Genomic DNA, 57,671 nt, shown 5'->3' with positions numbered 1-57,671 from the left:
GTTTTATAAAAGATATGGATGGTGATGGCAAGAAGGATATAGTAGCCATGTTTTCGCAGGGTGATGAAAGTGTTTATATTTTTTATCAAAAGGATAACCTTAAATTCAAGGCTAAACGCGTATTGCGATTCCCACCAGATTATGGTACTACCGATATGCTTTTGATTGACTATAATGACGACGGCCTTACCGACATCGTAACGGTACATGGTGACAATGCAGACTATTCCAATATCCTGAAAGCATACCATGGCATCAGGCTGCATATCAACCAGGGGGCCGATGTTTTTAAGGAGAAATTCTTTTATCCTATATACGGCGTAACCCGCGTTTTAGCTGAGGATTTTGACAAGGACGGCGATATCGATTTTGTCGCTACAGCCTTTTTTCCCGAGTTTGGCAAGCTGGTGGATGAATCATTCGTTTACCTTGAAAACACAAACAAAGATCAGTTTACATTCAAATCATACATTCAAAAAAGCGACGTCCCTATCAAAACCTTAACCCTTGAAAAAGCCGACGTTGACGGCGATGGAGATATGGATATCATTACCGGTAACTTTGCCCAAAGCCCCGGCCCCGCCCCGGCTGCGCTTGATGATAAATGGAAATCGGCAAAGTATGGATTGAGTATATTCTATAATCAATTATACCAGCCAAAGAAGTAATAAATGATATTACCAAAGGCTATTTAAAATGATGGATATCGTTTACAGGTAGATAACATTTAATTGCCGTTGGTTTTAACCAACGGAATAATCGGTATCGATACGAAGGCTTCAGCCCAAATCCGCTTGCATAATTGGGCTAAAGCCAAGACATTTCAGCCTTTTCCACCGTTGGTTAAAACCAACGGCAATGAACATTTTGCATTTTTAAACAGCTTCCTAAAACATTTCAAAATTAATTATAAAGCGGTGTACCATTAAGCTCAATACAATAATCGGTAATCCAGGTGCCAGCCACATCAACATATAATATATTGGGTTTATTATTTTTATTGATGATACCACTTGTTACCCATGAGTTAATTTTAGATGGCAGGTATTTGTTACCGAATTGAGCAAGGTCAATTATACTTTGATTCTTTTTTACAACGTTAGTCAACAGCATTATACCGTTCACAACAGGGCTTACTTTTTCATCCTCAAAATCGTTGCAGATCAAAGCTGCTTCATCACTGCTTTGGGTTAACTGCCAGTCAAGCCGTACCAGGTCATTTTTGTTAGTTCCGTCTTTCATCGATGTAAAAAACAATTCTTCCGTTGCCAGCAGTTTATTTATTTGATTGGTAGCCGCATAAGCACGGCGAAAATTCAGAAAAGTTTTGGCCTTATCGGCCATTGAATTGGAGTCTATCAACTTTTCGCGGTTGGCATATTGTTCAAAAGAGATGATCACCTTGCCGGCCAGATCATTCAGTTTGATATCGCCTATATTTCTTGATTGGTTGTTATAGATCATGTCTTTTCCAAGCACGCTGAAAATGGTATCTGCCAGATGATCTGCAGGAGCTTCCTGCGGGCAGAAATGGCTCAATGTTATTATTATAAACTCCTTTTTATGGCGGTTCAGGAACGTTTTAACTGAGTCGAGAATATCCTTAAACTGTTCGCCATATCCCCCGCCCATGGCATCGGCCATGCAATCGGACGAGCTATGCTTAGTGTAAATAGCATTTTTAAATGCGCCTACCCGCAAATCAAACATCCTGATCCCTGCATTTAGCTGCTTCCCGATATTTAATTTCTGCGTAAGCGTATTGCAAGGGTTGATGGAGCTGCCATGAATACCACCTGTACCATTCAAGGCCGACATGCCGGCATCGTGAGCGCCCGGAATCACAATATCTTTTAATGTAAGATTACCCTTTTCCGGAAACAAAGTATCCTCCATCCAGCTTGCCGGATTGTAATTGGTAAAATAGCTGAGATATAACTTTTGATCCTCACCTACAAATGCCATGATAAACTTTTTAGCATCAACATTACATATCGATACCGGATACGGCGTCTTAAAATAATCGGGCAGCTTGTAGCCATTTACCGGCTGGTTCTGCTCGTGTTCTGAAGCATAATAAATAAAATTATCTTTTTTATACCCTTTCCACATGTAAAACAATCGGGTAGTATTAAAGGCATGGTAAACGGCCGGGGCTACCTTTGTTTTTGATTTTTCTACGGCGACCCTTTTAGTCCAGGTTTTATCTCCGGGATTATAGTCGGCATAAAACATACCATCATCATTGGTGTAACAGATCCGGGCGCGATTATCTGATAAGGTCACTATAAAAGGATAGTCGGAACTTCGTTTATCTGCCACAGTTTCCAAAACAGCAGGTTTAAATACTCCGTTCTCATCTTCATCAAGCAAGGCAAAAACCATATCATTTTTATTATCGGCATGCGATGCGATCATCACCTTGCCGCCGATAGTGGTAGCCGTAACCCCCAGCTTCAATTTCGGCATACCGGCGAAAGTTACAGTATTCACAGTGCTGGTGTTAAAAGTGGTGTCGCTGTTATTGATAATGTATTTCAAAAAGCCGTCAACACCTATCCAAAAGGTGTAAATATGCTTGTCGGTTACCCTGAGCACCGGAGCCGAGGCACTCATTTCTGTAGCAACTGTAGCATCATGCTGCGAAAACTGAGTGTCATATCGTTTGCCCAGGTAGCATACATGAATAAGACCGGTAGCTCCGGTTTCTTTCCAGGTTACAAAATATCGCCCTTTAAAATTGGTAATATCAATGGCCTTATCTGTACTGGCTGAAGGGAGAAAGTTTAGGGGTGCACTAAGGCTTAAATTCTGAGCACTAACCGAACCTAAACTCACAAGGATCAGCATAAAGGCACATAAAAAAGTATTCAGGAAAAGTTTCATAAAGCATAGGTTTAAGTTAACTCCGACAGAATTTTCACTTAAAATGAAAATTTCTATACTGGCTATTAACCATTTAAGTGAATTTATGATATTTTTATATAAAAACGAACCTATGACAAAATTCCTTACCACTTTTCTGTGCGTTTTCCTGTTTATTGACGGCGTTAAGGCCCAGGATGCTAACTATTGGTCGTCAAGTTATAACCCGGGTGGGTTTTTAACTCCCGGAGCTGTTATAGCTTTTAACCGCGATAGCGGGGTGATGTTCCTGAACCCGGCGCTACTTGCCCACAGCACAAAAAATACAGCCTCCATCAACGCATCGGTTTACCAATACGGACGTATTAATATCAAAAACGGTGCAGGCACCGGGCTCGATCTTAAATCAACATCTACCAACATCATCCCGCAAATGATATCGGCAACCATATCCTTAAAAGGTAGCCATCCTTTTACTATCGGGTATGCATTAACCCACAACCCGGTAATGACGTACAGGGTTAATCAACAGCGCGATGCTACTTTAAACGTCCTTGATGACTCTTATAGTCCCGGCAACGAGTATTTTTTGGGACAATACAAAAACGTAAATACTATTAATGAAACAGCAGGAATTATAAGCGGTGGCTTTAAAGCATCTGACAATTTTGCCATTGGTGTCAGTGCCGAAGGACAGATCCGGAAGCAGGATTATGATTACGATGTAAGTTCAAGGGCATTGTATAATACCAGTGGTTTTGAACTTCCGCCATTTTCAAATGTGCAGGAATCTTATACTGCAGGTTACTACAATGTAGGGATCAGATTTAAAGGTGGATTTGCCTATGATAACGAAAGGCATCATTTGGGTTTAACCTTATCATCGCCCCTGCTGCACGTGGCGGGCAGCGGGAACATATTAAGCGACAGCCAGACCAGTGATTTAATAATGCCCCAGGAAAAAGACACGGTAAACTTACTGGCTAATTCGAGACAGCGCAGCCTCAAAGTTAATTACAAAATGCCCTTTAGTGTTGCATTTGGCTATGCCTGTGACTACAAAGGTGGCCAGTTTTACATTGCGGCAGAATATTTTGCCAGCGTTGGCGAATACAACATCATAACGCCTAAAAATCAAAATTTTATAAAAGGAGTAGATAGCGGTGCCGACCTCCTGACACCTGAGTTTTTAAAATTTAAAGATGCCCGTAAATCGGTAACTAACTTTGGCATAGGTGTGAGTTATTTACTAAAGCCCGATTTGATGGGATACCTATCGTTCCACACTGATTTTAACAACATAAGCAAAGCCCTGTATAGTATAGATGATTCGGGCTACAGATCAAATACCGGCAATTATAATCTTTATCATTGCCAGGTGGGCACAAATGTTAAAAAGCGCAAGTTTAACCTGCGCACCGGTCTCCTGTTCTCTTATGGTACTACCAGCAAATATTTGCAGGATGTAAATTTCGATAACCCTAATGAGGCCAATTACTTAGGTGGCAATACCGGTTATACCAAAGCATCGCAATTTTCGGTGGGATTGATGCTATCATACATTCATAACCTGTAATTAACTATTCCGATTCGAGAAGGCGCTCAAAACGTTTATCGGGTATAAACCAGCTACCGGCTACTACAACATAAATTATAACACTGATAGTAGGGTTTAGCCAGGTACATATAATAGCGACTGCGTATAGCGCCACAGAAATTTTCCCCTTAAAATCGTTACCGAAGGCTTGCGCTATCAGCGAGTTTTCGCCATGATGCTTGATAAGGCTAAGCGCCAAAATACGGTAGGCTATCCCGTTCATGATTAAAACTATACCATAAAAAAATACCGGCCATTGGGTTAGGTGATTTTCCCCCATCCAGGCGGTTACAAACGGAATTAATGACAGCCAAAACAGCAAATGCAAATTGGCCCACAATATTTTACCATTTATCGAGCGTACGGCCTGCATTGTGTGATGGTGATTGTTCCAATAAATACCCACGTATACAAAGCTGAGCAGGTAGCTTAAAAAAACGGGAATCAATGGTTTTAAAGCCTCTAAGCTTTCCTCGTGCGGAACTTTCAGCTCCAAAACCATGATAGTAATAATGATAGCTATTACGCCATCACTAAATGCTTCCAGTCTGCCTTTGCCTAATGCCATGGGCTAAATATAGCATTATTTGGCAAAAGCCTTATAACGCTGCATAGCTTCAACAAAGTAATAATCAGCATAAGTTAAAGGCACATCAACTTCGGTACCTGCCGGGAAATGGCCTACGCTGTGTTTTAGTATAAATCCGCCATTGGTATTTAAATCAGCTTTATATGCTGGGGCCGATAAGTTTTTGATAATGGTTTGAGCAGTGTTAAAATACTCCTGGCCATCCTTTTTATCAACGTAACGGCAAAGCTCAAGCAAAGCCGACGCCATAACCGAAGCAGCAGAAGCATCGCGCAGTGCATTAGGAATGTTTGGCGCATTAAAATCCCAGTAAGGTATTTTATCGGCAGGCAGGTTTGGGTTAGTCAATATAAAATGAGCTATATTTTTTGCCTGCTCAAGATATTTTTTGTCCTTGGTTTCGCGGTACATCACTGTGTAGCCGTATAGCCCCCACGATTGCCCCCTTGCCCATGCCGACTCATTAGCGAAGCCCTGTGCGGTTTTCTTTTCTTTTACCGCCCCTGTTTGTTCATCGTAATTAATTACGTGGTACGAGCTAAAATCAGGGCGAAAGTGGTTTTTCATAGTGGTATTGGCGTGGGTAACCGCTATTTTATAAAAGCTCGAGTCGCCGGTTGCTTTGGTAGCATAAAACAGCAGTTCCAGGTTCATCATATTATCAATGATCACCAGAAAATCATTGGCTTTTGAATTCCATGAGCGGATACAACCAACAGTTGGGTTAAACCTGGTTGATAGTGATTTAGCACTATTAACTAAAATTTCTTTGTACTCAGGTTTCGGCTCAAGATGGTTTGCCGTGCCGAAGCTGCAATACATCATAAAACCAAGGTCATGTGTCCCTTTGTTATATTGTTCTTTTTCGAGGTCTTTTAAATTGTTATTAGCCTGTTTAAGCAGTTCAGCATCTTTAGTTTGCTGATAGATCTTCAACAATGTGCCCGAATAAAAGCCACTGCACCACCAGCTGCTGTTACTTGTTTCAAACTTATCTGTAGTTGGGTGATAGGTTTTCGGAAACTCATCGGCGCCAAATTGTTTGGCCATGTACTTATATTGAACATCAGCATCTGCAAAGTTTTTTTTGATGGTTGCCAATACATCCTTTTGTGGTTTAAAGTTGTTTTGCGAAAAGGAATTAAGGCTTAGCGCTAACAAACATGCAGTAATGGTCGATTTGTACAAATGTTTAAATTTCATAGACTATATAACTGGTTAAAGTGCTTATGCAGGGCACGTTTCAAGTTATAAAAGTGCAGATTTTAAACTCAAAAAAACAAGCAACAGCCGGGTAATTGGCAGATTTTTCTACTACATCGATGTAGTGAGGGCAGTTTTTCGGCTGTTAATGGCGAAGATAAGACTTACGAAGTTTTGGAAACTTCGTAAGTCGGGAAGTAATTTCATGAAAAACGTCTTTTCATCGTATCGTTTATTTGCTGTAATGAAAAATCTCCGGCCGGGCTTGGGGCAGAATGTAATTGTACATGTGGCCAGTCTTTAAAAGACTTCCATAGTCCTCCGGCAGTTAAACCTAACTTTTGGGCTTCATCGGCATATACATGGTAGCCGTTTTTTCCTTGCACAAGCTTATTAATGCTCCATTCCTCTTTGCCATCTACTATCCAAACACAATCCACAGCTTCATTCCACTGGTGCCAGGATAAACCGGGAATTGAATTGGTAACATGATCGCCATTATGCGGGCCTGCTTTAATAATACAATCAGCAAGAAAAGCGGCTCCATGTGCCTGCAGGTCTGCTATTTTTGCATCAACTTCGGCTTTGGTCCGGGATTGACGCCATAGTTTGCCTTGTTCAACCGGGCCCCTTAAACCTTCTGTTGGCTGCATTTCATATCCTGCTGCTTTGCAGTTGGCTAATAACTGAACTACTTTGTCCCTAAAAGCGGGTACTAACGAATCTAATACTGACATGGTAATAGGTTTAAAGAGTGAAATATTAATATAAATCTACAACCCTGATGTTTAAGAATCAATCCGTGAAAACACTGTATTTAATTGATTATTAACAGCCATATCAATAATATCTATCCCTCTATTTTAGCACAAAGCCCATCACTATGGTTTCCATCAAAGCCGGTTGCCGGTAAAAGATGATATGATCAGAGTTTGGAATGATAGCCAGCTGAGCCGACGGCAACAGTTTGTAAATACTCACAAAACTTTCGATAGGATTGTATCTGTCACGGTCGCCTGCGGCAACCAGTACAGGGCATTTGATATGCTTTATCTGTTCGGGCATTACGGTAGTTTGATTGATCCAGGCATGTTTGAGCAATTGTACAAATTCGCCCCAACGCTCCGGTTCGGGCATAAGCTTTTTCCGCTCACGTACAAAATCCGGCATATCGCGTTCAAGTGATGCACCAGACAGGCGTTTCAACTCGTCCATCTCCCCGGGGCGATAGCTTGCCGCAGAAACATTACCACCAGCAAACACCAGTTTCTTCACCAAATCGGGATGCCTCATGGTGAGGTCAAGTGCTATCACTGCCCCATCACTGAAACCTATTAATGTAATACTGTCTTTAGTAACCTGCCTGATCACCGTATAAGCATCGTCCGACATCAGTTCATAGGTATAAGGCTGATGACCTATCTCCGATTTCGTGTGCCCGCGTGTAGCGATAGCGATTACCATAAAGTTTTTACTCAATACCGGGATGAGGTTTTCATATTCCGAAATTTCACCATACAACCCTCCGTGCAGCAGTACCAGGGGTTTTCCTGTTCCGTAGGTTTCATAATAAATCCTGGTACCATCCTTAGCTTTCGCATAATTACCTGCTGTCGGATTATTACCGTAAGGGATATTTTGCGCTTTAACAATTATGGGGATAAAAAACAGCAGCAGCAATAAAACCTTTTTCATAACAGCATTAATTAAAAGCCTTTACAACAAGATTTTTATAAGCCCCCTGCGGGCAGTTGCCATGCCAGTAACCTACAGCGCCGCTTTTTAATGATGGGTCAAGCGCTGTATATATCATAGCTGGCTTTGCAGCATTATCCACATAAACCTCCATTTTGCTTCCCTGGACCACCACTTTTACATGGAACCATTTATTTTGCGGAATTACAGCTTTGGCCTGGTATTTTGTAGCCTCATAATCCCACCAGTTAAACTCAGTCTTTTTTTCGGGCATATATTGTATGGCATTGATTGTACCTGATGATCCGGGCCTGAAATAAACTGTTTCATAATGATGTGCGTCCTTGATATGAAAAGCGAGCCCCACAAAACCACCTTTAGGTATAGTGCAGGCTACATCCATTTCAATAATGCCGTCTTTAAAATTTAAACCCGGCTTGTAAGCCAAACTGGCCGATTTGTAATTTTGAATTTTTCGTTTGATAAGCAAAGCGTTTTTTCCGTCGAAACTCCCCAACTCATAGTCGAGCGTATCGTTTTTGGGGATGATCCATTGTTTAGGGTTTATAACCGAAAGGTCATACAGCTGATACTTTTGCTGAGCCTGTATTTTTACAGCAGCAAACAAGGCGAACAGTAAGGTTAGTTTTTTCATGATGATTGATTTATGACTATTGAGTGATGGCAAGATTGGCAAAATCGCCCGGCAACCCGGATGACCAGAGACCGATGAGCCCGTTCTGTCGATTATTGAGCTTCTTTACCGTAAGCGAGGGTTTATCCGAATGATCTACATAAACAACTATATCATCGGCATTTACAACGATACGCGCATGGAACCAGGCGGTAGCTTCCGGAAATGGGTTTACCGCATTTTCATAAACCAAAGGATGCTCTTTACGGAGTTTGTCCCAGGGGAAATCGGGTTCGCTGATGTATTGCACCGTATGCATCCGGCGAAGCGTATCCGTGGTTTGAAAATTAAAAGGGCGGAAATAAATAACATCATTGGTTGTAGTATCTACTCCATGAAAGGCTATTCCTAAAAAGCTTTGCTGAAACACATCCCTCCCACGCAGGTCTACATCTATAGTACCGGTTTTAAAGTTTACATTCTTGAGCCATAATATACCATCTGAGGTAAGGCCCTTTTTACTGCCGTCGGTAACTTCAGCAACAGTTTGGCGGGGATACGCTTTAGTCAGTTTATTTTCGTTAAGGAGCCGGTTAATATCATATGTAACTTTTTTCTGCTGGCTGTAACAAAAACTGCTGCCAAGCGTCATGCTTAGTATGGCAATGAATAAAATCTTGTTGTTCATGGGTTTTGATTTAACTTTAGTCAAAACTTGCAAATTGCCTTTACAATCAGGCGCGGGCGGCGTTTCAAGTTAAGTTCAAGTTTGTTCAAAGCGTTTTAAACCACATTATTACCTGTAGATCAATGGAAAAAGAAAAACAATTGCTTCTGCTATGCCGGCAGCTTATTGAGCAAGTGTTAAACTGGGGCGATAGCAGCATTTGGGGCAATGATGACTTTGAGCAGCTAAGTCAGCAGATTTTTGATAAAACCAGGGTGCAGCTCAGCGTATCAACCCTAAAACGGATTTGGGGTAAAGTACGCTACGAAAGCTTCCCCAATGCAGCCACGCTGAACGCACTTGCCTGCTTCCTTGATTACACCAGCTGGCGCGATTTCAGGCAGCACCACCAGGTTAACGGCATAATTGAACAACCTGCTGAAGTCAACGAGATAAAGAAACTCCCTGTTGCCACTCGTTCCAAGCCTCGTTTACGTTATATATGGGCTGGCAGTACCGTATTGCTTCTTCTTGGTGCTTTATTTTTCATGAGCAGCAAGCGTAACAAGCCTGTTGATCCGGCTTCAATAAAATTCAGCAGTAAAAAGGTTTCTGACGATTTACCAAATTCGGTTGTATTTAATTACGATGCTTCGGCATTTCACTCCGACAGCGTTTTTATCCAGCAGTCATGGGATCCCAACCGCCGCGAGCAGGTTCCGGGGGATGGCAAACAATTCACCTCAATTTACTATAATCCAGGTTATTTCATTGCTAAGCTTATTGTTGATAGATATGTAAAAAAAGAAACGTCGGTGTTTATTAAAACCAAAGGCTGGAAGGGTATTCTCGACCATCAGCCTATACCCGTTTACCTTTCGCCCGAAGAAATTAAGGGGCAGGGATATATGGGGATTGATGCCAAACTGATACAGCAAAAATTGGGCACGCCTGTTTTTAATAATACATGGGTAAAGTTTGCCAACATCCGAGAGTTCCCGGGTATCAATGCTGATAACTTTGTGATGGATTGTACCCTGCGCAATACCTCAACACCCGGCCAGTCGGCCTGTGCGAAGGCCGACCTTACTATTTTAGGTAATGGTACTGCTATTGTTATCCCGATAGTAAACAAAGGCTGCATATCCGATATGGGTATTTTAACCGGCACAGCCTGGGTTAGCGGCAAAGATCACGACCTGAGTGCTTTTGGTACAGATATGTCGCAGTTTCAGAACCTGAGGTGCAGCGTGAAAGATCGCTATCTGAGGATCTACCTCAACAACAAGCAGATCTTTGAATTTAAGCAAGCCGGCACTATGGGCCGCATTGTAGGTATCCGGTTTGAATTTGAAGGGCCCGGGGAGGTTAAGCAATATAAGCTGGAAACACCGGGAGGAGCGGTTTATGAGGAGAAGTTTTAGGAGGCAGGCAATTTGAGCATCTTGCCCTGATATCATGTAATAGGCTTAAAAGGCTAAAAAATCGTCATTACGAGTAAAAATGGTGCGCGGGGCTGCGTTAGTGATAGTAGCGGATACCGGCCTTGTGGCTAATGCCTTGTGCAGTATGAGCGGATAGCACGGGCCGCAGGCAACGCCCATATTTGCAATACCGCCCAAAAAAATATTTAATAATTAACTTTAAACTATGTCATTATAAAAAACGAAGACAACCGACCTAAGAGAGCTCATTAATACCTATAAAAAACAAATTATAAATATTAATAATCCCCGATTAGCAAATTCGCCCTATATAATTGGAGATTGCATTGTACCTTATAATGACGTGATTGTAAGCTACTGATTATTAGGTGTATTTTTCTGATCGATTTTATAACATGGGCGTTGCCTGCGGCCCGGGCTTTCCGTTACAAGTCCTCGCCTTTCCTACCCATAACCCCTACACACGCTGTGGGCTTTTCACTGCAATCCCTAACGCGCCCCCCGCACAACATCCCTAAAATATATTTTTTCTACGCCATTACGGTTTTTTCCAGGGTTCCCCGGTGGATACTCGCAATGACGCCTTTTATAACATCACCTTAATTTACCGAATTATCTTCTACTTTAATATCATATCCCTGTACCAGCAAATTGCTCACACTTGTAGTAAATGGTTTAATAAAATGCTCAATTTTTGCATATGCCGCTCTTACTTCAGCATCATTTTGCGGATCAAAAACAAGCTCATCCAAACCGCTGATCACTTTATTATCACCATGATGTACATCGGCAATTAAAAAGATGCCTTTAGTATCGCTTTTATGATCGGCGTGGTTTGGTTCTGTTTGGGCATTGATGGAAAATACCAGTCCGTAATCGTCATCAGAGATATTTTTCAAAACAGTAATTTCCAATACAAGGCAAAAGGCGCCATTATCGCTGTAACATTGCTGCGTGTACTGGCATTTGATCAGGTCCTGAAAATCATTTTCGGCCTTTAACCTTATTTGCTCGTATAATTCAAAAACTGCTTCAAATAAATCCATATTGAGGTATTAGTGGGGTAATCCAAAACAAACATAACTATCTCCCGACTTACTTCCAATTTTTCCGCCTCCGCAGGCTATAACTACGTATTGTTTACCATCAATTGAATAAGTTGCCGGGGTAGCGTAGCCAGCCGCGGGTAGCTGAGCTTCCCAAACTACTTTTCCGGTACGTTTATCAAACGCGCGGATCTTTTCGTCTTTAGTCGCTGCAATAAAAATCAGGCCCCCTTTAGTAACCACCGGACCACCGTAATTTTGAGTACCGGTTACCGGGATACCTTTTTTGCTTAGCTCGGCAAATTCGCCCAAAGGTACTTTCCAAAGCAGTTTACCCGATGTAAGGTCGACAGCATTGAGCGTGCCCCAGGGTGGTTTTATGCCGGGATAACCGTCTTTATCCAGAAAACGGTTATAACCGTTCATGGTATAAGGTATTTCATCAACCATTTTCTTCTCCGTTGCCGAACTTGCCGTACGATCACTGGTTGGTTCTTTGGCTACTTCTTTTGCCTCCTTTGTTTCAGGAATTTTAAGCAGGAACGCAAGAAGATTTTTCTTATCCTGGGGCGAAATTTGTTTAAACGATGGCATCATGTTACGGCCACTTGCAATAATTCCGCTTACCTGGTCGGCTGTGTATTTTTTGCTGATGTTCACTAACGAGGGATATGATGTTCCATTCCCCTTCAGTTCTGCGCCATGGCAGCCAATACAATTGGTGTTATATACCACGTGTCCCAGTGCCTGTGGCGAGTGGTCGTCAGTATTGGTTTTAGGCACATCTATCATTACCTGGGCCCAGGGCAATTCCGAACAATTAACGTACAGGATCTTGGTTTCGGGATCAACTGCCGCTCCACCCCACTCGCCCCCGCCATCAAATCCCGGGAAAATCCAGCCGCCTTCTTTACTTGGCGGTGTAAACATAATTCGGTTTTTAACCTGGTTATATTTAGCCAGCATTTCCTGGTGCACCTCGGGAGTACGGTCTGTAACATCTTCGGGATTAAACGTTTGCCGTGCAAAAGGCTGTGGCAATGTTGGGATAGGCTGCGTTGGCCATGGAGCTTCACCGGGAAGGCCTTTTGTTGGCACGGGCGTTTCCACTATCGGGAATATGGGCTTACCCGTAACCCTATCGAACATAAACACATAGCCATGTTTGGTGATCTGCGTTACAGCATCTATCGTTTTACCATCTTTAACAATAGTTACCAGGTTGGGATTAGCCGGCAAATCGCGGTCCCACAAGTCGTGATGCACAAACTGATAATACCATTTCAACTTGCCTGTGGCAGCGTCAAGCGCCAGCAGCGAGTTGGCAAACAGGTTTTGCCCTTTCCGGAAACCACCATAAAAATCGCCGCCTACCGAACCGGTCGGGATATAAACAGTCCCCCGCTTCTCATCCAGTGCCATGCCCGACCAGTTATTGGCCCCGCCAAACTTCTTATAAGCCGCAGTATCCGCCCAGGTATTATATCCCATTTCGCCGGGATGCGGTATGGTATGGAAAATCCATTTCAATTTGCCTGTACGCGTATCATAAGCACGCACATGCCCCGGAGCAGCATCAACCGATTCTGATACACGATCGCCTACAATCAAAACGTCTTTATACACCACGCCCGGCGTAGTGCCTGCCACAAACGATTTGGTATCCCTGTCCAGGTTTTTAGTAAGGTCAAGATATCCATCGTTCCCAAATGAACGTATGGGTGCACCTGTTTCCGCATCAATGGCCCAGGTTTTAGCCCCAACGCTGTAGAAAATCCTCTTTTCACCGCCATCATCATTTTGCCAGTAAATTACGCCCCGGCTCACTTTATAATAGGCCATCGGGTCGCCGTTATTGGTTGTATCATCCTTTGCAGGATCAAACAGCCATTTTTGTTGACCAGTAGCGGCGTTTACGGCGAACAGTTTTAATTTAGGACTGGTGCCATACAAAATGCCATCCACCATAATTGGGTTGCACTGATTTTGACTCAGGTTAGCAGTGTCTCTGTCGCCCGTGCTAAAAGTCCACATCACTTTCAGCTTATTTACATTATTTAAATTGATTTCTTCGTTTGATGAATATCGCAGCCCCTCCTTTGAACCTGCATAGGCCGGCCAGCTGTTATAATTGTTATGTTGATTTTTACATGACGCATAAATACCTGCCATAAAACACATGGCTATAAAGTACCGTGGTTTAATCATTTATAAGGTAATATTTGGTGTTAAATTGGTTATCTATAAGGAAACGATGCCCTCTAATGTATGAATAAAAAATATCTTATAAACACAAAGAGGCGATATAATCGCCTCTTTGTGTTTAGCCCCCCGTTGTAAACGAATGCCATATTATCCAAACAGAAAAACAACGCCTACTTTTTCACCAAACTAACCGGTTCAACTTCCTGGCTCAACAATTTACCAAACAATTCCCAGCGTTTGGCAGGTGCTTTGGCTGTGCCCCCGTTTGATTCAATATAGTTTTTCACCAAATCCTGACCGTAATTGTAATTGATAACGTAACTGCGATATTTTTTGATAAAGCTGATTGATTTTTGCGCAGTTTCATCATTCATCAAGCAATATTTTTTAAGATATGATAAAGCCTTATCCTGGCTCATGGTGTTATTGATCAATCCGCGTGCTGCTTCGTTACGGGCATAATTCAAAGTCCCTTTTATAGCAAGAGCCTTGAAATAAAGATTGATACCGGCGGTATCCAATCCGGCCAGCGGCAACAGTACATTTTTAGCAAATTTAATTTTATCATCACCAGGGAAGGCGACCTCGATACCATAGTTGGCGCTGCCTTCGGCTATCAGCGATTGCGGGCTAAATAACGGGTACAACGAGATCTCCACCCAACCTTTATCATGGTACAGGTTTTTCTCCAGCAACATATTGTACACATGATGCCCCGGATAGCTTTCATGACTACCAACATCAATGGCGCGGTCAATAAAAACCTTCAGATCTGTATTGATCTGTACAGTGCTCTTATAACCGCCCTTATACCAGTTATAACCCGACCATGGCTTATTGGTCACATATTCAAGCGTAAATGTTTCACCGGCGGGTAGCTGATAGTGGGCAAGTGTACGCTTACGGGCTTCGGCTATGGCCGCTTTTATAACCGGATCAAGTTTATCTTTCGGGATAATAAATTTATTGGCCAGTTTTTGAAACCTGTCGTTCACGTTGCCTTTACCCGGCAAAATACTATCCAGCAAGGCTACCTGTCCCTTAAAAAAATCGTCGGTATAAACCGGGGCGGCTACACCAAATAACTCACGTGATTCTTCATCAAAAGGCCTCTCTTCGCCCGAAAAAATACGGATACGGCGACTAAAGGCCACCAGTTGGTCGGCCATCCAATTGGCGCGAATTTTATTGGTATCAATTTTTGTAGTATTGGCAACAATGCGCAAATCATTCATTAAACTATTTGCCGATGCCAGCAAACTATCCTTGGGGAAAGTTTTAAGAGGCTCTGATTTTGGCTTCAAAGAATCTGGCCCGTAATAAGCATCTACAAAATCGCCGTCGTATTGCCCTATTGCGAGGCCAAGCTTTACATATTCGACAGCAAGGCTATTGAGTTTTTTATTTTCGAGCTGCTGTGCCGGGCCATGCCCGCATGAAAACAATAATAACAAAGGGGCAAAAAACAGTAGTTTTTTCATGGCGATTGATCTTGTGCGGTAAATGTGGCGCAAGATAATAATTCCATTTATTATAAGAGGAACGCGGGCCGCACGGTAACGGTTATACAAACGATTACGGCTTTCTGAACGAATTAAGATTATAGGTTACCCCCACTGCTACACCTGTAGACTGTAGTTTAATATCAGAATATCCAACTCCCGAAATAGGCACTTTCATATACGGCTGAACGCTTACGCCAAACTTTGAATTTATTTTATGTTCATAAGTTGCGTTGATATTGATAATGCTTAATAAGTACCCCTTGCTGTTGGGTACAGTATAGGTTTGAGGCCACGAAGCACTGTTAGCACCATCGGCATAGTTATAAGTATACTTTTCATGCAGCATCAGGTACGACGATAAACCAGTGCCCACCGATAATTTATTGCGAAAATTACCGTATACCTGGTAGGCTATATTAACCGGAATATCAAGCATTTTACAGTCGGCGGTTACATCCGTTGGCTCGTTTTTAAACACATATGCTGTACGATAATTGGCAAAGCTGGTATTGTAAGGCTTGGACGAATACACAACACCGCTTGTAATTGTTAGCTTTTTAGTGGCGCCAAATGAAAGCAGCAAACCATAATTGCTGCCAACCTTTCCCTGGAACGAATTTGTTCCATTAACATCAGACGAAGCCAGCGCAGTAATAGCCCATTGCGGACGGTAGCCAAAGCTTTGTTTAGTAATCTTTTTACCAGGTTTTGATGTGTTTGTATTTATGACAAGCGGTCTGTCAATTTGCGTTTTAAAATCGGGAGCAGATGAAGAAGCCTTTGTAATATCCAAAGATGATGTACTACTTGCCAGCAAGTTTGAAACAGCATCATTATTATTTCCGGTATTAGTCTCTGCCATGAGTGCAGGATAACGCCGCATAATGGTATCTGAACCGGCATTAGCTTTGTTACTTGTCTCGCCAACGTTATGACGACCGGCTCTTACAAAGGGAACTAAAGTAGATTGAGCTGTATTGGCACGGTCGCTTGTTCCGCTATTGGCGGCCAGGTTATTATTTGTTGGCGGTGCTTTTTGAACCGTATCTGTTTGAGGTTGCTGAATATCCTTACTACCTGTTGTCACAGGGTTGCTTTTAGGCGCAATAGGTTTAACTTTAACCTGTTGCTGGCCTGTTGTATTATTATCCTGTACATTGGGTTTAAAAAGCCACCAGCCTAAAAACAGCAGCAACATAGCTGCTATTCCGCTTGCAATTGGCAACCAGTAAATAATTCCACGGCGTTTTTTGCCCTTGTCAAGCATTTGCTCAAGCGCATCCCAGTCATCTTCGTTAAACGCACGATGATTCACCGGGTCTTCCAGCCCCTTCTTAAAAATGTTATCTAAATCCTCTTCGCTTTTCATCCTCTGATACCATTATTAAAAAAAGTGCTCCTAACATCTATACCTGTGCCATTGTAGGCCACAATCGGGTTAAAATCCATACCCCTGTTGTAATTGGTTTTATTAGCAGTTTCCTCTGCTTTTAATATCATTTGTTTTAGCTTATGCCGTGCCTTATGCAAATTTGACTTAGAGGTTCCCGGGCTGATGTTCAGCATTTCACCTATCTCTTCGTGCGAGTATCCGTCGATTGCAAAAAGATTAAAAACTGTACGATAAGCCTGGGGTAACTGCTGTACCATCGCAAGCAGGTCTTCATAGTTTAAATTCTTATCTGTAAGGTCCCCTTCACTCACATTTTCAGCCTTCTCTAAATCTTCTGTGTAAGCCATTTTTAAGTTAGCGCGGTAATAGTCGATAGAAACATTCATCATGATACGGCCTATCCACGCCTTAAACGGCCTTGAAGTGTCAAACCTGTCAATATGAGTAAATACCTTCATAAAGCCCTGGTTCATTACTTCGGCAGCTTCATCACGGTTGCCTGCGTAGCGTAGACAGATACCCATAGAAAACCCATAAAATGCCTTATAGAGCATTTTTTGACTTTTTCTGTCCTGCTTTACACAGCCATTGATCAGTTGATGTAACTCGTCTTCGCCCATATGGGGTTTTATAAACTCAGAATCAAACGTATAAATTTAACCTAATCTACGCACATCACGGCAACTAATATTAAAAGGTTGCCTGCTGTTGAAAATATTTTTATTATTTCTCATATCTGAGCAAAACGACCCTCAATTTTCACATTTATAAGGGCTATTTATACAAAAAATGTACAAGTTCATTCATGCTAAATAAAACACTACAATTAGTTATATTTTTGATTTGAAGGCAACCGGAACCTGTGTTTATAACGTATGTCCATATATCTAACTCCCGCCTGTTTTAAAGGCCTTTTATGAGAATCGAAATAAACCCAAACATCCCCGTTAACAATTGTAAAATATGCGGGCGCCGTCCAGTAATTGAACAAACTAAAGACCGCTGGATTATCCTATGCCCCAATGCAGCCTGCCGAAATACCATTGCTGATAAACTGATTAACGTAACCGCATGGAATAAACTAAATCCATAATATTTTCCCATTTACTTAGTTTAAGGCAACCATACGCAAAACCTGTACGATATATCTTATAAAGGGGTTGTGACAGATCCCTGATTAATATATACTATTAATACTACTGCTGCATGGTACCGGTGTCTGTTGTGATCATTACTAAAAACGAGGCTGCCTCAATTGAGGATTGTATTAAAATGGCCCGTTTAATTACAGATGATATTGTTGTGATTGATAACGACAGTACCGATGAAACCGAGATCATTGCTTGCCGCTGTGGCTGCCGGGTATTTCAAAAAAGCTGGAGCGGGTACGGGGCGAATAAGAATAAAGGGATAGCTGAGGCCCGCTATAACTGGATTTTAAGCATTGATGCTGATGAGACACCAGACATGAAGCTTATTGAAGCGCTTCACAATTTAAACTTTGATAAACCCAATATTGTTTACGACATCAAATTCAGATCATACTTTGGTAAAAAGCTGATCCGCTTTGGCAATTGGGGGAACGATCATCACCTGCGTTTATTTAACCGGTTGCTGGTAAAATGGGGCGAAACAGAAGTGCACGAAACATTATTGCTGCCTCCCGGTGCCCTAATCAAAAACATAGCCGGATATATCCATCATCATTCGGTTACAGACATTGACGACTTTAAGCGCAAAGCCGTACATTATGCACAGCTGAGCGCCGCTAAGTATTACAAAGCGGGTAAAAAAGCAACGTTTATAAAGCTGCACTTTTCGCCTGCTTTTGGGTTTTTCCGCAATTACATTATCAGGTTGGGTTTTTTAGATGGTGCGGAAGGATTGGCCATAGCGCGGGTTATTTATAAAAACACGTACCTTAAATACCTTTATTTGAAGCAATATAAAGAACTATCTCAGAAACAGGGCACTTACCGTAGTGAATTGGCTATTGAACAGGTTTAATCAGCACCTGCTGGTAAAACTGAAGAGTTTGTTTCGCTATAATGTCGATATCAAAATATTGCTTCACTTTTTCATTTCCTGCTATTGAGAGGTTCAATCGCTTTTGGGGGGCGTTAAGCAGCATAATAATTGCAGATGCCAATTGCTCAACATCGTCCGGATCTATTAATAATCCGTTAACGCCATCATCAATCAATTCCGGCCCTGATGTTCGGTTTGAATTGATCACTGCCGTTCTGCATACCATGGCCTCCAATGGCGCCAGCGCAAAGGCCTCAGCGTATGACGGGAATACCGCTATTGCCGAATCGGCTAAACAGCCATAAAGCTCATCTTTATTAACATGACCTCTAAAGGTCACACTGCTTTTTGCGTGCTCTTGCAAAAAGGCAGTTACCTTGCCAGCCGGACCTTTGCCGAGTATCAGTAACCGGGCATCAGGAACCTCTTTAACTACCATATTCCAGGCTTTCACCAGCTGAAAAATACCTTTCTTTTGAACAAGGCTGCCAGTAAATACAACTTGCTTGTTATCACACATCCTATTCCTCTCAAAAGCGATATCCGTATCGATACCGTTATATAATATGCTTATGGGCTTATTATACAACAGATACGAGGCGCTTTTATCAGCAGTATAAGCGCTCGCACTGCTTACGGCTACCGCATGGTTTAAAATATCCTGTTCCATTTTCAGAACATGCGGGGCAACAGTCCTTCCGGCCTCGGCATTAAAATAGGTAATTGAACCATTCAACTTAACAACCACCGGAACCGACAAATTGGGGAACGGTATATAAGAGCTACAAAACCGGATGTAATCGTTATAATCAGGCATTTCAACAATATCAACCTGTTCGGAAGTGATGATCTGTTCGAGTTTGGTTTGATAGGCAGCCAGGCTTTTTTTAATATCCCGCTGCGTTATTCCCGTATCTAATAATACCCTGTTAACTATTCGCGTACCTATACCCTGCTGCTTTTCAAACAACGTGCCATCAATTCCCCAACGGTACCTGAAAACCTTTACACCATCATCTTCAAATTCATCAGCGCCTCCATACCCGCGGCTGTACAAACCGGCGACAATTACCTTATGACCCAGTTTTACCATTTGCCGCGCTATAAGCTGCACATAGGTACCTATACCGCCATGCGGCCCGGGAGGATATTCATCGCACAGGTATAAAATGTTCATTGCGCTAAAAATTGTTTACTGGTTTGTATAGTACGTCTGCTTAGTTGCTTTGTAGCCATTGCAATTAGCAGATAAAAAACAATCCCCAATAAAAGCTTTAATAAAAAATGCACATTTATCGAAGCTGTGATAAACCACCCGGCCAAAGACCCCGGCAGCAATATTGCAAATGGTTTTAAGCTGATGTGCATCACATGTTTATTTACCAACCGGTAATAAAGCACTGCCTGTAGTATATTGGTAATTAAAAATGCAACGGCCGAACCTATACCATTAAACAGCGGAATCAATACCAGGTTAAGGCCAATATTTGTTACAGCACAGGTCACCGTAACAGATGATACAGCTTTATACTTTTTAATACTGAAACTTAATGACCAAAGCAGGTTTATAAAAAATTGTAACGGTATACATAATGAAAGTATTAAAAACTCCGGGGCATTGGCAGCGCCATACTTTCCGCCGGTTATCATGCCAACTACCGGTGTCCAAAGGATATTAAACACAAGCGGTAAAAGCATAGCCAGCAACAGCTCGGCAGTATTAAAAGCGTTTACCTGTTCCCGCAGCTCGTTAGTTAGTTTTAACGTCATTAACCTCGATAAACGCGGTAAAATAACCGGAGCAATAATGAGCATGGGCAGCCGGGTAAGCTCGTAAGCCCGGTAAGCGAAACTATAATCGGCCAAAACGGCTTTACTTGCCATGAAGCCCAGCAGCAGCCAATCCATCCGCGAGAGGCTCATGTCAAATATTACAGATACATATTGTGCTGCGGATTCCTTAAGCAGTTTCTTATAGGCCTGAAAACGGAATTTAAAGTTAAAATCAGTTTTAGTAATAACGTAAATAAGCAGGGCCAGCAATTCGGCCCCGGCTGTACATATCATTACTATGATAATAGACCGTACCTGCAGCTGATGAACGCGAACAAGATAAAATGCCCCGCAAACCCGCAAACTATTACTTACAATAGCGATTATTCCGTAAGGCGTAAATTTTTCCTTCGCGTTTAAAAACTGCTTTAACGGTATCCCCATAAAAAGCAAACCCTGGGCCGCAAAAAACCAGGGAAGCAACTTGTAGATATCATCATGAAGTACTAAACTCAATAGCCACAATACGGCAAGTGTTGCCGAAAAAGCAACCAACGAATGAAATAAAAATGCCGCGGCAGCCCAGTCTGACCGTTGTGAGGCTGCTATGCGGCGAATCACCACCTGCTCCAATCCAAAACCAAGTATTGTAGTAATGAAGATAGAGATTGCATTCATCCAGCTTATGGCTCCAAAGCTATCCTTACTGAGGTAAACAGAAATAACATAAAAAAAGATACTGCCAAGTACCTGCAGGGCCAATGCCTGCAAACCTGATGAAAAAAACCTGATGAACGCTTTACTCCTGAGCAACGCTGTATGTTGTTTATACCCTTATACTAATGTTTTTACCGGCAGGTTGCCTGTAACATTTTTATAAACCGGTTAAATATCTGCATATATCGGCACAATGCCGAGGCAACCATTCTATTTTTTGACACGTAACCTATTTAAACGAACGGGCCTGCAAAACCGGGAATAGACATCAATAAATACAAGGGGAATAATGACAATCAGCTTGCCGGGTTTTGATATTAAAAGGTGGAAAACTTATGCCGATTGGCGGCTGCTCATTTTCCTGCTGCTGTTCATCAACGTGCGTATTCCCTTTAAAATAGTGGCCCTGCTTTTTGTTTATTTAACTCAGTTCAACTTCAGGTTTGGGTTTAAGCTTCGTAACACAAGAATCCCTTTATTTTATCTGCTCGTTTTCCCTATCGCCATTATTGCTGCTATCATCAACCAAAACTTTATTAATCTTTATTATATCCCTGTTTTTGGTTGGGCATTATTATGCTGGACAATGGCCATACTGGCGGTTCACCAGGTTAAGCTAATGGTTGATAAAACGGATGCGGAGACTATCTATCGCACGCTGATTATCTTTTTTGTCATTAACGCAATTTTTTCGGCGGTAAACCTGATACACATTATCTGGATCATCAAAAGTATTAACCCCTATGCCTATATGGGGATGCACCAGCGCTATTTTATCAATACAGGCGATGATGTGATGGGTGTTAGCTTTGATCTTTCTTCAACCAACGCCGTTATGTGCGCTTTCGGTGTGTTTTATTTTATTTATAAGCGCAACCTGGCCATGATGATTGTTTGTATGAGCACGCTGGTACTTACCTACAGTAACCTCATCACTGTTTTATTCCTCCTTATCCTGGCGTTCATATTTATTTTCAGAACTACACGTAGTCAAAAAAGTATGATCGTGGTGGCATTGATGATCTACATCATCTCTATGGCTAAAATATCACCGCAAAACGGGAAATACCTTAACGAAGTTACCGCAAGCGCCCTGCGTGAAAATCGCCCTGAAAAGCAAATTACGACTGTAAACAGTACATCGGCCAATACAAACAGTTTATTAAGCAGAGACGAAAGGCGCAGCAAGTTTGCTCAGCATTACCTGGATAGCCTGAGCGTGATAAAAGCCCGCCGCGAAAAACTGAGCGAGCTTGAAAAAAAGATCAAAGGCCTGCCGCTTACTGATCATGGCAGGTTATATATCCCTGAACCCAATACTCATTTTGCCGAGTTTTATAACATTGGCGAAATGACGCCAGACAGGCAACAACTGATTGATTGTATTGCAATTCATTGGGCCCAATTGCCGCTTTGCCATATTGAACCTTTCAGGCCAACATTACCGGGCAAAATTACCGGCGCCGCACAAACTTTTGACTACCTCGTTGCTCATCCGCTGCAAAGCATAACAGGGTTAGGAGCAGGAAACTTTTCTTCCAAGATTGCTTTTAGAGCAGCGGGCGCAGGCATCAGGGGCGATTATCCCAAAAACTATATCTACATCAACCCGGCATTTATGCGCAACCATTTTGATCTGTACCTGAGCTTCTTCAGCAAAAATGCCGAGTTCCGTTCGGTACGCAATAACCCCTACTCTACCTATGACCAAATGCTGAGTGAATATGGCATCCTGGGCTTACTTGCCCTCATCATTTTTTATATCGGCTTTTTTGCGCGGCATTACAGAAAGTTCAGTTATGGTTTACCCATAATTATGATGGTAGGCGGAATATTTTTTCTCGATTACTGGTTCGAGCAACTTTCGGTACTCGTACTTTTTGAATTGATGCTATTCCTTAATATAAAAGAAACCACAACATCCGATTTGAAAACCAAAACTACAGTGCCGGAGGAGCTTGCCTATGCTTAGCCCCCAAATTACTGTATTGATGCCTGCTTATAACGCTGGCAAATATATCCGCGAAGCCATTGCATCTGTGCTTGAACAATCGTTCACCGATTTTGAACTACTTATTGTAAACGACGGCTCTACCGACAATACAATTGAGATCATTAATTCATTTAACGATGAGCGCATAACGGTTTTAACACAGGAAAACAAGGGCGTAGCCGCAGCGCTTAATAACGGTTTACGTCATGCCCGTGCACCTTATATTGCCCGCTTTGATGCCGATGATATATGTTATCCCTATAGGCTGCAGGTGCAGTATGATTTTATCACTTCGCATCCATATTACAGTATAATTGGATCGGGAGTTGATTACACTGATGTTCGGGGCAATCTGATATTTACCTGGCAACCCGATGCCTTGAATCACAACGAAATCAGGCAGCTGAGTTACAAGATCTGTCCGTTTATTCATTCAAGCGTATTTTACAAGCGCGATGCCGTATTAAACGCGGGCGGCTATAATGAGCTGGCTTATACCTTTGAAGATCATTTTTTATGGGCCGATATCCTCAGACACGAAAAAGCATTTAACCTTAATCAGCCACTCATTAAAGTAAGGCTCAATGCCGAATCTATTACCATTGATGAAAAATGGCGGACAGGAAAATTCAGGCAAATCAAATACAATACCCTGCGCAAGCTGAGCATAACTGAAGCCGAAGGAAAGCAGTTATCAGAGATTGGTATTAAGCAGTTGTCTCCACGAATCAAAAAAGGGGCCTACTATGCGCTCATCGGCAAAAAATACTTATGGAATAATTATCAGCCTGAAAAAGCACGAAAAAACTTGATCAAAACGCTGTCAATTAGTCCGCTGCATATTAAGAATTACTTTTTACTGCTGCTGACATTTCTGCCCGAGCGCACATTGCAAAAATTATATCAATTAGGTAAAGGCAATTTTCGTTTCACAGAAGCCGAAGTGCCAACCGCTGTCTTAAATCAAAAGGAGTTAAACTATGGCAGCTAAAAAACTCAAACTGTTTGTAGATGCACACTCCTTTGATAAAGAATTTCAGGGGGCGCAAACTTTTATACGCGAGTTATACAACCATCTGTTAGCCGAACGCCCGGACATAGATATTTATATCGGTGCCCGCGATACCGAAAACATTCGCAAACAGTTTCCGCTATTGCCTCCGCAAAATATATTGCCGTATAAAAACCGGGGAGTAAACATCCTGCGTTTCATTTTCGACATACCGGCTTACATCAAAAAATACAGGTTTGATTTTGCGCATTTCCAATACATCAGCCCTAAAAAAATAGCTGGTTGCCAGTATATCGTCACCATGCACGATATGCTTTTTAATGATTTCAGGAAAGATTTTCCTATCCTGTTCAGCATAACGCGTAATTACCTTTTTGGCCGCAGCATTAAAAATGCCGATATCAAAACCACGGTATCCGACTATTCAAAAACCCGGATCTGCGATTATTACCAAATCCCTGCCGATGAAGTACACATCATCCGCAATGGGGTAAGTAACTCGCTGTTACAATACCAGGCATCAAAACAGGAAGCCGAAGATTGGGTAGCAAAAAAATTCGGCATCCGGGATTTTATCCTGTATACCAGTCGTATTGAACCCCGCAAAAATCATCTATTACTACTTCAGAAATATTTAGAATTAAAGCTTTATGAAAAAGGGATCAGCCTGGTGTTCATTGGCAAAGCGTCAATAAAAACAACCGGGTTAACCAAGCTTATCAAGAGCCTTACGCGGGAACAAAGACAATTTTTCAGGTGGATACCACAGGCAGAACAGGCCGATCTGGCGGCGTTTTACCGCGCATGCAGACTGTTCGTTTATCCCTCAAAAGCCGAAGGTTTTGGAATTCCGCCACTTGAAGCTGCCATTTGCGGAGCGCCCGTGTTGTGCTCGTCAGAAACGGCTATGAAAAACTTCGGTTTTTTTGAGCCATATACTTTTAATCCGGCAAACCAGGTAGATTTTGAGCAAAAACTGGCGCTTGCAATTCAACAACCTCCAGGTTATGCCTTCACCGGCCTGGTAGCCAAACATGTTGAGCAACAGTACCACTGGCAAAAAAGCGGTATCATATTTTACAACTTATTACAAGCAAACTTCCATTGTCATGAAACTAAAAATAGCGATCTTAGGCACGCGGGGCATCCCGAACTACTATGGCGGGTTTGAACATATTTCTGAATATGTATCGGCCGGTTTGGTAAAAAAAGGGCATTCGGTTACTGTTTATAACTCGCATAACCACCCTTACACATCCGACACCTGGAATGGTGTTAACATTGTGCATTGTTATGATCCGGAGTATCTTGTAGGCACCGCCGGGCAGTTTGCCTATGATTTTAACTGCCTTATGGACGCCCGCAAACGCAAGTTTGATGTGGTGCTGCTTATGGGTTATACCAGCAGCTCGGTTTGGGGCCACCTTTATCCGCCAAACAGCGTTATCATTACCAATATGGACGGGCTGGAATGGAAACGCTCCAAGTATTCAAAACCGGTACAACAATTCCTTAAATACGCCGAAAAGCTGGCCGTAAAGCATAGCCAGTATTACATCTCCGATTCAAGGGTGATCCGGTCATATCTTAAAGATAAATATGAGGTTGACAGCCGCTATATTCCCTATGGTGCCGATCTTTTTTCGGATCAGGAACGCGAGCAATTTGATAAAAGCGAAGTATTAAAGGAAGACTACTTTTTGCTGATGGCCCGCATGGAGCCCGAAAACAATATCGAAACCATTTTAGAGGGTTTTAACAGCAGTTCATCTCAAAAAAGCTTCATGGTTTTGGGTGATACCAGTAACCGTTTTGGCAAATTCATAACCCACCGCTTCAAAAACGACGACCGCATACAATTTAAAGGCGCCAATTTTGACAACTCGGTGGTGCGTGCACTGCAGAACAACAGTTATCTGTATTTTCACGGGCATAGCGTAGGTGGCACTAACCCATCCCTGCTTGAAGCCATGGCCAGCGAAGCGCTCATCGCCGCCCATAATAACCCTTTCAATAAATCGGTACTCAACTCTGATGCTTTTTATTTTGATAATGCCAATGAGGTTCGGCACCTGGTTGAGAATGTACAGCGCAAGGATACCGAACGCGAAATGGTGAAAAACAACCTTTACAAAATACAATACCAGTTTAACTGGGAAGTAGTGATCAACGACTACGAGGATTTTATATTGCAATGTTACCAGGAACAACATGGAAAAGCTGCTAAAGCCTGATGATACGCTGAATAACAGGATCAGCTATTACCTACTGATGTTATTTTTGCTGAGCCTGCCGTTCAATATGTTTTACAGCCACCTGTTGTTGATAGGCCTGGCTTTGCATACTATTATCCAGATTCGTAGAAACAACATCAAGCCTGTTTTAACCAAAACCAACTTTGCTTTAACGGCAGTATTTTTTGTAACGCTGTTGAGCACGATTTATACTACCAATAAACCACAAGCTTTTACAGAGTTAGGCAGGCAGGTTACCATTTTGCTTATTCCATTAATCTTTATCTTTAATCCGCTGGATATAAAAAAATACCAACATAACCTGTTACTGATATTTTCCATTGGATGTACAGTTACCATTGTGTATCTCTTTTTACAAGCGTTAATTACCATCAGATACTACCATCTACCATTGAAAGCTTTGGTATCGCCGGCGTTTACCAATCATAATTTTTCAGAACCGCTGGAAATCCACGCCACATTTTTTTCGATGCAGATAGCGATAGCTTTGGTTTACCTTTTATATGTGTTTATAAAAGAGGGCTCGCCAAAGCTTAGGGTATTTTATCTAATGTGCAGTTGCCTGCTGGCCGCGGGCATTATCCAACTGAGCTCAAAATCGATATTTGCAGCTGTAATGATTATTCTGAACGTGATCATTCCCTGGTTTATGTTAAGTGGACGGGTACGTTTAAGGTATGTTACCGTAGTTACATCGATATTTGCTGTAGTGGTTGCAGGCATTTTTACAATGCGCGCCTTCCGCGAAAGGTATGTTACAGAGCTAAGAAAAGACCTTAGCGAATCTACCGGTCCTGGTCTTACCGACCCGCGGCTGGCCCGTTGGGGTGTAGCTATTAGTGTAGGCGCGCAATCCCCGGTTATTGGTCATGGTGCCGGTACCGAGGTAGGCTTGCTTAAGGACCCATTTTTTGATCATCAATTTTACCGCTCATACCTGGCCGGCTTAAACGCTCATAACCAGTTCATCAGTTTCTTTATTAAATCGGGAATCACCGGCTTATTGGTTTACCTGTTTGTACTGGTTTTTGGCATCAGGGCGGCCGTTGCAAAACGCGACCTGATGCTAATGGCTTTTATGATCATTATAACCACTGTTTCCTTTTCCGAAAACTTTTTAGATGTAGACAAGGGCATTTTTTTCTATAGTGTATTTTTCTCATTATTAATATTTTCCGCAAACCTTCAGGCTACCGGCAATCAAGCTAAAAATATTGTGTAACGACTTTGTTAGCAGGCAACCAAAGCCATAAAGGGTACGTCATCATTATATATACAAAGACGTGAAAAGTATAGCCACCTTAATTGAACAAAACAATAAACGCTTGTTGAATACCCGGAACAATATCTTAGCTACCCTTGCTTATTTTGATTTGTGGGATTATCCGCTGACATATGGCGAAATATTCTTGTTTTTAGAGAATAAGTATGGGCAATATGATTTTACCGAAGCTCTTGATCAGCTTGTTGCCAATAAGCTGGTGTTCCATTTCGATAGGTTCTATTCGCTCAAAAACGACTATATGATTGCGGTAAAGCGCAACAAAGGGAATAAAAAAGCAGCCGAACTGATCAATAAGGCTAAAGAAGTAGGCGCTTTCCTGATCAGGTTTCCTTACGTACGCGGCGTAGGTATATCGGGGTCGCTGTCAAAAAATTGTGCCGATGACAACTCAGACATCGATTTTTTCATCATCACCGAACGTAACCGGCTTTGGATTGCGCGTACGTTTATGCATATGTTTAAGAAGCTTACTTTTTTGGTTGGCAAACAGCATAACTACTGCATGAACTACTACATTGACGAAGCCAAACCACAGATAGTTGAAAAAAACATTTATACAGCCATTGAAGTGGCAACTATTATTCCGCTTGAAGGCGATGTTACCTTTGAAAATTTTTACAAAGCCAATGCCTGGATGCATGATTTCCTGCCCAATAAATGCATGCGCCTTGCTACTGCCAAACCGTTAAAAAAGCCATGGTATAAAGCCTTTATAGAACGACTGCTCAATAACTCTTTTGGCAACTGGCTGGATAATACATTAATGCGAATAACATCGGGCCGTTGGAACAAGAAAACCGAAATGAAAAAATTGAACATGCGTGGCAATGTAATGAGTATGGCCGCAAGCAAACATTTCGCTAAACCATCTCCCGAAAATTTTCAAAAGAAACTAATAGAGCGGTACCGGGTCAAGGTTTCTATGCTATTGCAGGAATTTGAAGACCGGATAGCACAATAGCTAATAAGCAAACCTGAAACGCTCATCTGGTTTCAGGCCTGCTTGCTGTTTTACAACCCTTTAATAGTATTCCAATCAACAACGCCAACTTTTTTGGCCCATTCCAAATATTCCGTTTCAAGGGTTTTAACTTTATCGGGATATTGAGCAGCAAGGTTATTTATTTCAGAACGATCTGCTTCCAGATCGTATAATTCCCAGGGTTCGCCGATTTCTGCAACCAGTTTCCAGCGGCCTTTTCTTATAGCCCTGCTGCCTTCGTGCTCCCAAAACAAAGTTTCATTACCGGTATATGATTTCCCTTTAAAGGCATCGAGCAAACTGACACCTGCCAATGGCGTTAACTGCCTGTTTTTATATTGCGTTGGATAACTAACTCCGGCAATGTCAAGGCAGGTAGGCATCAAATCAATCAAATGTCCGGGACTACTATTACTGCTTCCGGGCAGGATATGACCCGGATACCAGGCAATAAACGGCGTTGCTATACCCCCTTCGTGTGTATTGCGTTTAAACAACTTAAACGGCGTATTGCTTACGTTTGCCCAGGGAATCTCGTAACTGTCAATTGAATTTACAGAACCGGGAGTTCCGTCCTTTTGTATCACAGCCGACAGGCTCTTCACCTCATCTGCACTGCCTCCATTGTCGGATGCAAACAGGATGATGGTATTTTTATCTTTTCCTAACTGTTTCAGTTTAGCCAGAATCTCACCTATACAAGCATCCATCCGGTAAACCATGGCGGCATAAATGGCCATGCGGGTATCCCATTTGTCTTTTTCTTCGGGAGATAATGAATCCCAATCAGAGGCGCGTTTATCCCTTGCTGATAGTTGCCATTGCTTTTTAATAATACCGGCAGCTAACTGTTTTTCATAACGCTGCTTCCGTAACACATCCCAGCCTTTAAGATATTGGCCTTTAAATTTAGCTATATCCTGTGGCAGCGCCTGAATAGGCCAATGCGGGGCATTGTAAGCTACGTACATAAAAAACGGCTTCTGCTGATCCTTGATTTCATTCAATGATTTGATCGCAAAGTCGGTAATGGCTTGTGTAAGATATTTTGAAGTATCGCTGCGGGTGATCTCCTTATCATTCAGCATAAAGGTGATCTTGCTGCCATCATTATACAACGGTGCCGAGTTGAAATAACTGCTCCCGTTGTTCAGCATGGTAAATGATTGATCAAACCCGCGGTTATAAGCTAATGCAGATTGCTGCAACCCAACATGCCATTTGCCTGATACGATGGTATTATAACCTGCATTATCTTTTAACAACTCGGCAATGGTAGCGCTATGGTCATTCAGGTAACCCTGGTAAGCGGGAGAGCCTTTGTATTTTACCATGTCGCCAACACCGGCCTGATGCGGGTACAGCCCGGTTAATAATGCAGCCCGCGATGGACAGCATCTGCCGGCATTGTAAAACTGTGTCATCTTCAGACCTTCGCGGGCAAGTCTGTCGATATTAGGCGTGCTGATCTCCGAACCAAAGCAGCCAATATCAGAAAAGCCCATATCGTCGGCTAAAATGACAACGATATTGGGCTTTTGCTTAGGGGCCTGCCCAAATACAGGCCCCGCGCAAAATATGGAGATGATTACGTAGCCGATTTTATTGAGAAACTGTTTTAATTTTAATAATTTCATTTACAGACAAATAAAACATCATGGCCGTTGGTTTTAACCAACGGAATAGTGAGCGGCGATAAAATGGCTTTAGCCCAAATCCGCTCGCTTAGTTGGGCTAAAGCCAGAAATTTCCAATTCTCATCACCGTTGGTTAAAACCAACGGCAATGAATACTTTCGTTTTTAAACAGCTTCTGATTAACATAGATTGACTTTATTTGCCACTTGCAGCCAGCCGATTTTTTGCTGATTCTGTAGCTGAAATAACCTGCGCAGTTGACGAAAAGCCCTGCTTTTTCCAAATCTCCTTACCGTTTTTATACAGCACCAGCGTTGGCAATACATTTACCTTTAGCTCTTTTGCTAAGTTGGTATTGTCATAAACCTCGATACTGATCACCTTCGGAGTAAAAGCTGAATTTGCTTTGAGCGAATCCAATACAGGCACCAACTTTTTGCAGGCCCCGCAATACCTCGACCCAAAATCAACCAACACCAAAGGCGATGAAGCTGCCAGTTCGTTAAATTGGGCTTTTGATAATGAAACTCCTTTTTTTGTGGTAGAAATAATTGGATATCCCGAACCTATCCAGTTGGCTAAACCACCGGGTAACTCTTCAACATCCTTAAATCCTTTAGCCCGCAACTCGCGCGAAAGCACTGTGCTGCGGCCATTAGCTATTGAGTAAACAAAGGTTGGCTTTTCCTTATCCAAGCCATCCAGTTTTTGCTGATAGTCTGCCGCTTTTGCGTCAACATTTACGGCATCTTTGATATGATTTTGTACAAACTCCTCCGCCGAACGGGCGTCCAGGATCTGCGGTTCTTTTGCCTGTTTTAGTTTAGCCGCGAAAGCTTCGAGCGATAATAAAGCAGGCGATTGCGCTTTTACTTCGCCTGTGAAAACTACCAGCAGGGCCAGTAATACAATTTTTAAGTTTTTCATGGTTAATTGTTGTTTTCGAGTTTGTGGATCCTTTTGTTGTTGATATCGTCCCTGTCAATAAACGGATAGATATGGTTCTTTTTGGCTTCTGCATCAAACAGATCTTTAAGCTCTTTTAACTTTTCAGGATATTTTTTGGCAAGATCAATACGCTCGTTAAAATCCTCATTCAGGTTATAAAGCTTCCAAACATCCCTATCGTAATTACGCTCGGGGATAGTTTTCTCTTTCGGAAAGTTTAGCAGGTCCACATTATCCGGGCGGTGTGCAGCCTCGGCTTTCCAACCATCTTTATATATCGACCTCGAAGTAAAAATGTAATAGTACTGCTGTGTATGCAATGTTTTTGCCTGCGCATTATTGAACGAACCGAAGAATGATTTACCCTGCAACGTATCCTGCTTAATGCCTTTAACGTACTCTGGAAGCTTTAACCCAGCAGCTTCAATAGTAGTTGGGAATACGTCAGATACATGGCTGTACTGCGTGCGGATGCCGCCTTTTTCGGTGATGAGTTTCGGATAATAAACTATCAGCGGGTTATGGGTACCGCCCTCGGCATCAGCATCTGATTTCCAGTACTTAAACGGCGTATTAGCGGCCTGAGCCCAGCCTAAAGGATAATTGGTTGAAGCTTCGGGCGTACCGATGGTTTCGTAATCGCTTTCATTCCTTTTGATATAGTCGGCTTCAAGTGTGGTTGCTGCCGAGTTTTTTGGATTGATCACACCGTGTACGGTTCCTTCTTTACTGGCGCCGTTATCCCCTATCATCACAAAAACCAATGTATTATCAAACTGGCCAGAAGCTTTCAGGTAACTGATCACGCGGCCCACCTGGTGATCGATATAGGTCAAATAACCTGCATAAACTTCCATGAACCGGGCATACAATTTCTTCTGATCGGCAGGCAGGCTGTTCCAGGCCTTGATACGCTCGTTACGCTCGGGCAATTTGGCATAAGTAGGGATATAACCTGCCTTTTTCTGGTTTTCAAATACTTTTTCACGGTATACATCCCATCCCTCATCAAATTTGCCTTTATACAGGTCGCTCCATTCGTGGCTTACCTGGTGAGGTGCGTGGGTAGCTCCCGGTGCATAGTATAAAAAGAAAGGCTGATCGGGTGCCGCCTTATGAGCTGCATCGATATAAGCAATGGCTTTATCAGTGATCTGCTCATTCAGGTTACGGCCATCCGGTTTGATGTGGAAATTATCCTCCACCAAATGCGGCGGGTTATACTGATCGGTAGCCGATTCCAGGAAACCAAAGTGATGGTCAAAACCTTTACCGGTAGGCCAGCGATCAAACGGCCCAACGGCTGTAGTATCCTCGTCAGGCGTTACCCCCCATTTACCTACGGCGAAAGTACTGTAGCCATTGGCACGTAAAGCTTCGGCAATAGTGCCTTTATCTGGCGGGATCCGGCCATCATAGCCCGGAAAACCCGCAGCTGTCGATGCATGTGCAAAGTTACCCATGTGTACATAATGGTGATTACGCCCGGTAAGCAGCGATGAACGTGTTGGTGCACAGATACCTGCAGTATGAAAGTTGACATAGCGTAAGCCATTATTAGCCAGCGTGTCAAAATTTGGCGTATTGATCAATCCACCAAAAGTTCCTGATGCCCCGAAGCCCACATCATCCAGCAAAATCCAGACAATGTTTGGAGCGCCTTTGGGCGCTTTGAGTGGTTTGTTCCACCACTCTTTTGATTCGGCAAGCGTTTTGCCTTCCACACCCTTGTAATTGGCAGGATCGATGGGCGCTATATTAGCGGGCGTCACCTTAACCTGCGGCAATTGGGCAAAGGCAGGCACACTGAACGCTACGGCTATTGCCGATAAGGCGACAATTCGTTGATAAGCGTATTTCATAATTGTAAATGGTTAATTGGTTACTTTTTATAATTTTTGTGGATACGCTGGTGATACACATCATACCAGTCGATGAACGGATACAGGTTGTTCTTTTGGGCCTGTGCTTCAAATACAGCTTTCAGCTCTTTTAACTTTTCGGGATATTTTTTAGCGAGATCAATGCGCTCGTTAAAATCTTCGTTAAGGTTATACAATTCCCAGGTATCCTCATCAAAGCTTTTATCGGGTACGTTTTGTCCAACTTTAAAATCGCCCAATTCCACGTTATCCGGGTGGTGTGCGGCTTCGGCCTTCCAGCCATCGCTATAAATAGATCTCGAACCAAAAATGTAATAGTGCTGCAAAACATGTTTTGATTTCGCTTCCGGATGATCAAATGAATACACCAATGAAGTACCCTGCAAAGTATCCTGCTTAATGCCACGGATATATTCGGGCAGTTTAATGCCTGTATATTCAAGCGTAGTAGGCAATACGTCAATCACATGCCCGTATTGGGTGCGGATGGTGCCTTTATCCTTAATGCCTTTAGGGTAATAAACTATCAGCGGGTTGCGGGTGCCACCTTCAGAATTGGCATCCTGTTTCCAGTATTTGAAAGGCGTGTTGGCTGCTTGTGCCCAACCCAGTGGGTAGTTGGTGCTGGCTTGTGGAGTACCGATATCGTCAATATCCTCGATATTGGTTTTCAGAAAAGCTTCTTCGGTAGCCAGTTTGGGCGAGTTCTTTTTAGGATTGATAACACCGTGAACCGTACCTTCTTTACTTGCGCCATTATCGCCAATAATTACAAACACCAGTGTATTATCCAACTGACCGCTCTGCTTCAGGTGATTGATCAAACGGCCAACTTCATGATCGGTATAGGTCAAATATCCGGCATAAACTTCCATGAAACGGGCGTACAGTTTTTTCTCTGCATCAGGCAATGATTTCCATGCCGGGATGCGTGAGTTACGCTCAGGCAATTTGGCGTAGGCAGGGATAATACCCAATTGTTTTTGCCTCGCTATAACCTTCTCCCTGAAATCGTCCCAGCCGCTATCAAACTGACCTTTGTACAGGTCGCTCCACTCTTTTGCCACCTGGTGAGGTGAATGTGTAGCGCCCGGTGCATAGTATAAAAAGAATGGTTTATCGGGAGCTACTTTGTGTTGGCGCGTTAAATAAAATATCGCTTTATCCGTGATTTGATCGGTAAGGTGGCGGCCATCCGGTGTTACATGAGCGTTGTCCTCTACCAGGTCGGGTTTATACTGATCAGTTGCCGAGCCTAAAAACCCGAAGAAATGATCAAAGCCTTTGCCCGTAGGCCAGCGGTCAAACGGACCGGCATCGGTAGCATCTTCATCCGGCGTTAACCCATATTTGCCCACAGCGAAGGTATTGTAGCCATTCTCACGCAGAATCTCGGCTATAGTTCCCTTATCAGATGGAATGCGTCCATCATATCCCGGGAAACCCGCCGACATGCTCACATGCGAAAAACCACCTTCATGAACATAATGGTGGTTACGACCAGTCAATAAAGCCGAACGCGTTGGTGCGCAGATCCCTGCCGTGTGGAAATTTGTGTAACGCAAACCATTGTTGGCGAGTGTATCAAAATTGGGAGTTTTGATGATGCCGCCAAAGGTGCTTGTAGCACCAAAGCCTACGTCATCTAAAATGATCCATAATACGTTTGGCGCGCCGGCGGGCGCTTTATGAGGCTCGGGCCACCACTCCTTCGAATCATCAAGCGTTTTACCCACCGTACCGCCAAATGCCGGTGCTTGTCCGTTTTGTGCTTTGGCTGTAAATGCTGCAAGCAAGCCAAGCGACAGCAACAATGTTATTTTTTTTGTTTTCATGTGTATGTAGGTTTATTCGGCGTAGCTGGAGCGGAACTTTACACCCCAGCGGCCGTTTTCTTTGGTTAATATGTATAGTGACTCGTAATGCCCTATCAGAGTGCCATCGGCACGGAAGCGCGAAAAGCGAGTATCCACATGCACTTTATCTGCGGATGCCTGCACAATGTTACGATGGTCCCACTGGCTGTGGTCCCACCCTGCTTTTTGCAACTCGCCAAATACTTTAGCCGAATCGCGCAAACCAGCTTTCTCTAGTACCGACATTTTGCCACCGGCCAGCCGGTAGTGCGGAAACTGGTAAGTAGCCTCCCAACCATTCAAATCTTTGGCATTAAAGGTTGCCATGTATTCGTCAAGTACCTGGAAAACGGCGGCGCTTACTCTTGGGTCGATGCCGTGCGAGCCACTTTCGATAGGGGCGCTTTGTGCCGATACCCTGCTGACGAGGCCAGCCAGGATTAGCAGGAACATTGTTATCTTTTTCATAGATTATCGCTTTTAAATCATCTTTCGCAAGTTCAAGCGTCCACGCTTGAATTATATCCATGGTAAGCGTCCACGCTTACTATAAACCCGGAGCGTGGACACTCCTACTTCGAATAATTCAAGCGTGGACGCTTGAACTTGCCAGGTTATTGAGTTTAAAATTCCTTGCTCCCCTCTTGAGAAGAGAATCGCGCAGGCCATTGCCCCGCATCGCTCAGTTCATCAGCTTCTATTGCCAGCCAGGGTTTTGTGTTAGCTTACCATTGCTGTTATCAATTTCCTGCTGTGGTATCGGGAACAAATAGAATTTGCCTGCCGCCCCCTTACTTACATTGGTTTTACCAACTTTAAGCAGAGATGCCTCCAATATGCCGTTACCTGAAGCATCGCGTTCGCGGATCAGATCAAACCAGCGCTGGTATTCAAATACAAACTCCAGCCTGCGTTCTAAATAAACCGCGTTACGGAATGAAGCCTGATCGAGCCCGGCAAGGTCATCAAGTCCGGCACGTTTCCTCACCCTGTTAATTGAGGTATAAGCTTTAGCAGTTGGTCCGTTCAGTTCATTCTCGGCTTCGGCGTGGATCAGCAGCACATCCGAAAAGCGAATGATAGATACATTAGCTCCTGATTCAGCCTCGTTTGATGCAACACTCGGATCATAATATTTATTAAAGAATGGGATTGAATCATTAGGGATTGTAGCATCATTCAGCTTACCATACCAAAGATTGGTAGTGGGGCTTTGAAAGCGCGTTACAAAGCTTACCCGCTTACGTTTATCATTGGCCGGATACAACTTATAAATACTGAAGAACTTATCTACACCGTTAGGTTTCGTAGCATCCGGTACTGAGTAAAACACCACCTGATCGGCATAACTACCCACCATCCCCGGGATACCGTTCAGTATTGATCGCGGTGCCTGGTTATTACCCTGCCCCTGCGAATTTGATTTAAACTGCGCCGAAAAAATATGCTCCTTGCCATTTTCGGTAGCCGGTAAAAACACATCGGCGTAATTGGCAAACAGATCGTACCCGTATGGGCCATTGATCACTGCTTCGGCCTGCGTAACGGCTTTATCCCATTTACGTTCGGTAAGATAGACTTTAGCTAATAAGGAATATGCTGCGCCTGCTGTAGCTCTGCCAACATCAGCACCGGTGTATCTATTGGGCAAATCGGCGGCAGCATTAGTCAAATCGGTTTCTATTTGCGCATAAACTGTACCTGCCGCTGTGCGCGGCACTTGTAAATCAGACAGGTTAATAGATGTTTGGTCATGCAGCACCAAAGGTACATCGCCATAAAGCCTTACCAGGTTAAAGTAATACAGCGCTCTTAAAAACTTAGCTTCGGCAACAAGCCTTTTGTTTAGCGTTGCATCAAACTTGATATCAGGGATGGTATCTATGGCGATATTAGCCTTTTTGATAGCCGCATAATGCTGCTGCCAGATCTGCAGTATTCGCAAGCCGGAAGCAGAATGGCCCAATACCGATTGTGAACGTACATCGGCATTGGTAGCACCTGGCCCCGGGCCTTCATCATCGCCCATAAAATTCATACCCGTATTAAAAAGGGTGTTGTAAGGTGTTTGTACGGTGTTTGCGCCGCCATTGAGCAATGAATAGGCTGCAGTAACTGCGGCCACAGCATCGGCCTGTGTTTTGTAAAACTGGCTTGCCGGAATAAACGACCGCGGGTCTTCTTTGAGCTTGGCGCATGAAACCACGGCAAGAGCAACCAGTATAATAAGGTATTTAATATTTTTCGTCTTCATATCTTAAAAAATCAAGGTGCAGCCTTTACAGGGTAACCCCTATGCCAACTATTACAGATTTATTGTTCGGGTAAGCACCGTTATCAACTCCCGACGTAATGGCCGATTGCTCGTTGCTGCTTACTTCAGGATCGTAACCGGTGTATTTGGTCCAGGTTGCCAGGTTTTGCGCGCTCAGGTATATCCTGACTTTCTTAATAGGCGACCTGGAAAGTACCGATTGCGGGAAGGTGTAACCAAAACCAAGACTTTTAAGGCGCAGGTATGAACCATTTTCTACAAACCTGTCGGATATAGTTGCCGCCGGGTCCTGGTATGCACTGTGTACATCGGTATTGGTATTGGTTGGTGTCCATCGGTTTAACAAGGTAGTAGTGGCATTGGTATAGCCTGTTCCTAATTCCAAAACACCTCTTTGCTGATTATAGATCTTGTTGCCGTATGATCCCTGTAAAAACACACTCAGGTCAAAACCTTTATAAGCAAACGTGTTGGTAATGCCCCCGGTAAACTTAGGCTGCGAATTACCAAGGATCACCCTATCGCCGGTTTGTGTTATTTTACCATCTCCATTAATATCCTGGTAGTTTTGACCGCCAGGTGAAGTATTAGCAGCCGGGGTAAGTACTGGTCCGCCGGCCTGGATAAGGCCATTGGTTTTGTAACCGATGAACGAGCCTATAGGTTCGCCAACTTTAATGATCGATGGTAAGGATGAATCGGGGATAAACTGATTAACACCGTTACCGCCAAGGCTTAGCACCTTGTTGCGGTTGAGGGCAAATACCAGGTTAGTGTTCCATACAAAACTGCCAACAAGGTTATGGGAGTTAATACCCAGTTCAAAACCTTTATTTTGCACCGAGCCTACGTTTTCATACTGCTGCGGGTTGGTGATAGCTGTATTGGTGATGATAGTTAAACCGCTTGTGGCCGGCAAGGGCAGGTAAAGCAGCAGGTTAGTGGTTTTCTTATAATAAACATCTGCCGTTACAGTAACCCTGTCTTTAAACAAGCCCAGGTCGAAACCGAAATCGTATTGGGTGGTTTTTTCCCAGGTTAGATTTGGATTGTATAAACTATTGGGTGCGAAGCCTGCAACCGTAGAGTTACCAAAATTGTAACGATAGTACCCTAACTGCGAGTACGATTGGTAGGCAGGGATATCGCTGTTACCGGTTTGACCGGCACTAAACCTCAGTTTTAACTGACTGATAGCAGTTACGTTTTTCAGGAAATCTTCGCTCGATGCATTCCAGGCTACGGCAGCTGATGGGAAAGATGCCCATTGATGGCCAGGGGCAAATTTCGACGAACCATCGGCACGCAGGGTTAAGGTTAACAAATATTTGCTGTTAAAACCATAATTGATCCTGCCCAGATAAGATTTTAAAGCCCAGGTATTTGACGACGAAGATGGTGCAATTGCAAAACCACTACCAGACACCGAAGTAACACTACCCGACCCGAGGTTGTTAAAAGTGTCATAATCACTCACAAAACCTGATGCCCCATTGATTGAGCCCTCGGCTTTAAACTGCTGCTGTGTGAAACCAGCCAGCACATTTAATGAGTGCTTACCAAATTTTTTGTTGTAGGTAAGCGTGTTCTCATTAAGCCAGTTAAATGAGTTTAGCGTACCAACCTCGCCCAAGCCCGAGTAGCCTGATCCCTCGTAGACGGTAGAAGGCAGGTAACGGTTTTGTTTATTGTCGATGATATCCACACCGGCCAATACCCTTGCTGTAAGGTTTTCGGTAATCTTATAATCGCCCGCGATGTTACCTAAGATGCGGCTTGTGGTAGTGGTGTTGGTTTGGTTATATAATGTATTGATTGGGTTTCCATAAGTACCTTCAAATACGTTTTTGATAAAGAATGAGCCGTCGCTATTGTAAACCGGTGTGGTTGGCGTCATCAGCAATATGGCAGGCACCACGCCCTGCGGAGCAATTTGTGCAGTAGTACGACTGCCGGTGATGTATGACGAGATCTTAAACTTATCGTTATAATCATGCTCTACGTTAACGCGGCCGGCATAACGTTCAAAGTTGGTATTTTGCAGGATACCGTCCTGTTTAAAGTAATTGCCGGAAAAAGCAAGTCTCGTGCGCTCGGTACCAGAAAATATTGAAAGGCTATGATTTTGCGAAGTTCCCTTACGGAAAGCGGCAGCCTGCCAGTCGGTATTGGCGTTATATGGGTTTAGCTGAGCCTCTGTTTGAGCGGTTTTACCAGTGTTTACCAGCGCATCGTTACGTAAAGCTTCCCATTGAGGTGTATTAAGCAGCGACAAGGTTTTAATTACCTCCTGCTTACCGAAACTACCGTCATAATTGATAGACGATACACCGGCTTTCCCCTTTTTGGTGGTGATAATGATAACACCATTTGCGCCACGCGTACCATAAATAGCTGTGGCCGAAGCATCTTTCAAAACCTCGATACTTTCAATATCCGAAGTATTGATAGATGCCAGCGGATTGATCTTCGGGCCGTTGGTTACCCCCGCGTCGGTGAGCGAGTTGCTGTTTGATGTTGGGAAACCATCAATAATATACAATGGTTCGGCAACAGCATTGATAGAGTTTACGCCACGGATCTGTACTGTTACGCCTGCTCCCGGCTGCCCGGTAGCTTGTGTTACCTGGATACCCGATACAGAGCCCTGCAAAGCCCTGTCGAGCGAAGGAACCGGTTGCTTTAAAGCCAATGCCGGAACTGAAGCTACTGAACCAGTAATATCCTTACGTTTTTGTGAGCCATACCCCACTACAACCACCTGGTTTAGCTGAGTTTGGGCATCTTTAAGTTTAATTTCAACCGGGCTACCATCAGCAATAAACTCTTTCTTTTCATAGCCGGTAAAGGTGATAATGAGTTTATAAGGAAATTTCTGGCCGGTTATAAAGCTGAATTTGCCTTCAATATCTGTTGAAACCACGTGAGTGGTACCCTGGATTTTAACCACTGCACCGGGCAAAGGCTCGCGGGTGGCGCTATCTATTACACGGCCAACCAGGTGTGAATTGATAAGGGGCTGAGTTTGCTGCGCGATGGTTAGCAACGGAAAAGCGATAAACAGCACGAATGGGATTAATAGTAATTTTTTCATGTCGACAGGTTTTTAAAAGATGAAAAACCGGACGACTGATCAGTTACCGCGTTAAACGGCCTGTATAATTGCTGCGGATGAAAAGCATCCTCGATAATTTGCAGCGTAAAAGATGCTGCGTGCAGCGGAAAAGGCAACGCATAGCCAATCCCTGCATTTGCAATATTTTGCATAGATTTGAATAATTAAAATGACTCAATTGAAACAGGCTCAACGCCAATCGATCCCTGTTTCGTTGTTTTAATGACTGAGGGAAAGGCTTTGCTTTTCCCTTATTTGAAGAATGTAATTGTTTACTTTTTCATGTTCCTTTCTGGTTATGCCTGTTAAAGCAGGCCGATCAATCAATTATTTTAGGGGTATTATTTTAATTGCTAACACAACGAAAACCAAGGTGCTCCATGCCGCTGTCTTCGGTAGTTTTCATCCTGCGCGACACGCGGTAGCCTGAGCAGTAACTGTCGTTACACAAAAATGAGCCGCCCCGCACTACCCTTTTGATGGCATAAGGCTCATCAGGGTCATATGATTTGGAAGCGCCCCTGGGGTTTTTAACACCTGCCGGGCTGCTTACCGTTTTGTAATAATTGTTGTTATATAAATCGGCACACCACTCCCATACATTACCGGCCATATCGTACAAGCCGTAACCATTGGGTGCAAATGAACTAACCGGGGCTAAATAATAGTAATGATCGCGTTGGGTATTTTTATAAGGAAAACTACCGTCCCAGGTATTTGCTTTGGGCTGTCCCTCATTTACCTTCTCATTCCCCCACGGATAGATCTTATCTTCAAGACCACCTCGCGCGGCCCGCTCCCATTCGGCTTCGGTTGGTAAACGTTTGCCAGCCCATTTACTGTAAGCCACAGCATCATACCATGACACCTGCACTACCGGGTAATTGTCTTTACCCTTGATGTCGCTGCCCGGTCCGTGTGGGTGTTTCCAATTGGCCCCGGTTTTCCAGGCCCACCATTGACTATAATCATTCAGATTAACCTGATGATCAGCCGGCACAAACACCAGAGATGCCGGCACCAATAAGCTATCCGCTGGTTTTTCGGTGCCCGGAGGCATTTGCTTTTTTAGCTCGTTCCAGTCGGGCTTGCGCTCGGCTGTAGTGATATAACCTGTAGCCTTTATAAATTTTTCGAACTGGGCATTGGTAACCTCGGTTTTATCTATCCAAAAGCCATCAACAGTTACATCATGCTTAGGGTATTCATCAGGCTCGGCCTGCTGGTTATCTGCCCCCATCCTGAAAGTGCCGGCCGGCACCCACGCCATCCCCGCATGGTTGGCATGAGTGTTACCGGTTTCAGGTAAACTAAGCGCCGCACCGCTTAGTCCCGCTGCTCTAAACCTGTTGGGGATATTTGATTCGCAGCAAAGTTTCTTTTTAGTACCGGGAACCGTGGCGACCGCAATACTCGCCACTGGTTTCGCCGGTTGCTTGCATGATAAAAACCCTACAACACTAAAAAGTATAAGTACAATCTTATTCATTACGCTTTAACAGGTTGTAATTGAAAGTCTGTATCAACCTGTTCAGCTTCAGGCTCAACTGTAACATCAGGTCTGTAGTATTGATGAGGCTGCAAAGGCACATCATCTTTAACCATAGGGCCATCAGCAGCAAGCTCACTTCCGGGTACTTTTGATTTAAATAAAGGCCAGGCCAGTTGTGCATACCATTGATCACCTTCATAATGTGAAATGCCATATGCTTTAGGGTATTGGCGCGAGATATGGGCCGTACCGAAAATGATATCCCACCAAAAAAACATGTTACCAAAGTTGCCTTTGTAATAGCCTACCCCATCATCGGTAGTAGCAGCATGATGCGCGTGGTGTGTAGCCGGAGTTGAAATGGTGCGTTCCAGTATCCAGGCAAGCGGGTGTAATATTTTATATTGATAAAACGGCTTATCCCATGGAATACTTGAATGCGCCAGTGTAGTAATGGTACCTTTAATACCTTTTACTACCAAAGCCGGAATCCCTAAACCAAGGTAAACTAATGCCGCAGTTAAATAGGTTTGCGAAAAGAAGATGGTATAAATGATATTTTGCCTGCTGGCCATGGCCATACCCATGTACGATGCCGAGTGGTGCGTACGGTGGAAACGCCACAACCATGGCACCTGGTGATGCAGACGGTGGTACCAGTATTGGGTAAGATCATCGGCAACGGCTATGATGGCGCATCCCCAGAAAAAGGGAACCCAACCGAAAGTGTTTTTTAAAAGGGGGAATACAGCCGGTAATACCAATAAGCTGTAGTATGCTACCAGCGGTCTCACTACCAGTTTAGGGATGGTAAAGCAGGCGATATCCACCCATTTTTCATTTTTGTTCCAGCGTTTTTTATATAGGCCAAATGAAAATTCCAGTACACCGAGTACCAACACCAAAACGGAAAAGCCATAGCCGTTAAGGTTTTCTATTATTTGCTTTATCTGATCAATCATTGTCTTGAGGGTTTACAGTTTTACTTTTTGAGGTTGTTTGCTGTTTATGCTGTTGTTTCTTTTCCCAGGGGCGTTGGCCGGTAATGGCAAAAGTTGCAAACATGAGCACGATGGGTAATATGTACAGAAAAAGGCTCAGCAAAGCATTTTTTGCTATCTGTACCTTAGTTGCCTGCTCTAATTTCATAACGGGAAGCTGTTTGAGGGTTGAACAATTTGTGCCGTCTTAGCTGCAGGGCCTTTTTCCAATAGTTTACGGCCAAGCCACAGCCCACCGAAAATGATAACAAAAGGTATGAGGGTTACTATAACACCTACCAACACCTTTTTCCCGATTAGGGAAACGTCGTTAATGGTCATAATGAACTTATTAAGTGATTAAACATGCAGGCAGTGCATAGCAATCCGCACAAAGCAGCAATGCCCGTTAAATAATGTGATGAATTGAAAAATCTGGGATTCCGGGCGGGTCAACGCACCGTTATAGAGAAGGGATTAACCCTGGTAAGGCAGCCTTAACAGCAGCAACAAGAATAACAACAAGGAGTAAAAGCAGCAGCAGTTAACTGGTTATCAGCAAAGCCGTATTTAGGTAAAAGTTCGGGTTGCATGGTGGGTGCTTTTAAGTGATTTGATTATTGTGATTAATTTTTCTGAGGCAAATGTAAAAAAAGATTTGATAAATACTACTAATTCTATAGAAATTATATAAATAAATTCATTTTTCGTTAAAATGTGGCTATATCGCGGCGAAATGAGCTTAAAAATGGAGGGATAGCTACATTGGCATTCATTTTTTTGCCAATCTTTACAATTCGACACAAAAGCTTACATTCATACCATTATGGATATAACTACCCTTATTGTAATCACCATTATCGTTTTCATAATAGCGTTTGCGGCTTTCAGGTTATTTGATGTCAAGAAGAAAAAGAAGAAACTTGAGTTAGAACGATCGGCAAGGATTTTGCCACTTTATAAAAAGGCAGAATCCGCTGCAGGCCTAACCGCCGAAGATGTTTTGCCCTTCGCCCAAAACCTGCTTACCCGCTATGATACCTTTTTATATTTGAGGGAACTTGGTGAACTACACCTCTTTCCCGAAGAATACCATACACTAATTAAAGGGGCGGAAAGCTCATTGGCCCAATGGTTGGAGTTCCCTACCGAACTGGATGCCTGTCCCGACGAAATTGAATACATTAAACGGGTTACTATTGATCTTAACGGGCGAGGCAACTTTATACATTACGAGGTATTTAAGTACCGGGTAAACCCACCCCACTGGGCTACCGAATACGTATGGATATTAGGCGTTGTAGGCCCGTTTTTTGATGATAGCAAACCTTATGATTTTCCTGCGGCTACATTTAGCAGGGTAAGCAGTACCGTAGATAAAGTTACACCGGAAGAAGAGGTTAAATGGGTGCATGAAAATATTGGTATGAGGAGGTAATGCTCCTTCGCTCCTATCCCAAAGTGTCCGTCATTCTGAGCGAAAACGAAGAATCTTCTTCAATTTGTAGAGCTGCCATACGTAGTGAAGAAGACCCTTCGTTCCTACCCATGACATGACTAAAAAATAGGTGTCATGCTGAGCCAGTCGAAGCATAGCGGGTAGGGCTTCTGAGCGCGACCCTTCGACAGGCTCAGGGTGACAGCCCTTCCACACCAAATGTCATCTCGCCTTTATAGATCCCGATTTTCTCTCACTCAGGATGACAATTCTATTCTATATTCAATATGTAAATCATTCAGCATCTTTCAACTCAATCCATACAGGCGCATGATCACTCGTTTTTTCCCAGCCACGTACATCCCGGTTTACCCCGGCAGCTACAAGCCGTTTTTCAAGGTGAGGGCTCAGCAAAAAATGATCGATACGTAAACCGGCATTGCGACCGTAAGCATCGCGGAAATAATCGAAGAAGGTATAAATTACCTCGGTAGGATATAGTTTGCGGATGGCATCCGTCCATCCCTGTTCTACCAGTGTTTTAAAAGCCTCGCGGGTTTCAGGACGAAATAGGGCGTCATTTACCCAGCGCTCCGGCTTATAAGCATCAAGCTCGGTTGGCATTACATTATAATCGCCGGTTAACACAACTGGTTTATCGGCAGCAAGCAAACCGGCCGCGTGGATTTTCAAACGTTCAAACCAGCCCAGTTTATAATCAAACTTAGGCCCGGGCGCGGGGTTTCCGTTAGGCAGGTAAAGACAGCCAACGGTAATACCATCAACAATAGCTTCAATATATCGGCTATGTTCATCTGTAGGGTCGCCGGGAAGCGCCCTGCAAACTTCAGTAATTTGTTTATCTGCTTTTGCCAGTATGGCTACACCGTTCCAGCTTTTTTGTCCGTGCCAAATGGCTTTATAACCGGCATCAAGAATAGCCTGTTCGGGGAAGTTTTCCTGTGGGGCTTTAAGTTCCTGCAAACAGGCAACATCCGGGGTGGTTTCTTGTAGCCAGCGGAGCAAAACCGGCAAACGGCCATTTACCCCATTTACGTTATACGTAGCTATTTTCATGATGCAATTTAAGCAGTTTAGGTTATATACCCCCTCTTTATAAAATACAAAAGCGCAGCCACTCACGCAAACGCTTGATTGCAATGACTATAATTAATATCCCCCCTCTTACTTTTCAAACTCATCGGGGTCAACCTCTGGCTCACCTGGTTCGGTATCGGGAATTTCATTCGGGATATTTTCAGGTGCCTCTTCGGGCATTTCCGGTTCTCCCGGATCTGTAGGCTGCCTGATCTCCGGCCGCTCCGGATTTACCGGCATCTCATCTGGTTCGTTTGGCATGGTTCTTTTCTTTGACATATCTTATTAACTGTTAAGGGAATAATTAGTTTTCACGAACCTCTCCCAATAAAAAAATATCGCTTGCATTTTAAAAATGTTTAATTACATTTGCAGTGTACTACCACACTAATACACTAAACCATGATTCAGATAACTAATTTGAATTTCTGCTACGACAGCAAAAAGCCACTGTTTAAAAATCTGAACCTTTCATTAAAGGCGGGGCACATTTATGGCTTGCTGGGTAAAAATGGCGCAGGTAAATCAACCCTACTTAAAAATATCGCAGGTTTAGCCTTTCCGCAATCGGGCAAATGTCTTATTAACGGAACAGAAAGCTCAAAACGATTAGTATCTACCTTGCAAAACCTTTATTTTATTGCCGAAGAGGTTTATGTGCCTGCATTAACACCCGGGCAATTTCTGGAACGGACGGCCAGCTTCTACCCAGCTTTCAGCATTACTGATTTTTACAGCTACCTCAAAATATTGGACATTGATCCTGATTTGTTGATGACCAAAATGTCATACGGGCAGCAAAAAAAGTTGATCATCGCCTTCGGACTGGCAACAAATACAGGCGTACTGATACTTGATGAACCTACCAACGGGCTTGACATTCCATCAAAGGTGCAATTCAGAAAATTGATTGCATCGGTTTTAAATGAAGAACGCTGCATTATTATTTCAACCCACCAGGTGAGAGACCTGGATAGCCTCATTGACACGATTTTGATTTTAGATGACCACCGCATAGTGATAGAAAATACTGTAGATGAGCTTACCGATAAATTGTTTTTCGGCGTGTTCAAAGACCTTACAGGAATGAATGTATTATATGAAGAAGATACCCTCATGGGCAAGTATGCTATTGTACAAAACACAGCAGGTAAATACGGTAAAATGGACCTTGAATTATTGTTTAATGCCACAACAACCAACAGCAGCAAATTATTAAACGTACTAAAACCAACTACAAACCATGCATAACTATTTCAATTTAAAACGCTTTGGCCTGCTGTTCATGAAACACACCGTAGAGCATTACCGCACCTATTTAATGTCAGCGTCGGTTTTAGCGGGGGTATTTCTGCTTGGCGGCTCGTTTATATTTTACATGATTCCCGGCCCGGTAGATGCAGGTTTTCAGATGGCCATATTCGGGGTGCTTATTTTGATAGCAGGGCCATTATTTACAAGCACCATTTTTGCTGACCTGGGCGACAAACGAAGGGCTATTCCGATACTAACCCTGCCTGCATCGCAACTCGAGAAATTTATGGTTAGCTGGATCTATTCGTACATTATATTTCTGTTGGTTTATACAGGCGTTTTTTACCTGGTATTATTTATACTGATGAATCTAAAACCCTGGCCCGGGCACCAAAGTGAAATACTGTCGTTGTTTCAGGATAAATTTGTGCTGGTGATGATGTTATTTTCATTCCTGCATTCCGTCACGTTATACGGAGCAATCCGGTTCGAAAAACTACATTTCATAAAAACAGGGTTCAGTTTCTTTATTTTTTATGCGCTGCTAATCCTTGTGAATACTGTATTTGTAAGATTTATTGTTGGCAGGCCTATCAAACCGGTAATGCCTTTTTCATTTCTGAATTTCCAGGATGGCATAAACTTTTACTCCGTTGGTTTAAATGCACAGCAATCTGCCTGGGTTTTTATTGTAGTCCCCCTTATATCACTGCTGTTTTGGATAGCGGCATATTTTAAACTCAAGGAAAAACAGGCTTAAAAAAAGACGATAATGGAATTTAAAGATAACGAAGCGATATACCTCCAGATAGCGGCTTTTGTGAGCGATCAGATCCTGATGGGCAAATGGCCTGCCGGGCAAAAAATCCCATCGGTACGCGATATGGCTGTAGAACTGGAAGTAAACCCCAATACGGTTATGCGATCATACGAATTTTTGCAGGGGCTCGAAATTATATATAACAAACGCGGCCTGGGTTTATTTGTGGCCGATGACGGTTTTGATAAAGTAAAAGCTTACCGTAAAGAAAACTTTGTACGTCAAAACCTGCCCGAACTTTTTAAAAATATGTACCTGTTGGGTATTTCAATAGATGAGATCAGCCTGCAATATCAAAATTTTCAGGCACAACAAAATAATGAACTAAACCAGGCCAGCCACGATGAAAACAAGCAATAAATTTTTACTTACCGCGGTGTTACTACTCATAGTTTCAGTGGGGATCTATGACTTTCAGCTGAAAGCAGAATATTTGAAAGGCGAGTACAAAAACCCTTACAATGGCTTCAGCAGCCTGAATTTCAAAAACTTTAAAATTATTGACCTCGGTTCGTCAACAGCAATAAACATTATGCTTGAAAAAGGCCCGTTCAAGGTGCTTGCCGCCCCTCAAGCTATGGAGTTTATGAAAATTGAGCAACGGCACGATTCGCTCTTTATACGTGCAGTGTTTAAAGATAACTTTCATAATGTACAACCTCCAAACGTTTTGTACATATCCCTTCCGCAATTGGATGCCTTTTACGCTGATGCAAAATACAAGGCGGGTGATGCTCAAATTATAGATACGGTAGCCGCACAAGACTTCAACTGGCGCGTTACTACTATCAGCGGTTTCAGCGGAAATAAACTCGATATTATCCAGGACCATGCCTCCACCGTCTTACTAAAAAACAACAAGTTCAATATATTAAATGCCATTATCGGCAAAAGCGGTAGCAGCGCTTCAAACCTATCTATTGAAACAGGCAACCAATTCGGTAAAACCAATCTCGATATCCGGAACAAAAGCCGTTTATGGATCAAGGATGACAGCCTCAGCAATATAAGCTACAAACTTGCCGACAGTGCCAAACTTATCCTAAACGGAAATACAAGAAAGATCCGCAACAATAAATGACCAAAACTTAGCAAATCATGAAATTAGTAATCAACTCACTATCTAAAACCTATGCCAACGGCGTGCATGCTTTAAAAGATGTTTCGCTTACCCTCAATAACGGCATGTTTGGCTTGCTTGGCCCTAATGGCGCCGGTAAATCATCGCTCATGCGTACCATAGCCACCCTCCAGGAGGCTGATAAAGGCAGTATTTTTTTAGATGAACTGGATGTATTGAAAAGCAAGACAGAAGTTAGACAGCTACTCGGGTACCTGCCCCAGGAGTTTGGTGTATACCCTAAAATATCAGCCGAACGCATGCTCGATCATATTGCCCAGCTCAAAGGTGTTGGCAACAGTGCTGAACGTAAAGACCTTGTGCTGCAATTATTGGAAAGCGTAAACCTGTATAAAGACAGAAAAAAACACCTCGGCACCTACTCCGGCGGTATGAAACAGCGCTTTGGAATAGCACAGGCATTAATTGGTAACCCCAAACTTATCATTGTTGATGAACCTACCGCGGGCCTTGACCCAGCCGAGCGAAACCGCTTTTATAACCTGTTAAGCCGTTTGGGTGAAAATACCATCGTGATCCTTTCAACCCATATTGTTGAAGATGTGAGTACGCTTTGCGCCAATTTTGCCATCATTTGCCAGGGCGAAGTTTTATATGCCGGCGACCCTGAAAGCGCCGTAAATGAGTTGAACGGGAAGATCTATAGCAAGGTGATCACCCAATCGGAGTTGGGCTTTTATAAAGATGACTACCAGGTAATATCAACGCAGCTTAAAACCGGTAAGCTCCATATCCGCATTATCAGCGAAGCCGAACCCGGCAACGGTTTTATCAGTAGCACGCCCAACCTCGAAGATGTGTACTTCAGCAACATCGCTACACGAATAGATGTAGATACCATTTAAAACCACTATAAACCAATAGTTTATGTTTCTTAAAATATTTCTGTTCGAGATCCAAAATCGGGTCCGCAGGCCAGCCGTTTACCTATATTTTTTGGCAGCACTCATATTTACAGTGTTTACTTTTTCAACAGGTTCATTACCGCTGGGCGAAAAAGAGCACATTAATGCACCATATGTACTTGCCTTGTGGTGCTCGGGTATCACCATGATGATAACACTTGTGAGTTCCTCCATCATGGGTACTGCATTATATCGCGATATTGAGTATAACACAAAAGATTATTACTTAACCTACCCTATTACAAAAGCTGGTTATTTCTGGGGCCGTTACCTTGGCTCCTTCGTTTTCATGATCTTCATAGCATCGGCAGTTATTATAGGTGCATTTATAGGCACCAAACTTGGCCCAGCTGTGGGATGGACGGATGTAAAACAATACGGCCCCAATAACCTCATTTACTACCTGCACCCGTTTTTTACTATCGGGCTACCCAACGTTTTGTTCACTTCTTCGTTGTTTTTTGGCCTGGTGGCTATTACACGCAACGTAAAGGTGATTTACTTTGGTGGTATCCTGTTGTTTCTGTTTTATTTTATTGCGCTGTTTTTCCTCAACCATATCAACAATCCAACGGTAATCAACCTAAGCGATCCTTTTGGTCTCAACGGCATCAGGCTGCAAACCAGCTCTTCAAGCACTATTGAACAAAACACCACGTTGTTCCCGGTAACGGGCACGTTTATGCTTAACCGGATAGTATGGGGAGGTATAGGAATGCTTATTGTAATTTTTACTTATTTGCGGTTTAACTTCGAGCGTTTTTTTAGTGGCCGGCGCGACAAAGCGGCTATTGATGAAGTAGGTGCTAAAACCAAGAACGCCATAACTATTAAGCCGGCTGTTAGCTTTACGGGCAAATACAACCGGAACACGTTGAGCAACCTGGTAAAGGTTGAATTGCTTAATATCATTCGCGATAATTACTTCTGGATCATATTGATCAGTGGCAGCTTATTTCTTGGCTTTGTACTCTGGCTTGGCGACAACAGAAATGGTGTACCTGATTTCCCGCGTACGGTTACATTACTTGGAATTTTTAATGAAGCCTTTCCTTTCTTCATTTTCTTTATCCTGATGTTTTATACCGGCGAAACCCTGCACCGCGACAGGACAACCCGCTACGCATTTATCAATGATTCGCTCCCGCCGCCAAACTGGATCCTGAATGGATCAAAACTAATCACCTTATTGCTTATTGGTACCGGCTTATCCTTCCTACCCATACTAACCGGGGTTATTGTTCAATTATTAAAAGGTTATCACACATTGAATCTATCTGTGTACTTTCTGTACATAGCCTGCATATTGCTGCCTGCTTTGCTGGAGATGGTTGTATTTTGCTATGTAGTACACGTTATTATCAATAACAAATTTGCAGCACACGGCATAGGGGTGTTTTTATGGGTTATCGTTTTCTTTTTGCGTAAAACGGGCACCTTTGACTACAATCTGCTACTATATTCATACACCCCATCCTCAGGAATCTCCGATATGACAGGCATGGGTCACATGGTAACACCTATCAATTGGTTTAACCTGTATTGGCTGTTGTTTGCAGGGCTGCTCATTATTGCCTCAGCACTGTTTTACTATCGTGGGGTAACCTCATCTTTTAAAGAACGATTACGCCTGCTCCCTCAGCGTTTCAATCGTAGTACAGCCCTGATCACCGCAATAGTGGCCATAGCATTTTTGGCAGTAGGCGCATGGAATTATTACAATGTGAGCTTTTTAAACAGCTATCTCATAAAGTATGAAAATACCGCGAGGGCCGTGCAATATGAGAAATCGCTGAAGAAATATGAACATCTTCCCCTTCCTAAAGTAATCGGTATAAAAATGCAGGTAGAACTTTATCCCGATAAACAGCAGGTTTCTACACACGCATGGGTAACCATCACCAATAAAAACAAAGTTGCCATATCGCAAATGCTGCTCGATGGCGATGATCTGACTGCCTATTCGCTTAAAACTAATGGTGTATTAGTTCCCTTTACTGCCCCGCTGTTGTATACCCGCGGATTTTTCAACTGGTTCAGGCCGAAAATGGATACTGCCGACTTCCGTTTATATAAATTTATAAAACCATTGATGCCCGGCGATTCGCTAGTGCTGGAGATCAACTCAGAAATAGTTCACAAAGGATTTACCAATGGGATGTATGCTGCAGCCCTCATTAACAACGGCACATTTTTCAACGGCGGATTACCAGGTTTAGGTTATGACGAAGATGACGAACTGGGAAGCCCATATGAACGAAAAAAGGCCGGTCTGCCCGAAAAAAAGGAAGAGGAAATTCAACAGGATAACCCTGAAGGCATCAACACGCTTAAAGCAGGAAGGGCCGCCGATCTCCTGAAACTTGATGTAACAGTTGGCACGCTCACCGATCAAACCGCTATTGCCCCAGGTCGGCTTGTAAAAAACTGGCAGCAGGATGGCCGCAATTATTTCCACTATGTGCAGGATAAACCGGGCATGTACATGCCAATGGGTATTATATCCGAAAAACTGGCCGTAAAAAAAGCGAGTGTTCAATTGGATCACCAGGTGAACATTGAGGTTTATTATCATCCTGAGCACAACATTAATATCGACAGATATATTGCTGCTTATAAAGATGGTTTAGCCTATTACAGCAAAGTTTACGGCAACTATCCGTTTAATGATATCCGCCTGGTGGAAACTTCTGTTTATGGCCCACAAGATGCCTCGATGACAACACTGAATACCTACGCCGAATATTTTGGCTGGAATGCCGATTTCAGAGATCCCAACAGCTTTGATTATTGCTATGCCAATACTACAAGATTATTATCCCAGCAATGGTGGCGTTTCCAGACAGCGCCAAACAGTACGGTAGGAAGTTTGGTGATCCCCGAAGGTTTGTCAAATTATGATCAGCTGGTAATGTCTGAGCATAAATATGGCAAGGATAACATGCGTTACATTGTGTTGGACCAATTATGGTATTACCTGTTTATCAGGCGGCACCTCAATGAAAACGAGCACCCTTTAATAAAAGCAAACAATTGGTTTTTATGGGGAGGCAAGGCAAGCGTAGCTTTATATGGCCTGCGCGACCTGATTGGTGAAGACAGCCTAAACGTGGCCCTCCGCGAATTTAAAAAGTCCTATGCTTTTAAAACTAATGCCCCTTTTCCTGGAGCAAATAACCTTTATCAATACCTCCAAAAGCACGTACCCGATTCGCTGCAGTATTACCTTACCGATACCTGGCAAAAGATCACGCTGTATGATAACAGGGTGGTTGATGCAAGCAGTAAGCCAACAGGTAATAAAAATGAATACAAGGTTACTTTCAAAATAAATATTGATAAAGCATGGAAGGACGCCAAAAACAACGATATCCCGGCCGTAAACATGAATGACTATATAGATATCGGGATATTTGGCAAGCAGGTTCAAGGTGCGGGTAACCGTATGGTAAGTAATACCTTATACCTTAAGAAGTATAAACTTAAACGCGGGCAACAGCAATTCAGCGTTATTGTTAAAGGCCAGCCGGCTTCGGTAGGAGTTGATCCGTTTAGCAAACTGATTGACAGGAACCCTAACGATAACATCAAAGAGCTATAACAGCAAAAAGGGGTTGCGCTTTCCGCAACCCCTTTTTTATAATTTAATTAACGTTATGCTCCCCTAAAATCGAAAAACACGGGAATATTTCATTTTTTAAAAATAACTTAGCCCGCATCAAATGTTTTCCTGAATAATTAAACCTGCTGCCACGTTAAATTATGTTTGAATCAGTTACTATCAAGGATATTGCCAAGGCTTTGGGTGTGTCAACATCAACGGTATCACGTGCACTGAACGGAAGTTATGAAATAGGCACCGAAACCAAAAAGCTTGTTCTTGAGTACGCCGAAAAGATAAACTACCGGCCCAACCCTATTGCTTTAAGCCTTAAAGAGCAAAAAAGCCACTCTATAGGCGTAGTGGTATGCGAGGTGGCTAACGATTATTTTTCGCAGGCTATTAACGGTATTGAATCCATAGCTTATAACCGGGGGTACCACGTTATCATTACGCAAACACACGAATCATTTGACAGGGAAAGCGCCAATGTAAAACATTTACTATCAAGGCATGTGGATGGATTACTGGTATCGCTATCGGCCCAAACAACCGACACCTCACAATATAAATACCTGCTGGATAAAGGCTTCCCCATCGTATTTTTTGACAGGGCCGCGCCCGACCTGAATACACACAAAGTGATAGCCAATAACTTCCAGGGTTCGTTTAACGGAACGGAAGCATTGATTAACTCGGGCTTTACCAAAATAGCCCATCTCACTAACTCAAACAATCTCCTTATAAGCCATGAGCGCTTTGAAGGCTACAAGGCCGCACTTGATAAACACGGCATCGAATTCAGGCCCGAATACCTTAAGCATTGTAACCATGGCGGCATGATACACGACGAAGTGGAGACTGTGCTGAAAGAATTGCTGGCATTGGATGATAAACCGGAGGCTATTTTTAGTGGCAGCGACCGGCTTACCATCAGCAGCATGTCGATATTAAAAAAATGGAGCTTAAAAGTTCCCGGAGACATTGCGATAGCCGGGTTCACCAATTCGGATGTGGTTGATCTGTTTGATCCCCCCTTAACCGTTGTACGCCAGCCTGCCTTTCAGATAGGACAAATGGCCACCGAAATGCTTATTAAAACCATTGAAAGCAAATGGCCTGTTGAGGAGTTTACTACTGAGAAGGTGGATACACAATTGATAGTAAGGTCATCATCAGTGAAAGCTATTTGAAGAACTTAGAATGTTAAAGCGTTATTAAAACCCATGTCATTGCGAGGAGCAGCATGGGCAAAAGCATCTGGGGCGCCGAAGCAATCTCGTAGCAATACAGATCGGACATGCATTAGCGACGAGATTGCCGCGCTTCGCTCGCAATGACATTTTTTTCATGCTTCCAACACCTGCCATCACCAACGAAATATCTACTTAAACAACCGTCACCTTCACTCCTTTTTCTTCCAGCATATTTAGCATTGCCGGACTAATGCCGCTATCGGTAATGATCTCATTGATCTGATCCAACGAACAAATCTTCGCTAATCCACGCTTTCCGAATTTAGTACTATCGGCCAGTACAATGGTAGTTTGAGCTGCATTGATCATTTTCTGATTAAGCCTGGCTTCGGATAAATTGGTGGTGGTCAATCCAATTTCCGGGTCGATACCGTCAACACCTAAAAACAAAACCCCGCATAGCATATCATCCAGCATCAGTTCAGCATAGTTGCCGGTTACTGACGACGATGTATTACGCATTTGCCCTCCCAATTGAACAATATCAACCTGCGGATGCTGAAGAAGTTCAAGAGCTACCGGCAATGCAGCAGTAACAATAGTAAGGTGTTTATTGGGCTGCATAGCACGGGCAAGGGCGAGCATGGTAGTACCCGAGGCGATGATAACAGAGTCATTGGCTCCTATCCTCGTCGCAGCTTCGAAGGCAATTTTTTCCTTTTCGGGGCCATTCAGCTTTTCCTTTTCGGATACCGGCCGGTCATTGGCGTATGGATTTGTTTTGCTTGCACCGCCATGCGTTCTGAAAAGCAGGTTTTTATCTTCTAAAAGTTTCAGGTCCTTTCGGATGGTAACCTCCGAAACACTTAACTGGTTACTTAAGTCCTGCACATTCACAAACCCATCTGTATCAACTTTTTGCAGGATAAACTTATGACGGTCGGTGTTTTTGCTCATAATCGCTAAATTAAACAGAAAACTTGATTGTAATGTTTGATAGAGTATGCGATCGCTTCTATTAGTCAAATGTAACCAAATAAAATTATTTTTAATTTCATTTAGTTTTATTTTATTTCGATTTTATATATTTGAATAAATATCGAAATAAAATGAATCCATTTACAAGAGAAGCGAATCTCAACCACCTTGACGATACCGAAAAGATCTGGGACCTCGTCATCATAGGTGGCGGAGCTACCGGACTTGGCGCGGCTGTCGATTCAGCTTCCCGTGGCTTCTCTACATTATTACTGGAACAGGCTGATTTTGCCAAAGGCACCTCAAGCCGGGCTACCAAATTAGTACATGGCGGAGTACGGTACCTGGCACAGGGCGACATCGGCCTGGTGCGTGAAGCTTTACGCGAACGGGGCCTGTTATTACAAAACGCACCGCATCTTGTAAAAAATGAAAGTTTTATTATTCCCAATTACTCCTGGTGGGACGGTGTTTTTTACACTATCGGCCTCAGCATTTATGATCTGCTGGCTGGGAAGCTAAGTTTCGGTAGGGCAAAACACATTTCTAAAAAAGAAACCATTAAACGATTGCCCGGCATCCAGGAAAAAGGACTTCACGGTGGTGTTGTTTATCATGACGGGCAGTTTGATGATTCCAGGCTTGCAATTAACCTGGCACAAACAGCTATTGAACAAGGCGCAACCCTACTCAATTACTTTAAAGTAACCGGATTGATCAAAGATACTACCAATAAAATCACAGGCGTAAAAGCCACGGATACAGAAACCGGAGTCAATTACCAATTAAAGGCAAAAACAGTGATCAACGCTACCGGTGTGTTCGTTGACGACGTACTTAAAATGGATACCCCCGAGAAGAAGCCGATGGTTAGGCCAAGCCAGGGCGTACACCTTGTGCTCGACCGTTCATTTTTGCCGGCTGAAGATGCACTGATGATCCCCAAAACCGAAGACGGGCGCGTACTTTTCGCCGTTCCATGGCATGAGAAATTACTGATAGGTACCACCGACACCCCTATCGACTCGCACAGCCTTGAACCGGTAGCACTGCGCGAAGAAGTGGAATTTATATTAAGAACAGCAGGCAAATACCTCACCAAAGCCCCTACCCGTGCAGATGTTTTAAGCGTTTTTGCAGGTTTAAGGCCGCTTGCTGCCCCGCAGGATGGTTCGTCAAAAACAAAGGAAATTTCCAGGAGCCATAAGCTGATCGTTTCTGCGTCGGGACTAATTACTATAACGGGCGGTAAATGGACTACTTACCGCAAAATGGCCGAGGACATAGTTGACAAGGCTATTGAAACAGGCGGACTAAATAATATACCGTGTAAAACTGCATTCTTACCTATCCACGGTAATCGCCCCAACCCCGACCGCACAAATCCTATGTTTGTTTATGGTGCCGATATTGAAAACGTTTTGGCTTTGTACAAGGAGAACCCAGACTGGAAAAACCTCGTTCATGCTGGAAGCAGCTATACTAAAGGCGAGGTCATCTGGTCGGTAAGAAACGAGATGGCGCGTACTGTTGAAGATATACTGGCGCGACGTACCCGGGTGTTATTTTTAGATGCCCGCCTGGCTACGGCAATGGCACCCGAAGTAGCCCGCCTCATGGCCGGCGAATTAGGAAAAGATGTTGCATGGGAACAAGCACAGGTTAAAGCCTTTAACGAAACAGCAAAAAATTATATACTAACACCACATTAAAATGAACAAATTTAATGTGATATTCAATAAATAAACCAAGGTAAACCAAACCAAATTATGCAGGAATATATTTTAGCGCTCGACCAGGGCACTACCAGTTCGCGGGCCATAATTTTTGATCATGCGGGCAAGATCATTACTTCGGCGCAAAAAGAATTTAAGCAGTACTTCCCTAAACCGGGCTGGGTTGAGCACGATCCTAACGAGATTTGGGCCGGCCAGATCTCTGTAGCTGTAGAAGCAATTGCAAAAGCAGGCTTAGGCGGTGGAAACATCAAAGCCATAGGCATAACCAACCAGCGCGAAACAACTATAGTATGGAACCGCAAAACCGGCGAACCCATCCATAACGCCATTGTTTGGCAGGACAGGCGCACTGCCGCCTTCTGTGATGAGCTAAAACAAAACGGCTACAGCGATATGATCCGTGATAAAACCGGGCTTGTGATAGAC

General features: G+C 43.2%; 50 protein-coding genes (2 of these 50 only partly in view). 21 read left to right on the top strand and 29 right to left on the bottom strand.

What is annotated here, in order from left to right; translation table 11 throughout:
- Window positions 1-668: the 3' portion of an FG-GAP repeat domain-containing protein gene (locus BMX50_RS16100; RefSeq protein WP_091211556.1), read on the top strand. 892 nt of this gene lie to the left of the window's left edge; only the last 668 of its 1,560 coding nucleotides appear in the window; its start codon lies off the left edge, out of view; its stop codon occupies window positions 666-668.
- A gap of 235 nt (window positions 669-903) precedes the next feature.
- Here BMX50_RS16100 and BMX50_RS16090 read toward each other — a convergent pair whose 3' ends face one another.
- Entirely contained in the window at window positions 904-2,886 is a 1,983-nt protein-coding gene (locus BMX50_RS16090; RefSeq protein WP_091211554.1) for a phosphatidylinositol-specific phospholipase C domain-containing protein, read from the bottom strand.
- Window positions 2,887-2,929: 43 nt separating this feature from the next.
- Here BMX50_RS16090 and BMX50_RS16085 point away from each other — a divergent pair, with 43 nt between their 5' ends.
- Window positions 2,930-4,441: a hypothetical protein gene (locus BMX50_RS16085; RefSeq protein ID WP_091211553.1), complete on the top strand. Its 1,512-nt coding sequence runs from the start codon at window positions 2,930-2,932 to the stop codon at window positions 4,439-4,441.
- Window positions 4,442-4,445: 4 nt separating this feature from the next.
- Here BMX50_RS16085 and BMX50_RS16080 read toward each other — a convergent pair whose 3' ends face one another.
- The 6 genes from BMX50_RS16080 to BMX50_RS16055 form a co-directional block, all read right to left on the bottom strand.
- Entirely contained in the window at window positions 4,446-5,030 is a 585-nt protein-coding gene (locus tag BMX50_RS16080; RefSeq protein WP_091211552.1) for a TMEM175 family protein, read from the bottom strand.
- A gap of 15 nt (window positions 5,031-5,045) precedes the next feature.
- Window positions 5,046-6,254, bottom strand: coding sequence for a glycoside hydrolase family 88 protein (locus BMX50_RS16075; RefSeq protein ID WP_091211551.1), 1,209 nt, complete (start codon window positions 6,252-6,254; stop codon window positions 5,046-5,048).
- A gap of 203 nt (window positions 6,255-6,457) precedes the next feature.
- On the bottom strand, window positions 6,458-6,991 hold the full coding sequence (locus BMX50_RS16070; RefSeq protein ID WP_091211550.1) for a M15 family metallopeptidase: 534 nt from the start codon (window positions 6,989-6,991) through the stop codon (window positions 6,458-6,460).
- A gap of 121 nt (window positions 6,992-7,112) precedes the next feature.
- Window positions 7,113-7,949: an alpha/beta fold hydrolase gene (locus BMX50_RS16065; RefSeq protein WP_091211549.1), complete on the bottom strand. Its 837-nt coding sequence runs from the start codon at window positions 7,947-7,949 to the stop codon at window positions 7,113-7,115.
- Window positions 7,950-7,956: 7 nt separating this feature from the next.
- Window positions 7,957-8,604 (bottom strand): LamG-like jellyroll fold domain-containing protein, encoded by a 648-nt coding sequence (locus tag BMX50_RS16060; RefSeq protein ID WP_091211548.1) that lies wholly within the window; start codon window positions 8,602-8,604, stop codon window positions 7,957-7,959.
- Window positions 8,605-8,620: 16 nt separating this feature from the next.
- On the bottom strand, window positions 8,621-9,271 hold the full coding sequence (locus BMX50_RS16055; protein WP_091211547.1) for a hypothetical protein: 651 nt from the start codon (window positions 9,269-9,271) through the stop codon (window positions 8,621-8,623).
- A gap of 122 nt (window positions 9,272-9,393) precedes the next feature.
- Here BMX50_RS16055 and BMX50_RS16050 point away from each other — a divergent pair, with 122 nt between their 5' ends.
- Window positions 9,394-10,674: a hypothetical protein gene (locus BMX50_RS16050; protein WP_091211546.1), complete on the top strand. Its 1,281-nt coding sequence runs from the start codon at window positions 9,394-9,396 to the stop codon at window positions 10,672-10,674.
- Window positions 10,675-11,294: 620 nt separating this feature from the next.
- Here the strand turns inward: BMX50_RS16050 and BMX50_RS16045 are convergent.
- From BMX50_RS16045 to BMX50_RS16025, 5 genes are all read right to left on the bottom strand, one after another.
- Window positions 11,295-11,741, bottom strand: coding sequence for a hypothetical protein (locus tag BMX50_RS16045; protein WP_091211545.1), 447 nt, complete (start codon window positions 11,739-11,741; stop codon window positions 11,295-11,297).
- Window positions 11,742-11,750: 9 nt separating this feature from the next.
- Window positions 11,751-13,949 carry an outer membrane protein assembly factor BamB family protein gene (locus BMX50_RS16040; RefSeq protein WP_208864723.1) on the bottom strand — a complete coding sequence of 733 codons (2,199 nt, stop codon included), beginning with the start codon at window positions 13,947-13,949 and terminating at the stop codon, window positions 11,751-11,753.
- Between the two features lie 167 nt (window positions 13,950-14,116).
- Window positions 14,117-15,427, bottom strand: a complete 1,311-nt coding sequence (locus BMX50_RS16035; protein WP_091211543.1) for a hypothetical protein — start codon at window positions 15,425-15,427, stop codon at window positions 14,117-14,119.
- Between the two features lie 94 nt (window positions 15,428-15,521).
- Entirely contained in the window at window positions 15,522-16,820 is a 1,299-nt protein-coding gene (locus BMX50_RS16030) for a hypothetical protein (protein WP_091211542.1), read from the bottom strand.
- The gene (locus BMX50_RS16025; protein ID WP_091211541.1) at window positions 16,817-17,464 is read right to left on the bottom strand and encodes an RNA polymerase sigma factor; all 648 of its coding nucleotides are present in this window, start codon (window positions 17,462-17,464) and stop codon (window positions 16,817-16,819) included. The genes BMX50_RS16030 and BMX50_RS16025 overlap by 4 nt, the downstream gene beginning before the upstream one ends.
- Window positions 17,465-17,760: 296 nt before the next feature.
- On the opposite strand from BMX50_RS16025, the gene BMX50_RS34565 reads away from it, so the two are divergent.
- Both BMX50_RS34565 and BMX50_RS16020 read left to right on the top strand, forming a co-directional pair.
- On the top strand, window positions 17,761-17,937 hold the full coding sequence (locus tag BMX50_RS34565; RefSeq protein WP_167667959.1) for a hypothetical protein: 177 nt from the start codon (window positions 17,761-17,763) through the stop codon (window positions 17,935-17,937).
- 113 nt (window positions 17,938-18,050) lie between these two features.
- Window positions 18,051-18,851, top strand: coding sequence for a glycosyltransferase family 2 protein (locus BMX50_RS16020; protein WP_091211540.1), 801 nt, complete (start codon window positions 18,051-18,053; stop codon window positions 18,849-18,851).
- Here BMX50_RS16020 and BMX50_RS16015 read toward each other — a convergent pair.
- Entirely contained in the window at window positions 18,835-20,049 is a 1,215-nt protein-coding gene (locus tag BMX50_RS16015; protein ID WP_091211539.1) for a glycosyltransferase family 4 protein, read from the bottom strand. The genes BMX50_RS16020 and BMX50_RS16015 overlap by 17 nt on opposite strands.
- Entirely contained in the window at window positions 20,046-21,458 is a 1,413-nt protein-coding gene (locus BMX50_RS16010) for an oligosaccharide flippase family protein (RefSeq protein ID WP_091211538.1), read from the bottom strand. The genes BMX50_RS16015 and BMX50_RS16010 overlap by 4 nt, the downstream gene beginning before the upstream one ends.
- A gap of 193 nt (window positions 21,459-21,651) precedes the next feature.
- On the opposite strand from BMX50_RS16010, the gene BMX50_RS16005 reads away from it, so the two are divergent.
- From BMX50_RS16005 to BMX50_RS15980, 6 genes are all read left to right on the top strand, one after another.
- Window positions 21,652-23,334: a hypothetical protein gene (locus BMX50_RS16005; protein ID WP_091211537.1), complete on the top strand. Its 1,683-nt coding sequence runs from the start codon at window positions 21,652-21,654 to the stop codon at window positions 23,332-23,334.
- Complete coding sequence (locus tag BMX50_RS16000; RefSeq protein WP_091211536.1) at window positions 23,327-24,346, top strand: glycosyltransferase; 1,020 nt, start codon at window positions 23,327-23,329, stop codon at window positions 24,344-24,346. The genes BMX50_RS16005 and BMX50_RS16000 overlap by 8 nt, the downstream gene beginning before the upstream one ends.
- Entirely contained in the window at window positions 24,336-25,538 is a 1,203-nt protein-coding gene (locus tag BMX50_RS15995) for a glycosyltransferase family 4 protein (protein ID WP_091211535.1), read from the top strand. Before BMX50_RS16000 ends, BMX50_RS15995 begins: the two co-directional genes overlap by 11 nt.
- Window positions 25,477-26,601: a DUF1972 domain-containing protein gene (locus BMX50_RS15990; protein ID WP_091211534.1), complete on the top strand. Its 1,125-nt coding sequence runs from the start codon at window positions 25,477-25,479 to the stop codon at window positions 26,599-26,601. Before BMX50_RS15995 ends, BMX50_RS15990 begins: the two co-directional genes overlap by 62 nt.
- A complete protein-coding gene (locus tag BMX50_RS15985; protein ID WP_091211533.1) occupies window positions 26,579-27,844 on the top strand; it encodes an O-antigen ligase family protein in 1,266 nt (421 codons plus the stop codon). The genes BMX50_RS15990 and BMX50_RS15985 overlap by 23 nt, the downstream gene beginning before the upstream one ends.
- A gap of 61 nt (window positions 27,845-27,905) precedes the next feature.
- Window positions 27,906-28,868 carry a hypothetical protein gene (locus BMX50_RS15980; protein WP_091211532.1) on the top strand — a complete coding sequence of 321 codons (963 nt, stop codon included), beginning with the start codon at window positions 27,906-27,908 and terminating at the stop codon, window positions 28,866-28,868.
- Between the two features lie 50 nt (window positions 28,869-28,918).
- On the opposite strand, the gene BMX50_RS15975 is transcribed toward BMX50_RS15980, so the two are convergent.
- From BMX50_RS15975 to BMX50_RS34555, 12 genes are all read right to left on the bottom strand, one after another.
- Window positions 28,919-30,526, bottom strand: coding sequence for an arylsulfatase (locus BMX50_RS15975; protein ID WP_091211531.1), 1,608 nt, complete (start codon window positions 30,524-30,526; stop codon window positions 28,919-28,921).
- Window positions 30,527-30,721: 195 nt separating this feature from the next.
- Window positions 30,722-31,453: a thioredoxin domain-containing protein gene (locus tag BMX50_RS15970; protein ID WP_091211530.1), complete on the bottom strand. Its 732-nt coding sequence runs from the start codon at window positions 31,451-31,453 to the stop codon at window positions 30,722-30,724.
- A 2-nt stretch (window positions 31,454-31,455) separates the two neighbouring features.
- On the bottom strand, window positions 31,456-33,336 hold the full coding sequence (locus BMX50_RS15965) for an arylsulfatase (protein WP_091211529.1): 1,881 nt from the start codon (window positions 33,334-33,336) through the stop codon (window positions 31,456-31,458).
- Window positions 33,337-33,356: 20 nt separating this feature from the next.
- Window positions 33,357-35,192, bottom strand: a complete 1,836-nt coding sequence (locus tag BMX50_RS15960; protein ID WP_091211528.1) for an arylsulfatase — start codon at window positions 35,190-35,192, stop codon at window positions 33,357-33,359.
- A gap of 12 nt (window positions 35,193-35,204) precedes the next feature.
- Window positions 35,205-35,681, bottom strand: coding sequence for a hypothetical protein (locus tag BMX50_RS15955; RefSeq protein ID WP_091211527.1), 477 nt, complete (start codon window positions 35,679-35,681; stop codon window positions 35,205-35,207).
- 229 nt (window positions 35,682-35,910) lie between these two features.
- Complete coding sequence (locus BMX50_RS15950; RefSeq protein ID WP_091211526.1) at window positions 35,911-37,467, bottom strand: RagB/SusD family nutrient uptake outer membrane protein; 1,557 nt, start codon at window positions 37,465-37,467, stop codon at window positions 35,911-35,913.
- A gap of 25 nt (window positions 37,468-37,492) precedes the next feature.
- The gene (locus tag BMX50_RS15945; protein WP_091211525.1) at window positions 37,493-40,582 is read right to left on the bottom strand and encodes a SusC/RagA family TonB-linked outer membrane protein; all 3,090 of its coding nucleotides are present in this window, start codon (window positions 40,580-40,582) and stop codon (window positions 37,493-37,495) included.
- On the bottom strand, window positions 40,579-40,755 hold the full coding sequence (locus BMX50_RS34560; RefSeq protein WP_167667955.1) for a hypothetical protein: 177 nt from the start codon (window positions 40,753-40,755) through the stop codon (window positions 40,579-40,581). Before BMX50_RS34560 ends, BMX50_RS15945 begins: the two co-directional genes overlap by 4 nt.
- A 194-nt stretch (window positions 40,756-40,949) precedes the next feature.
- On the bottom strand, window positions 40,950-42,092 hold the full coding sequence (locus tag BMX50_RS15940) for a formylglycine-generating enzyme family protein (RefSeq protein ID WP_091211524.1): 1,143 nt from the start codon (window positions 42,090-42,092) through the stop codon (window positions 40,950-40,952).
- Window positions 42,092-43,057, bottom strand: a complete 966-nt coding sequence (locus BMX50_RS15935; protein ID WP_091211523.1) for a sterol desaturase family protein — start codon at window positions 43,055-43,057, stop codon at window positions 42,092-42,094. Before BMX50_RS15935 ends, BMX50_RS15940 begins: the two co-directional genes overlap by 1 nt.
- Window positions 43,050-43,244 carry a hypothetical protein gene (locus tag BMX50_RS15930; protein WP_091211522.1) on the bottom strand — a complete coding sequence of 65 codons (195 nt, stop codon included), beginning with the start codon at window positions 43,242-43,244 and terminating at the stop codon, window positions 43,050-43,052. The genes BMX50_RS15935 and BMX50_RS15930 overlap by 8 nt, the downstream gene beginning before the upstream one ends.
- A complete protein-coding gene (locus tag BMX50_RS34555) occupies window positions 43,241-43,417 on the bottom strand; it encodes a hypothetical protein (protein ID WP_167667954.1) in 177 nt (58 codons plus the stop codon). Before BMX50_RS34555 ends, BMX50_RS15930 begins: the two co-directional genes overlap by 4 nt.
- A gap of 484 nt (window positions 43,418-43,901) precedes the next feature.
- On the opposite strand from BMX50_RS34555, the gene BMX50_RS15925 reads away from it, so the two are divergent.
- Complete coding sequence (locus BMX50_RS15925) at window positions 43,902-44,513, top strand: hypothetical protein (protein WP_091211521.1); 612 nt, start codon at window positions 43,902-43,904, stop codon at window positions 44,511-44,513.
- Window positions 44,514-44,807: 294 nt separating this feature from the next.
- On the opposite strand, the gene xth is transcribed toward BMX50_RS15925, so the two are convergent.
- Both xth and BMX50_RS15915 read right to left on the bottom strand, forming a co-directional pair.
- Window positions 44,808-45,590: an exodeoxyribonuclease III gene (gene xth, locus BMX50_RS15920; RefSeq protein ID WP_091211520.1), complete on the bottom strand. Its 783-nt coding sequence runs from the start codon at window positions 45,588-45,590 to the stop codon at window positions 44,808-44,810.
- 108 nt (window positions 45,591-45,698) lie between these two features.
- Entirely contained in the window at window positions 45,699-45,890 is a 192-nt protein-coding gene (locus BMX50_RS15915) for a hypothetical protein (protein WP_091211519.1), read from the bottom strand.
- A gap of 123 nt (window positions 45,891-46,013) precedes the next feature.
- Between BMX50_RS15915 and BMX50_RS15910 the strand changes: the two genes are divergently transcribed.
- The 7 genes from BMX50_RS15910 to BMX50_RS15880 all read left to right on the top strand — a co-directional run bounded on the left by BMX50_RS15910 (window position 46,014) and on the right by BMX50_RS15880 (window position 54,525).
- Window positions 46,014-46,862 carry an ABC transporter ATP-binding protein gene (locus BMX50_RS15910; protein ID WP_091211518.1) on the top strand — a complete coding sequence of 283 codons (849 nt, stop codon included), beginning with the start codon at window positions 46,014-46,016 and terminating at the stop codon, window positions 46,860-46,862.
- Entirely contained in the window at window positions 46,855-47,625 is a 771-nt protein-coding gene (locus tag BMX50_RS15905; protein WP_091211517.1) for a hypothetical protein, read from the top strand. The genes BMX50_RS15910 and BMX50_RS15905 overlap by 8 nt, the downstream gene beginning before the upstream one ends.
- A gap of 12 nt (window positions 47,626-47,637) precedes the next feature.
- Window positions 47,638-48,045 (top strand): GntR family transcriptional regulator, encoded by a 408-nt coding sequence (locus tag BMX50_RS15900; RefSeq protein WP_091211516.1) that lies wholly within the window; start codon window positions 47,638-47,640, stop codon window positions 48,043-48,045.
- Window positions 48,029-48,766: a hypothetical protein gene (locus tag BMX50_RS15895; protein ID WP_091211515.1), complete on the top strand. Its 738-nt coding sequence runs from the start codon at window positions 48,029-48,031 to the stop codon at window positions 48,764-48,766. Before BMX50_RS15900 ends, BMX50_RS15895 begins: the two co-directional genes overlap by 17 nt.
- Before the next feature lie 17 nt (window positions 48,767-48,783).
- The gene (locus tag BMX50_RS15890) at window positions 48,784-49,671 is read left to right on the top strand and encodes an ABC transporter ATP-binding protein (protein ID WP_091211514.1); all 888 of its coding nucleotides are present in this window, start codon (window positions 48,784-48,786) and stop codon (window positions 49,669-49,671) included.
- A 91-nt stretch (window positions 49,672-49,762) separates the two neighbouring features.
- The gene (locus tag BMX50_RS15885) at window positions 49,763-53,332 is read left to right on the top strand and encodes an ABC transporter permease/M1 family aminopeptidase (RefSeq protein WP_143065192.1); all 3,570 of its coding nucleotides are present in this window, start codon (window positions 49,763-49,765) and stop codon (window positions 53,330-53,332) included.
- Between the two features lie 161 nt (window positions 53,333-53,493).
- Window positions 53,494-54,525, top strand: a complete 1,032-nt coding sequence (locus tag BMX50_RS15880) for a LacI family DNA-binding transcriptional regulator (protein ID WP_091211512.1) — start codon at window positions 53,494-53,496, stop codon at window positions 54,523-54,525.
- A 195-nt stretch (window positions 54,526-54,720) separates the two neighbouring features.
- On the opposite strand, the gene BMX50_RS15875 is transcribed toward BMX50_RS15880, so the two are convergent.
- Window positions 54,721-55,485, bottom strand: a complete 765-nt coding sequence (locus tag BMX50_RS15875; protein ID WP_091211511.1) for a DeoR/GlpR family DNA-binding transcription regulator — start codon at window positions 55,483-55,485, stop codon at window positions 54,721-54,723.
- A 152-nt stretch (window positions 55,486-55,637) separates the two neighbouring features.
- Here BMX50_RS15875 and BMX50_RS15870 point away from each other — a divergent pair, with 152 nt between their 5' ends.
- Window positions 55,638-57,218, top strand: coding sequence for a glycerol-3-phosphate dehydrogenase/oxidase (locus BMX50_RS15870; RefSeq protein ID WP_091211510.1), 1,581 nt, complete (start codon window positions 55,638-55,640; stop codon window positions 57,216-57,218).
- Window positions 57,219-57,275: 57 nt separating this feature from the next.
- Window positions 57,276-57,671, top strand: the beginning of a protein-coding gene (gene glpK, locus BMX50_RS15865; RefSeq protein WP_091211509.1) for a glycerol kinase GlpK. It continues 1,119 nt past the right edge of the window; 396 of the gene's 1,515 nt are visible here — the first part of the coding sequence; the start codon lies at window positions 57,276-57,278; its stop codon lies beyond the right edge, outside the window.

This window comes from Mucilaginibacter gossypiicola, from assembly GCF_900110105.1.
Lineage (GTDB): Bacteria > Bacteroidota > Bacteroidia > Sphingobacteriales > Sphingobacteriaceae > Mucilaginibacter > Mucilaginibacter gossypiicola.
The sequence above is the reverse complement of the archived record's forward strand: the minus strand, read 5'-3'. Positions and strand labels throughout refer to the sequence as shown.

Coding starts and splice junctions, on each gene's coding strand:
- BMX50_RS15970 (WP_091211530.1), bottom strand. CDS start 31,453: ATGAAAAACTTAAAAATTGTATTACTGGCCCTGCTGGTAGTTTTCACA.
- BMX50_RS16075 (WP_091211551.1), bottom strand. CDS start 6,254: ATGAAATTTAAACATTTGTACAAATCGACCATTACTGCATGTTTGTTA.
- BMX50_RS16020 (WP_091211540.1), top strand. CDS start 18,051: ATGGTACCGGTGTCTGTTGTGATCATTACTAAAAACGAGGCTGCCTCA.
- BMX50_RS16080 (WP_091211552.1), bottom strand. CDS start 5,030: ATGGCATTAGGCAAAGGCAGACTGGAAGCATTTAGTGATGGCGTAATA.
- BMX50_RS15925 (WP_091211521.1), top strand. CDS start 43,902: ATGGATATAACTACCCTTATTGTAATCACCATTATCGTTTTCATAATA.
- BMX50_RS16050 (WP_091211546.1), top strand. CDS start 9,394: ATGGAAAAAGAAAAACAATTGCTTCTGCTATGCCGGCAGCTTATTGAG.
- BMX50_RS16015 (WP_091211539.1), bottom strand. CDS start 20,049: ATGAACATTTTATACCTGTGCGATGAATATCCTCCCGGGCCGCATGGC.
- BMX50_RS15870 (WP_091211510.1), top strand. CDS start 55,638: ATGAATCCATTTACAAGAGAAGCGAATCTCAACCACCTTGACGATACC.
- BMX50_RS15915 (WP_091211519.1), bottom strand. CDS start 45,890: ATGTCAAAGAAAAGAACCATGCCAAACGAACCAGATGAGATGCCGGTA.
- BMX50_RS15960 (WP_091211528.1), bottom strand. CDS start 35,192: ATGAAAACAAAAAAAATAACATTGTTGCTGTCGCTTGGCTTGCTTGCA.
- BMX50_RS16060 (WP_091211548.1), bottom strand. CDS start 8,604: ATGAAAAAACTAACCTTACTGTTCGCCTTGTTTGCTGCTGTAAAAATA.
- BMX50_RS16065 (WP_091211549.1), bottom strand. CDS start 7,949: ATGAAAAAGGTTTTATTGCTGCTGCTGTTTTTTATCCCCATAATTGTT.
- BMX50_RS15895 (WP_091211515.1), top strand. CDS start 48,029: ATGAAAACAAGCAATAAATTTTTACTTACCGCGGTGTTACTACTCATA.
- BMX50_RS15875 (WP_091211511.1), bottom strand. CDS start 55,485: ATGAGCAAAAACACCGACCGTCATAAGTTTATCCTGCAAAAAGTTGAT.
- BMX50_RS34560 (WP_167667955.1), bottom strand. CDS start 40,755: ATGCAAAATATTGCAAATGCAGGGATTGGCTATGCGTTGCCTTTTCCG.
- BMX50_RS16045 (WP_091211545.1), bottom strand. CDS start 11,741: ATGGATTTATTTGAAGCAGTTTTTGAATTATACGAGCAAATAAGGTTA.
- BMX50_RS15930 (WP_091211522.1), bottom strand. CDS start 43,244: ATGAAATTAGAGCAGGCAACTAAGGTACAGATAGCAAAAAATGCTTTG.
- BMX50_RS34565 (WP_167667959.1), top strand. CDS start 17,761: ATGAGAATCGAAATAAACCCAAACATCCCCGTTAACAATTGTAAAATA.
- BMX50_RS16090 (WP_091211554.1), bottom strand. CDS start 2,886: ATGAAACTTTTCCTGAATACTTTTTTATGTGCCTTTATGCTGATCCTT.
- BMX50_RS15990 (WP_091211534.1), top strand. CDS start 25,477: ATGAAACTAAAAATAGCGATCTTAGGCACGCGGGGCATCCCGAACTAC.
- BMX50_RS16085 (WP_091211553.1), top strand. CDS start 2,930: ATGAAAATTTCTATACTGGCTATTAACCATTTAAGTGAATTTATGATA.
- xth (WP_091211520.1), bottom strand. CDS start 45,590: ATGAAAATAGCTACGTATAACGTAAATGGGGTAAATGGCCGTTTGCCG.
- BMX50_RS15940 (WP_091211524.1), bottom strand. CDS start 42,092: ATGAATAAGATTGTACTTATACTTTTTAGTGTTGTAGGGTTTTTATCA.
- BMX50_RS16000 (WP_091211536.1), top strand. CDS start 23,327: ATGCTTAGCCCCCAAATTACTGTATTGATGCCTGCTTATAACGCTGGC.
- BMX50_RS34555 (WP_167667954.1), bottom strand. CDS start 43,417: ATGACCATTAACGACGTTTCCCTAATCGGGAAAAAGGTGTTGGTAGGT.
- BMX50_RS16030 (WP_091211542.1), bottom strand. CDS start 16,820: ATGAAAAGCGAAGAGGATTTAGATAACATTTTTAAGAAGGGGCTGGAA.
- BMX50_RS15985 (WP_091211533.1), top strand. CDS start 26,579: ATGGAAAAGCTGCTAAAGCCTGATGATACGCTGAATAACAGGATCAGC.
- BMX50_RS15900 (WP_091211516.1), top strand. CDS start 47,638: ATGGAATTTAAAGATAACGAAGCGATATACCTCCAGATAGCGGCTTTT.
- BMX50_RS15955 (WP_091211527.1), bottom strand. CDS start 35,681: ATGAAAAAGATAACAATGTTCCTGCTAATCCTGGCTGGCCTCGTCAGC.
- BMX50_RS15890 (WP_091211514.1), top strand. CDS start 48,784: ATGAAATTAGTAATCAACTCACTATCTAAAACCTATGCCAACGGCGTG.
- BMX50_RS15880 (WP_091211512.1), top strand. CDS start 53,494: ATGTTTGAATCAGTTACTATCAAGGATATTGCCAAGGCTTTGGGTGTG.
- BMX50_RS15995 (WP_091211535.1), top strand. CDS start 24,336: ATGGCAGCTAAAAAACTCAAACTGTTTGTAGATGCACACTCCTTTGAT.
- BMX50_RS16040 (WP_208864723.1), bottom strand. CDS start 13,949: ATGATTAAACCACGGTACTTTATAGCCATGTGTTTTATGGCAGGTATT.
- BMX50_RS16070 (WP_091211550.1), bottom strand. CDS start 6,991: ATGTCAGTATTAGATTCGTTAGTACCCGCTTTTAGGGACAAAGTAGTT.
- BMX50_RS15935 (WP_091211523.1), bottom strand. CDS start 43,057: ATGATTGATCAGATAAAGCAAATAATAGAAAACCTTAACGGCTATGGC.
- BMX50_RS15945 (WP_091211525.1), bottom strand. CDS start 40,582: ATGAAAAAATTACTATTAATCCCATTCGTGCTGTTTATCGCTTTTCCG.
- BMX50_RS15905 (WP_091211517.1), top strand. CDS start 46,855: ATGCATAACTATTTCAATTTAAAACGCTTTGGCCTGCTGTTCATGAAA.
- BMX50_RS15965 (WP_091211529.1), bottom strand. CDS start 33,336: ATGAAATACGCTTATCAACGAATTGTCGCCTTATCGGCAATAGCCGTA.
- BMX50_RS16025 (WP_091211541.1), bottom strand. CDS start 17,464: ATGGGCGAAGACGAGTTACATCAACTGATCAATGGCTGTGTAAAGCAG.
- BMX50_RS16055 (WP_091211547.1), bottom strand. CDS start 9,271: ATGAACAACAAGATTTTATTCATTGCCATACTAAGCATGACGCTTGGC.
- BMX50_RS15975 (WP_091211531.1), bottom strand. CDS start 30,526: ATGAAATTATTAAAATTAAAACAGTTTCTCAATAAAATCGGCTACGTA.
- BMX50_RS16035 (WP_091211543.1), bottom strand. CDS start 15,427: ATGAAAAAACTACTGTTTTTTGCCCCTTTGTTATTATTGTTTTCATGC.
- BMX50_RS15910 (WP_091211518.1), top strand. CDS start 46,014: ATGATTCAGATAACTAATTTGAATTTCTGCTACGACAGCAAAAAGCCA.
- BMX50_RS16005 (WP_091211537.1), top strand. CDS start 21,652: ATGACAATCAGCTTGCCGGGTTTTGATATTAAAAGGTGGAAAACTTAT.
- BMX50_RS15950 (WP_091211526.1), bottom strand. CDS start 37,467: ATGAAGACGAAAAATATTAAATACCTTATTATACTGGTTGCTCTTGCC.